Annotated in this window: 47 protein-coding genes and 2 pseudogenes (1 of these 49 running past the window's edge); 29 read left to right on the top strand and 20 right to left on the bottom strand. The window is 70.9% G+C overall.

What is annotated here, in order from left to right; all coding sequences use genetic code 11:
- Both JOC24_RS28785 and JOC24_RS28780 read right to left on the bottom strand, forming a co-directional pair.
- Positions 1-118, bottom strand: partial view of an Imm7 family immunity protein gene (locus JOC24_RS28785; RefSeq protein ID WP_205023395.1) — the beginning only. The gene continues 278 nt to the left of window position 1, outside the view; 118 of the gene's 396 nt are visible here — the first part of the coding sequence; it begins with the start codon at positions 116-118; its stop codon lies off the left edge, out of view.
- A gap of 238 nt (positions 119-356) precedes the next feature.
- Complete coding sequence (locus JOC24_RS28780; protein WP_205023339.1) at positions 357-1,556, bottom strand: NAD(P)/FAD-dependent oxidoreductase; 1,200 nt, start codon at positions 1,554-1,556, stop codon at positions 357-359.
- Positions 1,557-1,851: 295 nt separating this feature from the next.
- Between JOC24_RS28780 and JOC24_RS28775 the strand changes: the two genes are divergently transcribed.
- Positions 1,852-2,319: an RrF2 family transcriptional regulator gene (locus tag JOC24_RS28775; RefSeq protein WP_205023338.1), complete on the top strand. Its 468-nt coding sequence runs from the start codon at positions 1,852-1,854 to the stop codon at positions 2,317-2,319.
- A 228-nt stretch (positions 2,320-2,547) separates the two neighbouring features.
- Here JOC24_RS28775 and JOC24_RS34285 read toward each other — a convergent pair.
- Positions 2,548-2,736 (bottom strand): annotated as a pseudogene (locus tag JOC24_RS34285) (transposase); the annotation flags it as partial.
- 300 nt (positions 2,737-3,036) lie between these two features.
- Here JOC24_RS34285 and JOC24_RS28765 point away from each other — a divergent pair.
- On the top strand, positions 3,037-3,621 hold the full coding sequence (locus JOC24_RS28765; protein ID WP_205023337.1) for a hypothetical protein: 585 nt from the start codon (positions 3,037-3,039) through the stop codon (positions 3,619-3,621).
- 57 nt (positions 3,622-3,678) lie between these two features.
- Here the strand turns inward: JOC24_RS28765 and JOC24_RS28760 are convergent, their stop codons facing one another.
- Positions 3,679-4,083, bottom strand: coding sequence for an FKBP-type peptidyl-prolyl cis-trans isomerase (locus JOC24_RS28760; protein ID WP_275588617.1), 405 nt, complete (start codon positions 4,081-4,083; stop codon positions 3,679-3,681).
- Positions 4,084-4,608: 525 nt separating this feature from the next.
- On the opposite strand from JOC24_RS28760, the gene JOC24_RS28755 reads away from it, so the two are divergent.
- On the top strand, positions 4,609-5,289 hold the full coding sequence (locus JOC24_RS28755) for a response regulator transcription factor (RefSeq protein ID WP_205023336.1): 681 nt from the start codon (positions 4,609-4,611) through the stop codon (positions 5,287-5,289).
- 119 nt (positions 5,290-5,408) lie between these two features.
- A pseudogene (locus JOC24_RS33555) lies at positions 5,409-6,476 on the top strand (sensor histidine kinase); the annotation flags it as partial.
- 46 nt (positions 6,477-6,522) lie between these two features.
- Here the strand turns inward: JOC24_RS33555 and hutH are convergent.
- Positions 6,523-8,028, bottom strand: coding sequence for an HAL/PAL/TAL family ammonia-lyase (gene hutH / locus JOC24_RS33550; RefSeq protein ID WP_239581141.1), 1,506 nt, complete (start codon positions 8,026-8,028; stop codon positions 6,523-6,525).
- A gap of 74 nt (positions 8,029-8,102) precedes the next feature.
- Here hutH and JOC24_RS28745 point away from each other — a divergent pair, with 74 nt between their 5' ends.
- The 4 genes from JOC24_RS28745 to JOC24_RS28730 are packed head-to-tail and all read left to right on the top strand — an operon-like array spanning position 8,103 to position 13,724.
- Positions 8,103-9,677, top strand: coding sequence for an NAD(P)-binding domain-containing protein (locus tag JOC24_RS28745; RefSeq protein WP_205023335.1), 1,575 nt, complete (start codon positions 8,103-8,105; stop codon positions 9,675-9,677).
- Positions 9,674-10,744, top strand: coding sequence for an alpha-hydroxy acid oxidase (locus tag JOC24_RS28740; RefSeq protein WP_205023334.1), 1,071 nt, complete (start codon positions 9,674-9,676; stop codon positions 10,742-10,744). The genes JOC24_RS28745 and JOC24_RS28740 overlap by 4 nt, the downstream gene beginning before the upstream one ends.
- Positions 10,738-12,108: a cytochrome P450 gene (locus tag JOC24_RS28735; RefSeq protein WP_205023333.1), complete on the top strand. Its 1,371-nt coding sequence runs from the start codon at positions 10,738-10,740 to the stop codon at positions 12,106-12,108. The genes JOC24_RS28740 and JOC24_RS28735 overlap by 7 nt, the downstream gene beginning before the upstream one ends.
- Positions 12,109-12,146: 38 nt before the next feature.
- On the top strand, positions 12,147-13,724 hold the full coding sequence (locus JOC24_RS28730) for an MFS transporter (RefSeq protein ID WP_205023332.1): 1,578 nt from the start codon (positions 12,147-12,149) through the stop codon (positions 13,722-13,724).
- A gap of 144 nt (positions 13,725-13,868) precedes the next feature.
- Here JOC24_RS28730 and JOC24_RS28725 read toward each other — a convergent pair whose 3' ends face one another.
- Entirely contained in the window at positions 13,869-15,317 is a 1,449-nt protein-coding gene (locus JOC24_RS28725) for a class I adenylate-forming enzyme family protein (protein ID WP_205023331.1), read from the bottom strand.
- Positions 15,310-16,854: an NAD(P)-binding domain-containing protein gene (locus JOC24_RS28720; RefSeq protein WP_205023330.1), complete on the bottom strand. Its 1,545-nt coding sequence runs from the start codon at positions 16,852-16,854 to the stop codon at positions 15,310-15,312. Before JOC24_RS28720 ends, JOC24_RS28725 begins: the two co-directional genes overlap by 8 nt.
- A 334-nt stretch (positions 16,855-17,188) precedes the next feature.
- Here JOC24_RS28720 and JOC24_RS28715 point away from each other — a divergent pair, with 334 nt between their 5' ends.
- Entirely contained in the window at positions 17,189-17,722 is a 534-nt protein-coding gene (locus JOC24_RS28715; protein ID WP_205023329.1) for an EF-hand domain-containing protein, read from the top strand.
- Between the two features lie 154 nt (positions 17,723-17,876).
- Here JOC24_RS28715 and JOC24_RS28710 read toward each other — a convergent pair whose 3' ends face one another.
- From JOC24_RS28710 to JOC24_RS28695, 4 genes are all read right to left on the bottom strand, one after another.
- Positions 17,877-18,752 carry a class I SAM-dependent methyltransferase gene (locus tag JOC24_RS28710; RefSeq protein ID WP_307792774.1) on the bottom strand — a complete coding sequence of 292 codons (876 nt, stop codon included), beginning with the start codon at positions 18,750-18,752 and terminating at the stop codon, positions 17,877-17,879.
- A gap of 107 nt (positions 18,753-18,859) precedes the next feature.
- Positions 18,860-19,966, bottom strand: coding sequence for an NAD(P)-dependent alcohol dehydrogenase (locus JOC24_RS28705; RefSeq protein WP_205023327.1), 1,107 nt, complete (start codon positions 19,964-19,966; stop codon positions 18,860-18,862).
- Positions 19,963-21,372, bottom strand: coding sequence for an aldehyde dehydrogenase family protein (locus tag JOC24_RS28700; RefSeq protein WP_205023326.1), 1,410 nt, complete (start codon positions 21,370-21,372; stop codon positions 19,963-19,965). Before JOC24_RS28700 ends, JOC24_RS28705 begins: the two co-directional genes overlap by 4 nt.
- An 8-nt stretch (positions 21,373-21,380) precedes the next feature.
- On the bottom strand, positions 21,381-22,136 hold the full coding sequence (locus JOC24_RS28695) for a (5-formylfuran-3-yl)methyl phosphate synthase (RefSeq protein ID WP_205023325.1): 756 nt from the start codon (positions 22,134-22,136) through the stop codon (positions 21,381-21,383).
- 621 nt (positions 22,137-22,757) lie between these two features.
- Here JOC24_RS28695 and JOC24_RS28690 point away from each other — a divergent pair.
- Complete coding sequence (locus JOC24_RS28690; RefSeq protein WP_205023324.1) at positions 22,758-23,831, top strand: NAD-dependent epimerase/dehydratase family protein; 1,074 nt, start codon at positions 22,758-22,760, stop codon at positions 23,829-23,831.
- Positions 23,832-23,834: 3 nt separating this feature from the next.
- Here the strand turns inward: JOC24_RS28690 and JOC24_RS28685 are convergent, their stop codons facing one another.
- Together JOC24_RS28685 and JOC24_RS28680 are read right to left on the bottom strand one after the other, a co-directional pair.
- Positions 23,835-24,941, bottom strand: coding sequence for a sensor histidine kinase (locus tag JOC24_RS28685; RefSeq protein ID WP_205023323.1), 1,107 nt, complete (start codon positions 24,939-24,941; stop codon positions 23,835-23,837).
- The gene (locus JOC24_RS28680; protein WP_307792773.1) at positions 24,938-25,774 is read right to left on the bottom strand and encodes a response regulator transcription factor; all 837 of its coding nucleotides are present in this window, start codon (positions 25,772-25,774) and stop codon (positions 24,938-24,940) included. Before JOC24_RS28680 ends, JOC24_RS28685 begins: the two co-directional genes overlap by 4 nt.
- A 310-nt stretch (positions 25,775-26,084) precedes the next feature.
- Between JOC24_RS28680 and JOC24_RS28675 the strand changes: the two genes are divergently transcribed.
- Genes JOC24_RS28675 through JOC24_RS28665 form a run of 3 tightly spaced genes read left to right on the top strand, consistent with a single transcriptional unit; the run spans position 26,085 to position 28,281 of the window.
- The gene (locus JOC24_RS28675) at positions 26,085-26,789 is read left to right on the top strand and encodes a glycosyltransferase family 2 protein (protein ID WP_307792770.1); all 705 of its coding nucleotides are present in this window, start codon (positions 26,085-26,087) and stop codon (positions 26,787-26,789) included.
- Positions 26,786-27,463 carry a TIGR04282 family arsenosugar biosynthesis glycosyltransferase gene (locus JOC24_RS28670; protein WP_205023321.1) on the top strand — a complete coding sequence of 226 codons (678 nt, stop codon included), beginning with the start codon at positions 26,786-26,788 and terminating at the stop codon, positions 27,461-27,463. The genes JOC24_RS28675 and JOC24_RS28670 overlap by 4 nt, the downstream gene beginning before the upstream one ends.
- A 26-nt stretch (positions 27,464-27,489) precedes the next feature.
- Positions 27,490-28,281 (top strand): class I SAM-dependent methyltransferase, encoded by a 792-nt coding sequence (locus JOC24_RS28665; RefSeq protein WP_239581137.1) that lies wholly within the window; start codon positions 27,490-27,492, stop codon positions 28,279-28,281.
- Between the two features lie 325 nt (positions 28,282-28,606).
- Here the strand turns inward: JOC24_RS28665 and JOC24_RS28660 are convergent, their stop codons facing one another.
- Entirely contained in the window at positions 28,607-29,917 is a 1,311-nt protein-coding gene (locus tag JOC24_RS28660) for a molybdopterin-dependent oxidoreductase (RefSeq protein WP_205023319.1), read from the bottom strand.
- A gap of 182 nt (positions 29,918-30,099) precedes the next feature.
- Between JOC24_RS28660 and JOC24_RS28655 the strand changes: the two genes are divergently transcribed.
- Both JOC24_RS28655 and JOC24_RS28650 read left to right on the top strand, forming a co-directional pair.
- Complete coding sequence (locus tag JOC24_RS28655) at positions 30,100-31,494, top strand: hypothetical protein (protein WP_205023318.1); 1,395 nt, start codon at positions 30,100-30,102, stop codon at positions 31,492-31,494.
- 186 nt (positions 31,495-31,680) lie between these two features.
- Positions 31,681-32,241, top strand: a complete 561-nt coding sequence (locus JOC24_RS28650; protein ID WP_205023317.1) for a TerD family protein — start codon at positions 31,681-31,683, stop codon at positions 32,239-32,241.
- Between the two features lie 148 nt (positions 32,242-32,389).
- On the opposite strand, the gene JOC24_RS28645 is transcribed toward JOC24_RS28650, so the two are convergent.
- Positions 32,390-32,812 carry a secondary thiamine-phosphate synthase enzyme YjbQ gene (locus JOC24_RS28645; protein ID WP_205023316.1) on the bottom strand — a complete coding sequence of 141 codons (423 nt, stop codon included), beginning with the start codon at positions 32,810-32,812 and terminating at the stop codon, positions 32,390-32,392.
- A 75-nt stretch (positions 32,813-32,887) separates the two neighbouring features.
- Between JOC24_RS28645 and JOC24_RS28640 the strand changes: the two genes are divergently transcribed.
- Positions 32,888-33,970 carry an FAD-dependent oxidoreductase gene (locus tag JOC24_RS28640; protein ID WP_205023315.1) on the top strand — a complete coding sequence of 361 codons (1,083 nt, stop codon included), beginning with the start codon at positions 32,888-32,890 and terminating at the stop codon, positions 33,968-33,970.
- Between the two features lie 96 nt (positions 33,971-34,066).
- Here the strand turns inward: JOC24_RS28640 and JOC24_RS28635 are convergent, their stop codons facing one another.
- Positions 34,067-35,872 carry an ABC transporter ATP-binding protein gene (locus JOC24_RS28635; protein WP_205023314.1) on the bottom strand — a complete coding sequence of 602 codons (1,806 nt, stop codon included), beginning with the start codon at positions 35,870-35,872 and terminating at the stop codon, positions 34,067-34,069.
- A gap of 173 nt (positions 35,873-36,045) precedes the next feature.
- On the opposite strand from JOC24_RS28635, the gene JOC24_RS28630 reads away from it, so the two are divergent.
- The 5 genes from JOC24_RS28630 (at position 36,046) to JOC24_RS28610 (ending at position 44,849) form a co-directional block, all read left to right on the top strand.
- The gene (locus JOC24_RS28630; RefSeq protein WP_205023313.1) at positions 36,046-36,492 is read left to right on the top strand and encodes a MarR family winged helix-turn-helix transcriptional regulator; all 447 of its coding nucleotides are present in this window, start codon (positions 36,046-36,048) and stop codon (positions 36,490-36,492) included.
- A 46-nt stretch (positions 36,493-36,538) separates the two neighbouring features.
- Positions 36,539-39,487: an FAD-binding and (Fe-S)-binding domain-containing protein gene (locus tag JOC24_RS28625; protein ID WP_205023312.1), complete on the top strand. Its 2,949-nt coding sequence runs from the start codon at positions 36,539-36,541 to the stop codon at positions 39,485-39,487.
- Between the two features lie 122 nt (positions 39,488-39,609).
- A complete protein-coding gene (locus tag JOC24_RS28620; RefSeq protein ID WP_205023311.1) occupies positions 39,610-41,466 on the top strand; it encodes an ABC transporter transmembrane domain-containing protein in 1,857 nt (618 codons plus the stop codon).
- Positions 41,463-43,244: an ABC transporter ATP-binding protein gene (locus JOC24_RS28615; protein WP_205023310.1), complete on the top strand. Its 1,782-nt coding sequence runs from the start codon at positions 41,463-41,465 to the stop codon at positions 43,242-43,244. Before JOC24_RS28620 ends, JOC24_RS28615 begins: the two co-directional genes overlap by 4 nt.
- Before the next feature lie 246 nt (positions 43,245-43,490).
- Complete coding sequence (locus JOC24_RS28610; protein ID WP_205023309.1) at positions 43,491-44,849, top strand: NAD(P)/FAD-dependent oxidoreductase; 1,359 nt, start codon at positions 43,491-43,493, stop codon at positions 44,847-44,849.
- 82 nt (positions 44,850-44,931) lie between these two features.
- Here JOC24_RS28610 and JOC24_RS28605 read toward each other — a convergent pair whose 3' ends face one another.
- Together JOC24_RS28605 and JOC24_RS28600 are read right to left on the bottom strand one after the other, a co-directional pair.
- Positions 44,932-46,467, bottom strand: coding sequence for an ATP-dependent DNA ligase (locus JOC24_RS28605; protein ID WP_205023308.1), 1,536 nt, complete (start codon positions 46,465-46,467; stop codon positions 44,932-44,934).
- A gap of 55 nt (positions 46,468-46,522) precedes the next feature.
- Positions 46,523-47,314 carry a metal-dependent hydrolase gene (locus tag JOC24_RS28600; RefSeq protein ID WP_205023307.1) on the bottom strand — a complete coding sequence of 264 codons (792 nt, stop codon included), beginning with the start codon at positions 47,312-47,314 and terminating at the stop codon, positions 46,523-46,525.
- Between the two features lie 155 nt (positions 47,315-47,469).
- Between JOC24_RS28600 and JOC24_RS28595 the strand changes: the two genes are divergently transcribed.
- Both JOC24_RS28595 and JOC24_RS28590 read left to right on the top strand, forming a co-directional pair.
- Positions 47,470-49,983 (top strand): DEAD/DEAH box helicase, encoded by a 2,514-nt coding sequence (locus JOC24_RS28595; protein WP_205023306.1) that lies wholly within the window; start codon positions 47,470-47,472, stop codon positions 49,981-49,983.
- Between the two features lie 34 nt (positions 49,984-50,017).
- Complete coding sequence (locus tag JOC24_RS28590) at positions 50,018-50,896, top strand: acyl-CoA thioesterase (RefSeq protein ID WP_205023305.1); 879 nt, start codon at positions 50,018-50,020, stop codon at positions 50,894-50,896.
- Between the two features lie 11 nt (positions 50,897-50,907).
- On the opposite strand, the gene JOC24_RS28585 is transcribed toward JOC24_RS28590, so the two are convergent.
- The gene (locus JOC24_RS28585; RefSeq protein ID WP_205023304.1) at positions 50,908-51,138 is read right to left on the bottom strand and encodes a DUF6011 domain-containing protein; all 231 of its coding nucleotides are present in this window, start codon (positions 51,136-51,138) and stop codon (positions 50,908-50,910) included.
- A gap of 47 nt (positions 51,139-51,185) precedes the next feature.
- Between JOC24_RS28585 and JOC24_RS33885 the strand changes: the two genes are divergently transcribed.
- The 4 genes from JOC24_RS33885 to JOC24_RS28570 all read left to right on the top strand — a co-directional run bounded on the left by JOC24_RS33885 (position 51,186) and on the right by JOC24_RS28570 (position 55,736).
- Positions 51,186-51,317: a hypothetical protein gene (locus tag JOC24_RS33885; RefSeq protein ID WP_275588616.1), complete on the top strand. Its 132-nt coding sequence runs from the start codon at positions 51,186-51,188 to the stop codon at positions 51,315-51,317.
- 378 nt (positions 51,318-51,695) lie between these two features.
- A complete protein-coding gene (locus tag JOC24_RS28580) occupies positions 51,696-52,655 on the top strand; it encodes a DUF389 domain-containing protein (RefSeq protein ID WP_205023303.1) in 960 nt (319 codons plus the stop codon).
- Positions 52,656-52,843: 188 nt separating this feature from the next.
- Positions 52,844-54,274, top strand: coding sequence for a DUF2252 domain-containing protein (locus JOC24_RS28575; RefSeq protein ID WP_205023302.1), 1,431 nt, complete (start codon positions 52,844-52,846; stop codon positions 54,272-54,274).
- Positions 54,275-54,404: 130 nt separating this feature from the next.
- Complete coding sequence (locus JOC24_RS28570) at positions 54,405-55,736, top strand: chloride channel protein (RefSeq protein WP_205023301.1); 1,332 nt, start codon at positions 54,405-54,407, stop codon at positions 55,734-55,736.
- Here JOC24_RS28570 and JOC24_RS28565 read toward each other — a convergent pair.
- On the bottom strand, positions 55,693-56,124 hold the full coding sequence (locus JOC24_RS28565; RefSeq protein ID WP_205023300.1) for a DUF7144 family membrane protein: 432 nt from the start codon (positions 56,122-56,124) through the stop codon (positions 55,693-55,695). The two genes, JOC24_RS28570 and JOC24_RS28565, sit on opposite strands and share 44 nt — an antisense overlap.
- A gap of 361 nt (positions 56,125-56,485) precedes the next feature.
- Between JOC24_RS28565 and JOC24_RS28560 the strand changes: the two genes are divergently transcribed.
- The gene (locus JOC24_RS28560) at positions 56,486-57,037 is read left to right on the top strand and encodes a GNAT family N-acetyltransferase (RefSeq protein WP_205023299.1); all 552 of its coding nucleotides are present in this window, start codon (positions 56,486-56,488) and stop codon (positions 57,035-57,037) included.
- Positions 57,038-57,068: 31 nt separating this feature from the next.
- A complete protein-coding gene (locus JOC24_RS28555) occupies positions 57,069-57,560 on the top strand; it encodes a glutathione peroxidase (RefSeq protein WP_205023298.1) in 492 nt (163 codons plus the stop codon).
- The last annotated feature ends 111 nt before the right edge of the window (positions 57,561-57,671 follow it).

The raw sequence follows: 57,671 nt of genomic DNA, 5'->3' as shown, positions 1-57,671 counted from the left end.
GGCTGTCAATCCGGGCGATGTGACGGCGCAGCTCATCGACGATCCGCCGCAAGCGGGGCTCATCATCGTCATCGGCTGCGGTGTCCCTGACGGTGATCCACCCGTGGTACTCAAACATCGCGCGATCGTAGCGAGGGACCCGCTTCACCATGGACGACCGCATACGCGCCCTGCCCGCGCCGGGCCGGTGATGCGCGGCTTCACCGCGATCGAACAACGCAAGTCCTCGGGTGGTGGAAAGCCGCGGTCTCGCCGACGGACCCGGATGACGCTCGTGTACCGCTCGGTTCCCGGCTGCGGTCCGGGCCAACAGTCACACGCTCGGAAGTCCGACCGGCGCGGGCGGCACAGTGGCCCTACGAGAAGCGGCCGGCCTGGGCGAGCAGTTGCTCCGCGTCGTCCACCGGAGGGTAGATCCACAGCGTGTTGATGTCCTGCTTGAGAACTTTTGCCTTCAGGCCGGTCAGCTGCACCGTCCGGTCCCAGCCCGAGGTGGAGACCGCGCCGGCCGGCCCGAGGTCCAGCGTGGTGGTGTAGGGGTCCGGCGCGAAGGGCAGGGGGTCGGTTCCCAAGAGGTCGGCGGCCACGTTGTACCCGGCGAACTTCCCCATGGGCAGCGCGTGCTGACAGCTCTGAAGCGTCGAATGCCCCTCCTCCACGGGTCCGACCGCCGTGTCGCCGGCTGCGTACACGTCAGGAACTCCCGTCACGCGCAGGTACGCGTCCACGGTCAGCCGCCCCAGCCGGTCGCGCTCCCCCGGCACCTGCGCCGTCAGGGGGCTGGCAGCCATGCCGGCTGTCCACACGACGGTCGCTGCCGGGATCACTTCGCCGTCCGAGAGCGTGACCGCCTCAGAACTCGCCGAGGCGACAGTGCGCCCCAGACGCCGCTCGATCTTCAGCTCCTCGACCGCGTCCTCGATCTGGGTGCGGGGGCCGGGACCGAGTTCGGGCCCGAGAACGTCGGCCCGGTCGACCAGGACGACCCGCACGTCCTCACCCGCGCCCTGCACGTCGGCGATCGCGCGCAGCCGGCTGCCGAGGCCGGTGGCGATTTCCAGGCCCGTGAAGCCGGCACCCACCACGACAGCCGTGTACAGGCCGTCGGACGACGAACGCAGGGGCAGTCGCCGCAGGTGGTGATCGAGCGCTGCCGCGGTCGGCATCGTGTCGATGTCGAACACGTTCTGCGCGCCGGGAAAGTCGGGACGTACGAGTTGACTGCCCGTGGCCAGCACGAGCTTGTCGTACGACAGGGTCAGCTCTCCGCCCGCTCGCTCGACGGCCCGGACGGTACGGGCCCGGGTGTCGATGCCGGTCACGGTGGCCGTGAGCCGGTGCACGCCGATCGGGCCGAGGATGCGATCCAGCGGCACCCGCATGCTCTCGGGGTTGTCCTCGTAGAGACGGGGACGCACCACCAGGTCGTCACCACCGCTGACGAGGGTCACCCGCAGGTCTTCACCGGCGCCACCGGCTTCACGGGCCGCTCGCACGACTCCCGCCGCAGTCCATACGCCGGCGAAGCCCCCGCCGATCACCAGAACGTTCTTCATGGTTTCTCCTTCTTCGAGCGTCGAGGGCAGTCACCGCCGCCGGGTGACGAGGCGGGCGCCCCTTCCAGGTCGCCGCCCGCGGTGCCCGGCCGGGGAACACGGCCCTTCCGGCGGGTCGCGGCCTGCCCCAGTAATTCTGGACTTTAGACATCCTGGATATTGAATGTCAAGATTTAGTGACCGAGCCTCGCCGTCGCCGTCGTCGAGGTCGCTGAGGTCACTGAGGTCACTGAGCAAGGCGTGCCTCAGGCCACTTCTCGCCATCGGCGGGTTCAGGACATACAATGTCCGCATTATGCGAATGAGTAAGGGCGTCGAGTGGGCCATCCACACACTGCTCAACCTGGATGCGGTCGGCGGCGGGCCCGTAGGCAGCGGTCAGCTCGCCGACGCCCACGGCCTGCCGGCCCCCTACCTCAACAAGCAGCTGCAGCAGCTCGCGAAGGCCGGCCTCCTGGCCTCCACGCCCGGCCCCCGCGGAGGTTTCCGGCTCGCCAGACCGCTCGAGGACGTCACACTTCTCGACGTCGTGGACGCGATCGAAGGGGACACCGAGCTCTTCCACTGCGCCGAGATCAGGTGCAATGGCAAAATCGGCGAACTCGCCCCGCCGCCCACGGGGGCGTGCGCCGTCAAAGCCGCCATGCACCGTGCCGACCGGGCCTGGCGGCAAGCACTGGCAGCACAGAGCCTCGCGGAGATCCGGGCCGAGCTCAACCACACCCCCTTGTTCGGGAACATCGTCAGGGACGTATTGAACTGAGAGCGGGGCTGGAAGCCGGTGCTGCTCCGCGTAAGTTCGTGGAGGGGCGATGATCGAGCTGTCTTGAGTGGGATGCCCTCGCAGGTCCAGCGGTAGGGCTGGGCCGTGATGTCGTGTCTGATCACGGAGCTCTGAAATCCGTCGATGAGGTCGTCGCGGCTGGCGAAGTCGCCATGCCGTTGGACCCTGCGGGCCAGGGCGGAGAGGAACAGTTCGATCTGGGTTGAGCCCGGAGGCGTGCGGCGGGGTCCAGCGGACGTGCCGGCGCGGGAGTGCGGCCGGCCAGGCCCTGGTGTGCTTGGCGGTGTGGGATGAGCCGTTGTCGAGCACCACGTGGATCTCCCTGTCGAGAGCGGTGGCACGGTCCAGCTGCTCCAGAAACGCGGTGAAGGTCGCCGCGATGTTCCGGGTGATCACCTCGATCAGCACTTCGCCGCTCGTTCACCTCCAGGGCCGCTTACGAGTGAAACGGTGCCGTGGCGCCGGTACTCGCCGCGCCAACCCGCATGACAGATGATCATGGCGGACGGCCGCAGGCCGATGTCAGCGCCTGTGGTCGCAAGCTGCGGCAGGTGGACGGACGCAGGTTGGGGAGGTGGAGAACGTGACCGCCAATGAAAAGGTCACACCGGTCCGCCTCGGCGAGGTTCTCGTGGAGGACTTCACCGACGGGCCCGGCATCGAACAGAGCGATCCCGCAGTTGGGACAGGGGCCTCGTGACCGGGATCGAGGAGGGGAAGAATCGAATCTCGGACGGTCTGTCAGTCATGAACGCGCTTGGACACCTGCTGGGTCAAAGGTTTTCCGAGAGAACTCCGCAGTGGACAGATCTCGGCTTCCCCGTGATCGACCGGGGCAAGTATGCGATCTTCCCGCTCGCGGTGGCCCGGACGCTGGACGACGGCGATTACAGACGGGGCGATCGCCTGTCGGACATGAGGCGCAGTCTGCAGCGCAGCTGCGTCCACTTCTTCGGGGGCGACGATTTCCATGCGGAGATGGAACTCGATACCGAGGACGGGTACGGCCGGAAGCTCGCCGATGCCGGAGCCGTCGTCACCGGACCGCCTTGGGAATGCTTGTGGTGCATCCAGCGCTTTGCCGTGGTGCTCGTGCACTCGGTCGATCAACAACGCATCTGGGAAACCCTGGCCCTCCACGTCGTCCCGATGGACTGGGTTCGGTACAGCCCACTCAATGCGGGAACCAAACGCGAAGCATCACGCTACCGGCGGATCATCAGGGAACGGGACGCCGCCCATGTGGTTTGGTCGTGGCCGCTTTCGGTTCCGGACGAATGAAGTCGGGTAAGGGGATCCCGGCTCTTCCTCCGATGCCGCGCGGGTGAATTACGAGGCTCAGGCCGGCCTCGCTCCGGCGGGCCCGCCCACCACCGTGAGCAGGTCCACGACGAAGATCAGTGTCGAGCCTGCCGGGATCAACGGAGAGGGTGACTGCCTGCCGTAACCGAGACGCGGGGGAACGATGATCTCGCGCCGGCCGCCGACCTTCATCCCCCTCACTCCCCGGTCCCAGCCCTTGATGACCTTGCCACCACCCACGGCGAACTTGAAGGGTCGGCCCCGCTCCCAGGAGGAGTCGAACTCCCTTCCGGACGCGAACGTGACCCCTACATAATGAACCTGCACGACCCTGCCAGGCTGCGCCTCGGGTCCCTCCCCCACCACGAGGTCCCGGATCGTCAGCTCGGTGGGCACGTCACCCTCCGGGACCTCGATTCCGGGCTTCGCCAGTTCGCTCATCACAGTCCCGTCGCTCGCCACCGGAATCCCTCGCACGGGCCGACCGGGCACATGGACATTCCATGCGGCATGGCGATCACGCTACGGCAATGCCCGTGCCCGAGGTGCAGCCCATGCCACGGAGACGGGTCAAGTCCGCGATGCGAAATGGAGCCATGCTCAGTGGCCGGCTGGATCGGTGGACATCCGCCCACGGACCCATCGCACCAGGTCGCCGAGGCGGAGACGTCGGGCTTGACGGAGAGCTTCTTCCCCGGCGGAAGGAACGGAGTGAGCTCCTTGGTGTCGAACCGTACGCCGCAGAGGGTGCCTGGCACGGAATGGCCCCTGTTCTCCTCGTCGGCGTCGCCGCATCCTGTGACCTAGCAACTCACCGTCGGGTCGGGCTTCGTCGACCGAGCCGAAGAAGTCCGGCGCGGGACGCGGCCTGTTCGGCCACCCTCTTACTCGTCGCTCGTCACGGGAACCCCGTCCCAGGGAGGTGCGTTGACAGGGGTTGCGGGGAGGTGCGAGGGGAGTAGGACTGTGGTGCAGGGACACTCGCGGCATCCTTGGCGGCTGCTACTGGTCGAGGACGACAGGGAGCTGGTCGACATGCTCTCCGACATACTGCGGGCCGAGGGGTACGCGGTCGACGTCGCGACCGACGGCCAGCGAGGTCTGCACCTCGGCCTCTCCCGCGAGTACGACGTGCTCGTCGTCGACCGGCGCCTGCCGGCTCTCGACGGCCTCGACCTGGTGAGCCGATTACGGTCCCGCGCCGTCCGGACGCCCGTATTGCTGCTGACCGCGATGGGCACGGTGCACGACCGGGTCTACGGGCTCGACGCCGGCGCCGACGACTACCTCGCCAAGCCATTCTCTCTGGACGAACTGAGCGCCCGATTAAGGGCGTTGTGCCGACGGGCGCTGGAGTCCACGGATGTGCTCAAGATCGGATCGGGACAGCTGCACGTCGGACGGAGGGAAGTCGAGCTCGCCAGCGGCGAGCAGATCGCCCTAGCGGCACGGGAGTTCGCCCTGTTGTGGGCGCTCGCCTCGCGTCCGGAGGCGGTGCACTCGCGGGCGGAGTTGCGGCGGCTGGTGTTCCAGGAGGCTCCCGCGTCGTCCATCGTGGACACCTACGTCTACTATCTGCGCCGCAAGCTCGGCCGGCAGGTCGTGCGCACGGTCCGCGGTCTCGGTTACCGCCTGGGCGCCCTGTGAGGCCGCCGACTGCCACCGAGTGGGCGGCGGTGCGCCGGGCGCGGTTACGGATCGCCGTGATCACAGGGGCGATCGTCACCCTGCTGATCGCGGTCGTGGGCGGCGTCGCGCTCACGGTGATGGTGCACGCACAGAACGAGCAGGTGTGGCGTGACTTGCGCTACGGGGCCGGGCACGGCCATCTGGCCAGCCCCCCGGTGTGCACCTGGCTGTACGCGCCCGGCGTGGACCCCTTGCCCAACGCCCCCGGCGGATTCCCGCTGCGCGCGGACGTGAACCGGGCGCGTAGGACCCACGAGGCCGTGGAGCGCACCTTAGAACGTGATCGCACGGTCTACCTGGTGCGCACACAGGTCCGGGCGGACGGTGACGTCGTGCAGGCGGTGTTCGACATGCGCTTCCAGTTGGCCGACCGCGACCATCTGTGGTCCGCGCTGGGTGTGGCCGAACTGGTGGGACTGCTCGCCGCGGTCGTCACCGGGGCGCTCCTCGGACGAAAGGCCGTGGCACCTCTGGCGGAGGCTCTCACCCGGCAGCATCAGTTCGTCACGGACGCCAGTCACGAACTGCGCACGCCGATCACCCAGGTGCACACGCGGGCACAGGTGCTGGCACGGCAAGCGGCTGACCAGGAGCTGCCGGTCCCGCATAGAGACGGGCTGGCGCGACTGGTCACCTCGGCCGGCCGGCTCGGCGAGGTGCTCGACGACCTACTGCTGTCCGCGAGCCTCGCGGCAGGTCCGGCAGGACCGTCGGAACGCCGGCCGGTCGATCTGGTTGCGCTGGCGCGGGCGGTGGTGGCCGAGGAGTCGGACCGGGCGCGGGCCCGTCGTCTGACCGTCGTCGTGGACGCCCCGCCTCATCCCCTCCTCGTCGACGGCATTCAGTCCGCGCTGCGTCGCGCCGTCGGTGAACTGCTGTCCAACGCGATCGGCCACACCCCGGCCGAGGGGCGGATCAAGGTGACCCTGTCCCGTTTCGCCGACATGGTCGTGCTGGCCGTCACGGACACCGGGTCCGGCTTCGACCCAACTGCGGTCGACCAGCTGTTCCAGAGGTTCCACCGTGGTAGCGGCGACGGCGGACGGTACGGGCTGGGGCTCGCGCTGCTGCGCGAGGTCGTCACGCGCCACGGTGGCACGGTAGCCGCCACCGGTCGTCCGGGCCACGGCGCCCGGTTCACCATCCGGCTGCCGGAGTACGCGCCTGCCGATCCGGACCCTGCACGTCCGGTCACGGCAGCTCGCGCGATGCGAGCAGTCGGGCCGCAGCGCGGACGTCCGCGTCCAGCGGACGGTCCGGCTCGACCGGGGGAATCACCTCGATCAGAGCGTCGAGGAGTTCTGCGCATCGGGGCGCGGTGGGGCGGCGGGCGCCGACGTGAACCGCCTGGCGCAGACCGAGCGCGAGGGAGCCGGACAGCAGGCTGAGCAGCTCCGCCATGTCGTAGGAGCGCAGGGCGGCCTGGGTGCCGAAGGGGACGACGTCCTGGTTGTGCAGGTTCGTCGGCAGACTCTGCATGCCTGCCGGTGTCGCGTTTCGGCGGATCTCCGCGACGAACGCGGTGCTGGCCAGCTGTACCCCCTGGAGACCGTGCTGCAGGCCAGGGGCGGTGGCGAGCATCGGTGGCAGTCCCCCGTTACGTGCCGGATCCGTCAGCAGGTCGAGCTGGCGTTCGGCGAGGTTGCCCAGTTGGGCGGTGACGGAGGCGAGCAGGTCGGCCGCGAACGCGGCGGGTTGCCCGAAGAAGTTTCCGCCGTGCACCACCTTTCCCCTCTCCTCGTCGTCCTCGGGGAAGAACAGCGGATTGTCACTGACGCCGCCCAGGTCCGCGGCGACCACGCCGTCGACGTAGCGCAGCGCGTCCTCGGCTGCGCCGAGCAACTGCGGGGCGCAACGAATGCTGTAAGGCTCCTGCAGCGGCCGGTCACCGGAGGGGGTGACGCCGGTGAGTGTTTCCCGCATCCGGGCGCCGACATCGATCGCGCCGGTGTGGCCGTAGACGCGCAGCAGGTCCCCGTCGAGGAAGCCGGGGTCGCAGCCGAGAGTGTCGGCCAGCAGACAGGTGAGGGCCATGAGTGAGCGGTGCGCCGTGCGGACGGTGTCGCGGGCCAGAACCGTGGCGGCGGTGGTGACCGAGGTGCCGTTGACGAGGGCGAGCGCGTCGCGGCCGTCCAGGGCGAGCGGGCGCAGCCCGGCGGCGGTCAGTGCCTCCTCGGCCGGCATGCGGCGGCCGTCCACGTAGGCATGCCCCCGGCCGCGCAGCGCTTGGGTGGCGTAGGCGAGCGGGATGAGGTCACCGCTCGCGCCGACGGAGCCGTAGCGGGGGATGGCGGGCGAGAACGTCGTGGCGAACATCGCGGTGAGCCGGTCGACGACTTCGGCGGACGCGCCGGAGATGCCCTGGGCGAGGGACCATGTGCGCAGCAGGAGGGCGGCACGAGTGATCTCGTGCGGCAGGTCCGGTCCTTGGCCGGCACCGAGGTGGGCCAGGGTGTTGTCGCACTGGTCCACCTCGTCGGGGCGGCCGGCGTACCCCACGAGTGCGCCGAATCCGGTGGTGGCACCGTAGATCGACGGGGCCTCGCCGCCGCTGTCGCCGTGCCGCAGGCCGTGGAAGAACCGGCGGCCGCGTTCCAGACGGGCCCGGGCCTCGGGGTCCACGGTGACGGTGAGCGGCATCGCCGCGCGGCGCAGGGCCGCGGAGTCCGGGGGGCGGGTGAGTGAGACGGCGTTCATGGTGGTGGGCACGTTGCGAAACGTAGGCGGGAAATCTCAGAGCGCTCTGAATTCCGGTGACTAGCTTCCGGGGAATGACCCATGACTACCTGATCATCGGTGCGGGGCCCGCCGGACTGCAGCTTGCCGCCTTGTTCGAGCGGGACGGCGCGGACTACGTCGTCCTGGAACGCGGCAGTGGTCCGGGGACGTTCTTCACGCGGTTCCCCCGGCACCGCTATCTGATCTCGAACAACAAAGTACACACGGGGTATGACGATCCGGAGCTGCGGCTGCGGATGGACTGGAACTCCCTGCTGAGCGACGACCCGGAGCTCCTGTTCACCCGGTACAGTCCCCGTTACTTCCCGCCGGCCGACGACCTCGTGCGCTACCTCTCGGACTTCGCCTCACGGACCGGGGCGCGCGTGCGGTACGACACCGCCGTCGAGAAGGTCTCACGGGACGCGGCGGGATTCGCCGTCACCGACCACACCGGGAAGACGTGGCGTGCACGGCACCTGGTGGTCGCCACCGGAGTGCCGGTACCGAACCTGCCGGCGGTGCCGGGCGTCGAACTGGCCGAACGCTACGACACGATCGACACCGATCCGGAGTCGTTCACCGATCAGCGGGTGCTCATCATCGGCCGCGGGAACTCCGCCTTCGAGACAGCCGAGAACCTGATGGAGACCGCGGCGGTCATTCACGTCGTCGGCTCGGGCTCGCTGAAGATGGCCTGGCGAACGCACTATGTGGGACACCTGCGCGCGGTCTACAACAACTTTCTGGACAGCTACCAACTGAAGTCGCAGAACGCCCTCCTCGACGGCAGGGTGCTCGCCATCAGGCGCGAACGGGACGGCTTCCACGTACCGGTCGCCTTCGAGCGGGTCGACGAAGTGGTCAAGGAGATCCGCTACGACCGGGTGATCGTCGCTACCGGCTTCCGGTTCGACGGCTCGATCTTCGACCACACCTGCGCACCGGACCTGATCATCGACGGCCGTTTCCCGGCGTTGACGCCTCTCGGCGAATCGGTCAACGTACCCGGCCTGTACTTCGCGGGGACGCTGATGCAGGGCCGTGACTTCGGGAAGGCCACGACCGGCTTCATCCACGGCTTCCGCTACGCGGTGCGTGCGCTGCACCGGGGCCTGCGGCAGCGCCACGACGGCGTGCCATGGCCGACGACGGCGCTCGGGGACGCCACGGAGCGGGCCGCCGACGCGGTGATCAGCCGCGTCAACCGGTCCTCCGCCCTGTGGCAGCAGTTCGCCGTCCTCGGCGACCTGCTGCTGCTCGCCCCTGACGGCACGCTGCGCTACGCCGAGGAGATTCCCGTCTCTCACGTGCCGGGCGCCGTGCGCGCCGGGGACTTCGGTGAAGTGGACGCCTACGCGGTGGTCACCCTGGAGTACGGGGAGGACCACGACCGGGTGGACCCGTTCGACGTCTCCGCGGGCCGCAAATCCCAGCAGGACGTGTCCGGCCTGGACGGCCGCTATCTGCATCCGGTCGTCCGCTGGTACCGGGACGGCGGTCTCGTCGCCGAACACCACCTCACAGAGAACCTCGAGAACGAGTGGGACAGCGAGGAGTTCCACCGCGCCCCACTGGACGCCTTCCTCGAAGCGCACCGCAGCCCGGCCGCCCCGGTGGCGCCGTGACCCTCCGCGAACTGCACGACAGTGCACGGAAGATGCTGGATCCGGTCTTCTACGACTACGTGGCGGGCGGCGCGGGCGACGAGCGTGTCGTCGCCGACAACGAGCGGGCCTTCGACCGGTACGCGCTGCTGCCGAGGGTGCTGAGCGGCAGCGAGGCGCGGGACACCGCAGTCGATCTGCCGGGCGCCCGGCAGGCCGCCCCGGTGATCGTCGCACCGACCGCCTTCCACCGGCTGGTGCACCGGGACGGCGAGCGTGCCACGGCCCGTGCAGCCGCGGCCGAGGGCGCCGTACTGGTGACGGGGACGGCCGCGACCACCGCGGTCCTCGAGGTCGTCGCCGCGGCGCGAGAAGCGGCCCCGGACCCGGCCGTGTGGTTCCAGCTGTATCTGCACCCCCGCAGGGAGGTCACCGCGGCCCTCGTCCGGCGCGCCGAGGACGCGGGCTGCACGGCACTGGTGGTCACCGTCGACTCGCCGGTGTTCGGCCGGCACACCAGAGACCTGCGCAACGGGTTCACCGACCTGCCACCCGGATACGCCGCGGAGAACATGCGCGATCTGCCCGGGGCCGAGCCGGGCGCGCTGACCGCCGTCCCCATGTCCCCCGCGGTCCGCTGGCCGGACTTCGCCGAGGCCCTGCGCGGCACCTCACTTCCCGTACTGATCAAGGGGGTTCTGCATCCGGACGACGCGCGGCTGGCTGTCGACCACGGCGCGGCCGGGGTGATCGTCTCCAACCACGGGGGCCGCCAGTGCGACGCGGTCCCGGCGGCCGTGCACTGCCTGCCGGCGATCACGGACGCGGTCGCGGGCCGGGTGCCCGTCCTGCTCGACGGCGGGGTACGCCGGGGCAGCGACGTCGCGATGGCGCTCGCCCTGGGGGCGAGCGCCGTCGGCGTCGGACGCCCCGTGATGTGGGGTCTTGCCGTCGACGGGGAGGCGGGAGCACGGCGGGTCCTCGCGACACTGCGCGACGAGTACGACCACACGCTCGCCCTGTGCGGTGGTCGCCGGAACGCCGATCTGACGACCGACATGGTCGTACGGAAGGGTGGGACATGGTGAGGAGCCGGACGCGTTCGGACACGTGGTCGCTGCCGCGCGCCGTGGTGGAGCTGCGCGTGCGGATCTTCGAGAAGGTCAACGGCGACCGGGCGGTGACCCTGCCCAACGCCATCCACGGCCCGGAGGTGTTCGAGCGGGTCTACGCGCACCCGGCCGCGAACGGACGAAGCGAGGGGGCCGGTCTGTCCGACCTGTTCTGGTACTGGCTGGCGCCGGGACCCGAGGTGCACCAGGAGCACCTGGAGCCCGGCGAGCGCTACCAGGACGTGGCCGCTACGACGCGGCGCATCCTCGCCGGGAACTCGGCCGATCTCGCGGCGTCGGCCGCCCACGCCGTCGCCGCCGCACTGGACGAACTGCCGGACACGCGGGTCAGCCTCGTACGGCTGCGGGACCTGGTGATGCCCGCGTGGGCCGCGTTCTGCTACGAGCTGGTCTTCCAGGAGCCGTGCCCGCCGGTGGCCCGGAAACTGATCACCACTCACGCCGATGACGTGATCACTGCCCTGAAGTGCACCGGTCTGCGCCATCCGCGACGCCGGGCCCGGTTGACGGCCTATCTACGGGATCGTGTCGCGGCCGGCCACGTGCCGCACCGGCTGCCGGCCTCCCTTTCGCTGCCGGAGCAGGTGCACTACCTGCAAGGGACGTTCTTCAACACGGCCGTAGTGCAGCTGTCCGAGGCGACCGCGCACGTCCTGCTCGCCCTCGCCCGCCACCCGGACGTGCAGCAACGCCTCGGCGCGGATGCGGAAGGCGACCGGTACCTCGCGCAGGTGCTCGACGAGACGATGCGTCTGTACCCACTCTTCGGCATCGCCCATCGCATCACCACGGACGAAATACCGCTGGACGAGACGACGGTACTGCCGGCCGGTTCCGTGGTGTGCTTCAGCTATCCCGACTACCACGCCACCGGATACGAACGCCCCGACGAGTTCGACCCGGACCGCTGGGCGAACCTGGCCGCCAAGGATGTCCATCACATCCCGTACGGCGTAGCGGCGAACCGCCCGTGCCCGGCCTGGCGGCTGTCGCCGCTCGTGCTGCGCGCCGCGGTCCGGGAGGTGCTGGGCCGGTTCCGGCTGGACTCGACGGTCTCGCACACCCGCTCCATCCCGCACCGGGCGCCCTGCCTGCTGATTCCGCGCGGCCTGCTGCCCGGGCCTCGCCGCCTGAGCGCGCTGCGGAGCTTCGTCCGGCTGCGGGACGGGGTGGAGGACGTCACCCGGGGTGTACGTCAGCTGGTTCTCGGCACGCTCATGGTCCTGCATGCCCGCAGGCTGCGTCCGGCGGAACGGTACTTCGACGGACGACGGGCCGGAGGCTGTCCGGCCCCTCACCCTGAGAGAGGGGTCGGATGACTCCCGAGGAGCCGCGTCGGTCCGTCCGCGGTGAGGAGATGACCGCACCCACGCAGCCGGCGTCGCTGATATCCCGTCCTCTGATGTTCTGGACCGGTGTCGCCCTCACCTGTGCGGGCGTCGGCCAGCACGTGTGGATGTTCATCGATTCCGCGTCCATGGGATTCCACATGGCGATGATGGGGACGTCCGGCGTCATGTGGGCCGCCATGGTCGCCATCGTGGTGGGCGTGGCGGTCTCCGGGTACGCGGTCGTGCAGCCTCCCGGAGCGGATCCTGCGGCCGCCCCGGCTCCGGCCCCGACGCCCCCGACGAGCCGCCACCGTCTCATCGCCGTTCTGAGCTTCGCGTTGATGGTGGACCAGATGAAACCCGCCACTCTGGCGTTCATCCAGCCCGGTATGCGTGCCGAGTTCCACCTCAGCGCCGCTGACATCTCCTGGTTGCCCACAGTGGCGCTGAGCGGCACGGTGGTGGGATCACTCGTGGGGGGCCGCGCCGCGGACCGTATCGGGCGCAGGGCCACGATTCTCGTCGCGTCCCTTCTGTTCCTCGGCACGACCGTGTGCGGCGCCATGCCGACCTTCACCGGCATCCTCGTCATGTGCGCTCTGATGGGCATGGCGGCAGGAGGCATGCTGCCCGTCGTCTACGCCCTGATGACCGAGAGCCTGCCACCCGGACGACGCGCGGCCATCATGGTGCTCCAGGCCGGGCTCACCACCACGGGCGGCTACATGGCGGCCGCCGGACTGGCCGCAGTGCTCATCCCGCTGGCCGGGTGGCGAGTTCTGTGGTTCGCCCAGCTCCCGCTGGTCCTGATCCTGATCGCGCTGAACAGGTGGATTCCGGAATCGGCCGCCTTCACCGCACAGCAGTCGCGGCCCGTGCGTGTCCCCGCCTCCACCCTGTTCAAGGGCTCCCAGAGAGCCAAGACGCTGGTCGTCAGCGGTTACGCGCTCGCCTGGGGCCTCGTCTACTGGGGTTTCATCACCTTCCTGCCCACCCAGCTGGAGGCCGCGAACGAGGGGGGCACGTCCGCCGCCACGCTGCTGTTCATCTCCTCGCTGTTGTCCATCCCCACCTGTGTGGTGGCCGCGTGGCTCTACATGCGCTGGTCGGCGAAGGGCACCATGGTCGTCTACGCGGCCCTCACCGTCGCGGCGCTGCTCGCCCTGGCCTCCGTCGGGCTGGACGGCAGCCGGCCGATCCTCCTCACCGCGGTGATACTGCTCTTCGCCGGAACCGCCGGTGTCATCGCACTGATCGGTCCCTACACGGCCGAGATCTACCCCATGGCCATCCGGGGGACGGCGGGCGGCTGGGCCGCGGCAGTCGGCAAGTCCGGCGGAGCCTTCGGGCCCCCTCTGATCGCACTGGTCCTCTCCGCGCCGGGAGGCATGCGCACCGCAGCCGTGCTGGTCGCAGTACCCATGGCCGTCGCCGGGGGCGCCGTCGCCCTCCGCGGGAGCAATCCGCGGGCGGCTGCCCAGCATTCCGGGGACGCCGCCCGGCTGGACGCCGAGCTCGACGATCTGGTGCGCAGCAGAACCGTTCCCGCCGAGAGGACCACGGGGGTGACGCCTCTGCCGGGCAAGGACGGTGCTGCGCCGTGAGCAGCGGCGTCCACGACGTCGCTCGCGCCGTGCCCGCTTCCCTGCCACACGGTGCCGCCCCGGTCGGCACTTCCTGAACGGACCGTGCCCCGCCCGCGCGTTTCGCGCGACGGCGGGGCACGGCTCGGGGCGGGGGCCGACCCGCTAACCCCCACCCGCGAGACTCCGTTTGTCGGGTTTCCCGGCAGCCGTGAGAGGTACCTCCTCGATGAGGGTGAGCCGGGTGGGTGCGCAGGCCTCGCCCAGGCCCGTTGTCACCAGCGCGCGCAGTTCTGCGAGTTCCGGGGTGTGACCGGCCTCGGGTACGACGAAGGCATGGACGGCCTCACCCGTACTGTCGTCGGGCACAGCGACGACGTACGCCTCGGCCACCGAGGGGTGTGCGGCGAGCAGCCGTTCGACCGGCCCGGCGTAGTGCACGTTGGCGTTGACGATGATCACGTCACGGATCCGTCCCGTGAGCCACAGCCGGCCCGACGCGTCGAGCCGGCCGAGGTCGCGGGTACGTACCCACCCGTCGCGGAACACCTCGGCCGTGAGAGCGGGTTCCTGCCAGTAGCCGGAGCTCTGGGACGGGGTACGGACGAAGAGTTCGCCGTCGGTGCCGTGCGGCACCGGGCGGCCGGAGGGGTCGCGGACCTCCAGTTCGACGGGCGGTACTCCGAGGGAGCCGGCCGGCTCCTCCGGCGTGGCCATGGAGATCATGCCGGTCTCGGTCTGCCCGTAGCCGTGGAAGACGACCGGGCCGAGAACTGCGGCGGCCTCCCGCAGCCTGCCCGGCTCCAGCGGGGAGCCCGACACCATCAGCGCGCGGAGACCGCCGAGGTCCACCGGCGACTCGCGCTGGGCGGCGAGGAGTTTCGTCAGCCGGGCGGCCGTGACGACGCTCGCGGTCGCCCGGTGCCGCACCAGGGCATCGGGAAAGTTCGACGGGTCGGCGGTGACGAGGGTGCCGCCGGCGGCAAGTGTGAGCAGCCCGTACTCCATCATCACCTGGCTGGCCAGGGTGCCGAACACCAGGAATCGGTCCAGGCGCCCGGCGAGTTCGCGGACGGCGGGTGGCCAGGTGTCCGGCCGGTGCACCCAGGACGCGGTCATCGCCGCGTAGGTCTGTGCGCACGCCTTGGGGAGACCGGTGCTGCCGCTGGTGTGCAGGAGCCGGGCGACGTCGCCGGGCCGGGCCAGGACCCGTGGCCGGACACCGTCGTCCGCCGACGCCAGCAGATCGTCGAGCGCGAGGACGGGCCCGTTCCTCGTGTTGCCGGAGCCGTCGGACCGGTCGGCGACCGTCACCTCGGCGCCCCGCAGGAGATGATCGCGCTGACTTGCGGTCAGGCCGGGCCGTACACCGACGACACGAGCCCCGACGACGTGAGCGGCGATGATCGCGGCGAACGCCCCGGGGTCGGCCCCCAGCAGCATGGCGACGCCGTCGCCGGGCCCGGCTCCCCGCTGCCGCAGGCCGTTCACCGCGCGCCGCACCATACCGAGGAGCCGGTCTCCGGAGACCTCCCGGCCGGCGTGCTCGAACACCGGCCGATCGCCTGCCGCGTCGAGGGTGTCCAGTACGGCGCCGGGGAACTGCTCAGTCAAGGCACTCCTTCAAGAAAGTCGTGAGCGGCTGCCGGTGGACCTCCGCCAAGTTCCATTCGTTCTCCAGGTTCTCCGCCAGGTGATGGGTCCCGGCGAGCACTCCGTCCCGGTAGTGCCGGACGACGGGATGGAGGTACGTGGAGTCCATGGCGTGGTCCACGTCGTTCTCGACGACCCGGGGGACGCCGACGTCGAACGGGTCGACCTGGTCGTGCTCGGGTCCGTACTCCAGGTCGACGACGAACCGGTGCGGGGCGGGCCCGAGGCCGCCGTCGGTGACGTAGTCCAGTGGGACCTCCTCCTGGTACACGGCCACGTCGCCGTGCACGCCGACCACGTCACCGAGGAACCCGAACTGCTGCCACAGGGCCGACGAGCGGTTGACGCGGCCGATGACGGCGTCGGCGATCGCCTCCGGCGTCGCGGTGAGCGTCCGGGCCGGCCAGGGGGTGTCGAGGTGACGAGCGCTCAGGATGCGGTGCAGGGCGCGAGTCGCGTAGCGGAAACCGTGGATGAAACCGTTGGTGGACTTCTTGAAGTCCCGCTGCTGCATCAGGGTGCCGGCGAAGTAGAGGTCCGGTACGTTGACCGACTCGAAGGACGAGGTCTGCTCGGGAAACCGGTCCTTGATGACGAGCGCGGGGCGGCAGGTCTCGTCGAAGACGGACGCGTCGAAGCGGAAGCCGGTGCAGACGATGATCCGGTCGTAGTGCAGTTCGCGCAGCGGTTCCGTGGTCCGCGCGTAGCGGAGCATCACCCGGAAGCCGCCGCTCCCGGCCTTCTCGATGCTCTCCAGGGTGCCGTCGAGCACCGCGTTCTGCGACTTGAGCTGATAGGTGTCCAGGAAGTTGTTGTTCACCGCGCGCAGATGCCCGAGATAGTGGGTCTTCCAGGCGAGTTTCACCGAGTGCGGTCCGACGACGTGGATCACCGCGGCCTTCTCGATGAGACTGTCGGCGGTTTCGAAGGCGGAGTTCCCCTTGCCGACGACCAGCACCCGCTGGTCGGTGAAGGACACCGGGTCGGGATCGAAGGTGTCGTACCGCTCGGCGAGTTCGACGCCCGGGACGGGTGGTTCGTAGAGCCGGGAGATACCGGTCGCCATGACGAGCCGCCTGGCCTGCCAGGAGCGCCCGCCGCCGTCCAGGACGGTGAACACACCGTCCGCACGGGAGACCCGCACGACCTCCGTCCCGTACTCGACGCGCACGCCGGTACGGGCCGCGAAGTCGGCCAGGTAGCCCACCAGGTCGTCCGCCGGTGGGAAGTAGCGCTCGCTGTACCGGGTGAAGAGCAGCTCCGGGTCGTCGCTGAGCAGCGAGTTCCAGTCCATGCGCAGGTTGAGTTCCGGGTCCGTGAAACCCGTGTGCACCTTGTTCGTCGATATCAGCTGCCGATGGCGGGGGTACCGGGTGAAGAACGTCCCCGGTCCACTCCCCCGCTCCAGGACGACATAGTCGCGCCCGTCGCGCTCCAGCAGAGAGGCAAGTTGAAGTCCGGCCGGTCCGGCCCCGATGATGAGATAGTCGCGCACCATGGGCCGGACGGTAGTGAGGCCAAATCAGAGGGCTCTGAGATTCCGTGGCCCCACCGACTGCTGAACTCCTGATCGCTCCGGCCGGGCCGTCCGCGGTGGTCGCCTCGCGCAGTCGCTCGTCGCCGGGGGCTCCGTCCGACACGTCACGTGCGGAGTCATGGGCGGACCGCCGCGAACGCGAACGCCCGACGGTACGAACTGTTTGTTCGGCGAACTCACTCCTTCTGGTAGCGGCGGTCTCCTCACCGTCACATCTCTCCCCCTACGCGGTTACCTAGGAGGACTCATTGAGCCGAGTCCGGGATCAACGGACCGCAGGAGACAGGTGACGGACATGCGAACTGAGGCCACCGAGCGGGTCGATCTGGTCTTTTCCCTCTTCGACGCCAACGGCAACGGGGTCCTCGACTCCGACGACTTCGACCTCATGACGGAACGTGTTCTGGAGGTCGCGGTCGCATCGGACGACGGAGCCAAGGAGGCCATCCGGGCCGCGTTCCGCCGTTACTGGACCACGCTGGCCGCGGAGTTGGACGCCGACGGCGACGGTGTGATCACCGTCGACGAGTTCCGTCCGTTCGTCCTCGACCCCGAGCGCTTCGGTCCCACGATCACCGAGTTCGCCGAGGCGCTCGCCGTACTCGGCGACCCGGACGGGGACGGGCTGATCGAGCGCCCGCTCTTCGTATCGCTGATGACGGCGATCGGCTTCGCGGAGGCGAACATCCACGCGCTTTTCGACGCCTTCGGCCCGGACGCCGAGGACCGCGTCACCGTGACCACGTGGGCCAGGGGCATCGAGGACTACTACGCCCCGGACATGGGCGGGATTCCGGCTGACCAGTTGGTGGCTGTCCGGGCCGTCTGACGCTGCCCGCACATGAGCGTTCCGTGACGGCGCGGGCCGTCACGGAACGCCGCCCGGGCGGCACGGACCCAGGCTCGACCGCACGCACGCGGGCGTCGGCCCCCGTGAGGTCACGGCGATGGCGTGACCGTGCCGGTCTCGTGGTGAGCGGAGCTCAGGGTCGGGGCTTGTGCGCGAAAATCCAGCGGTTCCCCTCCAGTGCGTCGTTCGGCTCGGGGAGGGGGCCACGTCCCCGCAGACGGGTGAAGTCGAAGGGCGTGTGCATCGAGGTGGACCAGCCCTTGGCCACCAGGTCACCTGCGGAGTCGGGGCGCGGCCCCCTGTCGAAGAGGTCGAGCAGATCGATGCCGATCTGCTCCCGCGTCGCCGTGTAGATCAGACTGTCGCGGTACGCCATGAGGTCCTTCTCCAGCTTGGCCTCGAAGGCCAGGGCGCTGCCCCCGGTGGTGAGCCGGTCGACCGTGTCGATGAGGTACGTCTCGGCCGGGCCCGGCAGGTAGAAGAGCAGTCCTTCGGCCAGCCAGACGCTCGGGGCGGCCGGGTCGAAGCCGACAGAGGTCAGCGCGGTGACCCAGTCGTCGCGCAGGTCGACCGGTACCGGAACCCGCTTCGCCTTCGGGGCGGCCGACAGGTTGTTGAGCACCTGTTGCTTGAAGGCCAGCACGCCCGCCCTGTCGATCTCGAAGACGACGCAGTCGGACGGCAGGTCCAGCCGGAAGGCGCGGGTGTCCAGTCCCGCACCCAGCAGGACCACTTGCCGCACGCCCGTACGGACCGAACGGTGGAGGAAGTCGTCGAGGACTCCGGTCCTCAGGCCGAAGTAGCGGGCGAACCTCCCCCACAACGGGTTGTCGTCCCCGTCCGGGACCTGTTGGATGCTCACCGGCCAGTCCGCGCAGGCGGGGGCCGCGCGTACGAAGTGTTCCGCGTAGACGTCCTGGGCCAGGCTGTCGTGGCGGTGGGTCTCGATCGCCCGTGCGGCGGCGACCAGGAGGGCGGTCAGTCCCACGCCCGCGTCCACGCCTTCCACGCCGGTCCGCCGCGTCGCCGTGGCGGGCGTGTCCGCTTCGGTGGGAGCGGAGAACACGCAGGGTTCGCTGGTGAGATGGCGGGGGTCTTTGGTGGTGGACGTTTCACTCATCGGTTTCTTCCTTCCGGCAGCAGGACGGGCTTGATCACGCGTCCGGCGTCACAGTCGCGTTCGGCCTCGTTGATGTCGGCCAACGGATAGGTGCGGATCAGTTGGTCGAAGGGGAAGCGGCCGGCCTGCCACATACCGATCAGCCGGGGTATCAGCAGTTCGGGTACGGCGTCCCCCTCGCAGATGTGCCGGATGCTGCGGCCCCCGTCGAGCGTGCCCGGTTCGAGCGGCAGTGCGGTATGGAGGCGTGCCACGAGACCGAGGGTGCCGGTGGGGCGCAGCGCGCGGAGCGCGTCGTTGATGAGCGGGGCGGAGGCCGTGGTGTCCAGGGCGTACTGCGCGCCGCCGTCGGTGTGCCGGCGGATGCGCTCGGCGAGTCCGGCCGTCACGGCGGGCAGAGGGACCGCGCCGAACCGCTCGGCCAGGTCCAGGCGCCCGGGATGCCGGTCGACGGCCACGGTCCGTACGCCGGCGGCGGTGGCCGCCATCACCGCGGCCAGGCCCACGGCTCCCGCACCGAGGACGACGAGGGTGTCGCCTGGGCCGGCACGGAAGGTGTTCAGCACGGCTCCGGCACCGGTGAGGGCACCGCAGCCGAGCGGACCGAGCAGTTCGAGCGGCAGGGCGGGGTCGACCCGGACGGCGTTGCGCGCCGGGACGAGGGCGTATTCGGCGAAGGAGGACTGGCCGAACCACCGAAAGGCCAGCGCTCCCCCGACGGCGTCGGTGAGCCGTGAAGCACCCTCCTCGCGTCCCCCGAAGAGGTTGAGTGAGGCGAAGGAGTCGCAGTAGGCGGGGGACGCGCCGCGGCAGTTCCGGCAGTGTCCGCAGGAATCGAAGCTCAGCACGACGTGGTCACCGACGCCGATCGCGCTGTCCGGGCCGTCGCCCGACGCCACCACGACTCCGGTCCCCTCGTGGCCGAGGACCGCCGGCAGCGGGGTGCGTCCGGCTGATCGCCGGACCGCGAGATCGGTCCGGCACATGCCGGATCCCGCGATCTCGACGAGGATCTCACCGGCGGCCGGTCCGGTGCTCAGGACGACCTCCTCGACCGCGAACGGCGTCTCGTACGAGCGCAGCACGGCGGCTCGGAACCTCATCGCTCTTCCTCCTGCGGCCGGTGCACGACGAACGGACGGAGGTTGCCGTAGAGACCCCACGGTCCACCCGCGACACCGACCCCGCTGTCCTTGATGCCTGCGAAGGGCTGGGCGAGGGAGAGTTCGGCGTGGTGGTTGATCCAGGCCGTGCCGCATTCGAGCCGGTCTGCTGTCGCAGCCGCCCGGTCGAGATCGGTGCCCCACACGGAGCCGCCCAGTCCGAAGCCGGTGCCGTTGGCCGCTTCGACGGCTTCGTCGAGGTTCCGGTACGGCAGCACCGGCAGGACCGGTCCGAACTGTTCCCTGGTCACCACCGGGTCGTCGGGAGGGACGTCCGTGAGGATCGTGGGAGCGAAGAAGTAGCCCGGCCCGTCGAGCCGGTGACCGCCGGTCGCCGCCCGGGCGCCGGCCGCCAGTGCCCGTTGCGTGACCCGCTCGACCCGGGCCAGCTGGGGGGCGTTGTTGACCGGCCCGAGCCGGGTGTCCGAGTCCAGGCCCGGTCCGACGACGACGGTCTTCGCGCGGTGTGCGAGGGCCTCGACGACCTCGGCGTGGAGCCGGGCCGGTGCGTAGACGCGTTTGACCGCCATGCAGACCTGCCCGCAGTTACGGAAGGCGGCCCAGAACAGCCGGTCCGCGATCCGGTCCACGTCGACGTCGTCCAGGAGGACGGCGGCGTCGTTCCCGCCCAGTTCCAGGGTGACACGGGCGAGGGAGGCCGCCGCAGCCCCGGCGACGGCCCGCCCGGTCGGCACCGAGCCGGTGAAGGTGACGTGGCGGATACCCGGGTGGGAGGCGAGGTGGGCACCGAGGGGTTCCCGGCCGGTGACGACGGTCAGGACGTCCTCGGGCAGGGCTGTGGCGAGGACGGCACCGAGCAGTCGGGTGGCAAGAGGGGTGTACGGGGACGGTTTGAGGATCACGGTGTTGCCGGCCGCGAGTGCGGGCGCGAACTTCGCCGACGCGAGTTGGAGGGGAAAGTTCCACGGCACGATCGCCGCAACGGTTCCGAGAGGACGCCAGCGGATCTCGCTGTGCACGGGGCGGCCGTCGTCGATCCGGCGGGTACGGGGAGCCAGACCGGCGAAGTACCGCAGCCGGGCCGCCGTACGGGCGACCTCGGCGTACGACTCGGCCAGGGGCTTGCCCTGTTCCCTGGTGAGCAACGGAGCGAGGTCGTCTGCGGCAGCCTCCACGGCGTCGGCGGCGGCGTTCAGTCCGGTGGTACGGGCGGCCGGGTCGGCGCGCCATCCGGTCCAGGCGCGCCGGGCCCGGTCGATCACGTGGTCCAGCTCGTCCGGCTGCTGGTCGGGGGTCTCGTCGAAGGTCTCCCCCGTGGCCGGGTCGATGACGGCAAGGCATGGGGCACGGTGTGCGGGGGCGCGGCCGGCTTCCGGTGTCGGCATCCCGGTGGTCAGTTCAGGGCCGGGACGTCGGCGCCGTACTCCCGGGCCTGCCGGTCCATCTCCGCCCGGAAGGCGGCGACCAGGAGCGGCTGGATCCTTCCGGCATTGCGGTCACCGCCCGAGCAGACCGCTCCCCGCACGCCCACGATGTCCGTGCCGATACGGGTCAGCGGACCGAGGTCGGCCTGCTTGACACTGCCCGCGAGGGCGGCGAGCAGTCCGGACGCGTGGGTGCGGCGGACGAACTCGGCGCAGACGTCCGGTGGAACGTGGTCGAACAGCCTCGTCCCGTCCTTGATCGCGGTGTCCAGCATGGCCGCGTCGGCACCGGCGCGGGCCGCGATGTCGGGCAGGGCGAGCGGATTGACGCATCCGACGCGGTGGGCGTCGGCGTAGCCCGAGGCGACGACGAGCGCGTCCGGGCGGTGGTCCTTCACCGCCCGGACAACCGCCCGCATGACCTCGACGCCCTGCTCGGGAGTCGTGCATCCGTACAGCCCCACCTTGATGTACGTGGCGCCGGAGACGGCCGCGCCGAGCGCGGCCTGCGCCACGGTGCCGGGCTTGTAGGGCACGTCGCCCACGGTGGCGGACACCGGTTTGTCCGCCGGTACCGCGTCGCGGATCTCCCGGATGACCCAAGGGAAGTTGGCGCCCAGCGAGCCCTCGTCGGGCTTCTTGACGTCGACGATGTCGAGGTGTTCCGCCGCCTTCGCGCAGGCGAGCGCTTCCTCGACGCCGTCCGGGGAGATGAGAAGCAACACCGTGAACTCCTTCCGCCGCGAGTCCGCCCGGCCGAGGACGGGGAACCGCGGATCACCTGGTTCATGTGCGGTGTGCTCATCATTTCCATCGACAGCGCGTACCGGTAGGGCGTGCGGAGTTCCCCGGGCGGCGCGTGCACGCACGCGTACGGCTCCGCGTGCACCGGCGCGAACCAGAGCGTGGATCCTGCCGGATGGCCGGGAGGTCCACGTGGGCGGAGGTCCACGGGACGGCTGGGTCACAGAGGCGAAGTGGACCGGTGGTGGCAACCTCGGTGAATGGGAGAAGTCCCCGTACAACCCGGATCTCACGTGCAACGAGGTTCGGCTCACCTCACAGACCGGCAAGCTGCTCGCTCTCGGACGGCCGGGGGCCACCGTTCGCGCACGCACTCCCGTCCCGCTCCGCCTCCGGGCAGATGCCGGCCGTCGAGCAGGCGCGCTTCGCCCGGCCACCGGGCTCCTGAGGCTCGGACAGCGCCACGGCACCGGTCGCCGACCCGCCGCGTCGCCGACCCGCCGCGTCGCTGACGCGACAGTCGCGAACACGTCGCTTACAGTCCCGTGACATGCCGGACCGCCAGCGCCACACACGGCGTCGCGCGGCCTACCGTGGTGGTCATGCGTGTACTGGTCACCGGCGGCGCCGGGTTCATCGGTTCGGAGATCGTGCGGTCCCTGGTTTCGGCCGGGCACGAGGCGGTGGTCCTCGATGCCCTGCTTCCCTCGGCCCACCGGCGGGCCCCCTCACCGCCCGGAGGTGCGGACGGAATCATCGTGGCGGACGTGCGGGACCGCGAGGCGGTCGACCGTGCGCTGCGGGGCATCGACGCGGTGTGCCACCAGGCGGCGATGGTCGGTCTCGGCAAGGACTTCGCGGACGCACCGGACTACGTGGGGTGCAACGACCTCGGGACAGCCGTGCTGCTCGCCGCGATGGCCGGGGCGGGGGTGCGGAGTCTGGTGGTCGCGGGCTCGATGGTGGTGTATGGGGAGGGCAGGTACGACTGCCGGAGGCATGGGCCGGTGCGGCCCGGACCGCGCACGGAGGCCGACCTCGACGCAGGCCGGTTCGAGCCTCGCTGCCCTTCCTGCGAGATGCAGCTTGTTCCCGGACTCGTCGGTGAGGACGCGCCGGTGGACCCGCGCAACGTGTATGCGACGACAAAGCTCGCCCAGGAGCACCTGGCGTCCGCGTGGGCGCGGGCGACGGGCGGGCGCGCGGTGTCACTGCGCTACCACAACGTGTACGGACCTGGCATGCCGCGTGACACCCCGTACGCCGGTGTCGCCTCCTTCTTCCGTTCGGCGCTGGCCCGGGGCGAGTCGCCCCGCGTCTTCGAGGACGGCGGCCAGCGGCGGGACTTCGTCCATGTACGGGATGTGGCCTCCGCGAACGTGGTGGCTCTGCAGGCGGTCGCGGAACGCGAGCCGGGCGCCTTCGCCGCGTACAACACCGGGAGCGGGCAGCCCCACACCATCGGCGAGATGGCCGCGGCCCTGGCCTCGGCCTACGGGGGCCCGGCCCCGGTGGTCACCGGTGAGTACCGGCTCGGGGACGTACGCCATGTCACGGCGGACTCGCGGCGGCTGCGCGAGGAACTGGGCTGGAGGCCGGAAGTGGGCTTCGTCCCGGGGATGGTGCAGTTCGCGGAGGAACCGCTGCGGGAGGCGGCCGCCGGACTCCCGGCGTGAGGATCACGCGGCCGGCAGGGTCACCTCGAAGCAGCAGCCACCGCTGACGTTGCGGACCTCAGCCCGGCCGGCGTGCGCTTCGACGATGCCGCGCACGATCGCGAGTCCGAGTCCCGCCCCGGCCGGAGGAGTGCGGGCATGGGTCCCGCGCCAGCCGGTGTCGAAGACGCGGGACAGGTCCTCCTCCGGGATGCCGCCGCAGCCGTCGGTCACCGAGAGCACCACCCCCTCGTCCGCGCGGTGTGCGGCGACGGCGACCGTCCCGTCGGCGGGGGTCCGACGGATCGCGTTCATCAAAAGATTATCCAGCACTCGGCTCATCTCCTTGCCGTCGACCTCGACGGGCACCGCCTCGATCCGATCGCTGATCAGCCGGACTCCGAGCGCACGGGCCAGCGGATCCGCACCGGCGAGCGCGTCGCCCACCAGGTCGTAGACGGAGATTCGTGTGGGGGTGAGGAGGAGTGAGCCGGCATGGATGCGGGACAGCTCGAACAGGTCGCCGACCATGTCGCTCATCCGCTCCACCTCGGTCCGTATCTGCCGCAGATAGCGCTGCGTGTCGACAACCATGCCGTCCTCCAACGCCTCGGACATGGCCCGCAGACCGGCGAGCGGGGTACGCAGGTCGTGCGAGATCCAGGCGACGAGTTCACGCCGCGAGGTCTCCAGTGCGCGCTCCCGTTCACGTGACGCGTCGAGCTTGGCGCTGGTGGCGGCGAGTTCGCGGGTGAGTGCGGCAAGTTCGGCGGTGGCCGGGGCCTCCGGGGCCGCGAAGGTGCCTCCCTCTCCGAACGAACGAGCGGCGAGGGTCAGATCGCGACTCCTCGCCGCCACCCAGCGGCCGAGCAGCATCGCGGTGGCGAGGGAGACGACGGCCGCCATGGCGACGACGGTGGTGACCACGGTGAGGTCGTGCCGCGACAGGAACATCGCCCAGGCTACGGCCAGGGTGCCGGCGAGCATCGCGGTGACCGCCACCGCGGCGACGACGGTCAACGAGACGACGAGCGAACGATGGCGGAGGAGGCGCAGCGCGAGTGCGCCGAGCAGCCCGGCAACGGCGGCACCGAGAAAGGCGAAGAGGGCGATGAGCAGGGTGTCGGTCATGACGACGCTCCGCCCCCGCAGCCCCCCGGAAGTGCGGGGCCGGAAGCTGACGGGCCGGGATCTGCTCGGCCCGAGCCGGCCTCGCCCGTGGACGTCGGGCCCATTGCGCCGGCGCCGGGTCCGGGTCCGGGTCCGGGTTCCGGTGGAGTGGCGGCGCCTCCGTCAGGAGGCAGGTCGAGCCGGTAGCCGACGCCCCAGACCGTACGGATCAGCTCCGGGCTTGCCGGATCTGCCTCCACCTTCCCGCGCAGCCGGCGGACGTGCACCGTCACGGTGGACAGGTCACCGAAATCCCAGCCCCAGACCTCGCGCATCAGTTCCTCCCGGGTGAAGACACGGCCCGGGTGGCGCAGGAGGAAGGCGAGGAGGTCGAACTCCCGCAGGGTGAGTGACAGCACGCGGCCCCCGGACGTCGCGCGTCTGGCCGCGGGGTCGAGGACGAGACCCGCGCCCTCCAGCGGCGCCGTAGGGCCGGACGGGGCCGCAGCCGCCCTGGCGCGGCGCAGCACGGAGTCGACCCTCAGGACGAGTTCACGGGGGCTGAACGGTTTGGTGACGTAGTCGTCCGCACCTGTTTCCAGGCCGAGGACGCGATCCTCCTCGTCCCCGCGCGCGGTGAGCATGATGACGGGCACCGGTCCGTACGCCCGCATGCGGCGGCAGACCTCGAATCCGTCCATGCCCGGCAGCATCAGGTCCAGAACGGTCAGGTCCGGGCGCCGGGCGGCGAACAGGTCCAGCGCGGCCGGTCCGTCGGCCGCCCTGAGCACGTCATATCCGGCACCGGTCAGGTATCCGGTGACCACCTCCGCGACCGTGGGATCGTCGTCCACGACGAGTACGCGTCCGCGGGCGGGGTCTCCGGTCGCGGCTCTGCCTGCCGACCGTGTGCTCCGTACGGTGACGGCCGCACAGGACGGCACGACTCCGCTTCCCGGGCGGGCGCCCTCACCCGCAGGGTGGGGGGAGGGCGTCCCGTCGGCGGAACTCTGCGGTGCGGGATCCGGGGTGGGCTGCATGCCACCACCTTGGCACCTGCCGGGGCGGAGGCCGAACGTCTCAGGAGACGCCGGTCGGCGACGTTCATTTTTCGTAAGAATCCAGTACCCGATTTGCAGGTTTCCGCTCCGTAGGGTGATCCGCGTGATTCCTCCTTCCGGTACATCCGCTCCCCGCGCCGATATCGTCCTGCCCTGTCTGGACGAAGCTGCTGCCCTGCCCGCGGTGATGGCCTCGGTCCCCCGTGGCTGGAGGGCGATCGTCGTGGACAACGGCTCGCGCGACGGCTCGGCCGAGCTGGCCGAGTCCCTCGGCGCGACGGTGGTGCGCGAACCACGCCGCGGCTTCGGCGCGGCCTGCCACGCCGGACTGCTCGCCTCCGAGGCGGAGTTCGTCTGCTTCTGCGACTGCGACGGCTCACTCGATCCCGGGCTCCTGCCGGATTTCGTCCGCCGGATCGCCGACGGCGAGAGCGATCTGCTGCTCGGCAGACGTCGTCCCGTGGAGCGGGGAGCCTGGCCCCTGCACGCACGCACGGGCAATGCTGTGCTCGCCCGCATGCTGCGCCGCCGCACCGGGCTGCGGCTGCACGACCTCGGGCCGATGCGGGCCGCGCGCAGGGCAGATCTGTTGGGGCTAGGTCTCACCGACCGGCGCAGCGGCTATCCGCTGCAGATGGTCGTCCGCGCGGCCGACACGGGACTCCGTGTCACCGAAACGGATGTCCCGTACCTCGCTCGGACGGGAAAATCCAAGGTCACCGGCACCTGGCGGGGCACCTGGCACGCGGTGCGCGACATGCGGGCCGTGCTGGGAGAGACGCCGGTCCCGGTGGGGGCCTCTCGATGAGTTCGCCCGTGCCCGGCTTCGCAGGCGCGCCCCCGACCGGAGTGACGACCTTGCTGGTCATCGCGAAGGAACCACTCCCCGGCCGGGTCAAGACCCGGCTCACTCCGCCCTTCTCCCCAGCCGAGGCCGCAGCCCTGGCCGAGGCGTCGCTCGCCGACACCCTGGACACCGTCCGCACTCTGCCGGCCGCGCGGCACGTGCTCGTCCTGGACGGAAGGCCCGGCCGCTGGCTGCCGCCGGGCATCGAGGTGACGGAGCAGTGCGCGGGGGGTCTCGACGAACGGCTCGCCGCCGCATTCGGCTCCTGCACCGGCCCGGCCCTCCTGATCGGGATGGACACGCCGCAGGCCACGGCAGCCGATCTGGCCGCCGCTCTCGCCCCTGGTGCCTGGGACGGCTGCGACGCCTGGTTCGGCCCGGCCGAGGACGGCGGATTCTGGGCCCTGGGCCTGGCCGAACCCGACCCCGGGCTCCTGCGCGGTGTCCCGATGTCCGTCCCCACGACCGGTGCCGTGCAGCGCCGTCGGCTGGTCGAGGCGGGGCTGACCGTCCGGGACCTTCCCCGGCTACGGGACGTGGACACAGCGGCCGACGCCACGCACGTCGCCGCGCTCGCACCTGACGGGCGGTTCGCCGCCGAACTCGCCCGGCTGACCCGTGCGGCGGTCCGATGAGCCGCACGGGCCGGGACCACGACACGATGAACCCGCCGTACCCGGACGCCACCTCATGGACCACCGATTCGTGGAGCGCCGATCCGTACGCCGACGCCCTACGTCAGGGGCACGGTCCGCTCTTCCTCCGCCGCACGGACGGCTGGCTGCTGCCGCTCGACGTCGAACGCTGGTGCTCCGACGCGGACAACGCAGACCTGTCGGCGCTGCGCCGCTGTGAGGGCCCGGTTCTGGACATCGGGTGTGGGCCCGGGAGGCTGGTCGCCGCACTGGCGGCCCGCGGCGACCGGGCGCTCGGGATCGATGTCAGCGAAGCCGCAGTCGACCACACCCTGCTGCTCGGTGGTTCCGCACTGCACCGCTCGGTCTTCGAGCAACTGCCGGACGAGGGTCGTTGGGGCACCGTCCTGCTCATCGACGGCAACATCGGCATCGGCGGGGACCCGTCCCGTCTGCTGCGCCGCTCGGCGGACCTGCTCGCCCCCGGCGGGCTGCTCATTGTGGAAACCACGCCGCAGGACGTCGACGAGCGAGTACGCGTGCAGCTGGACGACGGACGCGCCTCGGCCTGCGGGCCGACCACAGCGGTTTTCCCGTGGGCCCGGCTCGGCACCGCCGCCCTGCTGAGGTACGCCCGCCCCGAGGGACTGCACGCGGTCGATCAATGGGGTACGGACGGCCGTGCCTTCGTCGCCCTGCGGCGCATCCGTGCGGTCCGGACGACCAGCCAGGCCCCGGAGACGAAGAACAGGGCAGCCGTGATCAGCAGCCAGTTCCCGAGGAAGACATCGGGGGACAGTCCGCTGGCCGGCTCGTAACGCTCGGCCTGCCGGGTGATCAGCGGGAACCACACGAGCAACAGCAGTCCGGAGAGGAACACCGGCACCCTCACGTGGCTCACCAGGCCGGAGCGCCGGCCGACGGACCGGCACAGCAGCCGGTCCGCGGCCGCGCAGACCGGAACCAGCACCAGGTCGTGCACGAAAGCAGCGCCGACGAACCACACGATCACGCCGAAGGTGTCGCCCGCCAGGAGGCGTACACCCGCATAGCCCGCCAGGGCGAAAGAGGCGGCCATCAGCAGGAAGTGCAATGGTCCCTCCCCGTACCAGCGCCGCGGGACGGCCCACGGGTCACGCCTGTTCACAGTGCTCCAAAGGTCAGCCGGGACACCCATTTGGTGTTGAGTACGCCGGGGGCCGCCGGGACGATGACGCGTGCCGGGTATCCGTGATCGAGTGTCAGTTCCTCCCCGTTGACGCTCAGGGCCAGCAGGGAACGCGCATCGCGCACCTGGTTGTCGCGCAGTGCGACCCGGCGGAACGGTCCCTTGCGCTGAACCGACTCCACCAGCAGTCCGGGCGCGCCCGCCGGGTATCCGGCGAGTGCAGCGAGATCCCTCAGCCGTACTCCCCTCCACCACTGGTCCGAGGTGGACCAGCCCTCCACGCACGCGATCGGCAGCGCCGCGCTGTACTGGTCCATGGCCAGCAACTGCGGCCGGGTGAAACGGAACTCGCCGGCCGGCCCCTTGACGGTGAGCCACCAGCCCTCCCCGGTCTCGGCCTGGGTGATGCCCGCCGCGGCGGCCGTCTTGTTGATCTGAAAGCCGTTCGGCCCCGGGCCCGGCTCGGCGGCGCCGTGCGGAGTGAGGACGGCGAGACGCCGCAGCGGTCCGTCGAAACTGCGTCCTGCCGAGGTGATCAGCAGGAGCAGCGAACCGGCGCCCACCGTGGTCAGTGCCCCTCGGCGGGACAGCGTCGGCGGGGAAGGGGCGGGGGACTCCAGCGGGTCGCCCGCCACGCTCTCGCTCAGTCCTCCCGACCGGAGCACCCGCACGGACTGCGGGACCCGGAGCGCAGCGTGGGCGAGGAACGCGGCGAAGAACACCCACGCCCCATAGAAGTGCAGCGGGTAGAAGGAGCCCGGGAACAGGTACTCCAGCTGGATGTTGAGCAGCCCGGTGACGAACTCGAACAACGCACCGCCCACCAGGAGCAGCAGCGAGATCCGCTCCAGGGCGTGCCCGACGGAGCGGACCGGCGGCAGCGTGAAGAGTTTCGGCACGACCGACCAGAGCTTGGCCAGCAGGACCGGGACGAGCGTGATGCCGAGCGTGACGTGGAGCCCCTGCGTGAGCCGGTACAGCCAGTGCGGCCCGGTCGGCCAGGCGAAGAGGTAGAAGCCCAGCAGCCCCTTGTCAGGCGTCTTGTCGTTGACCGGATGCAGGTCCGGGTTGTACGCGGCGTACGAGAGCAGGCCGGTCACGAACAGCACGGTGATCCCGGCGAGCAGGACGACACCGAGCACCGCGGTGAACCGCACACCGCGCACCGGGCTGCGCCAGAACCCCGGCGCGGAGGGGAGGCGGTCGAGGACCGTGGTCGCGCGACCGGCGAGGAGGCGGGAGAGGAACGCGGGTGGGGTCGGACTGTTCCGACGGCTGTCGCCCATGCCCCGACGCTATGCCGGGAGTGGAGGGGGCGGGCCGTTGCGACTCCTGACGAAATGATGACATCACCCCGGTGAGCACGCAGGCGGCACCGGCCGTCCTCGTACGCACCGGAATCTGACAGTTCGGTGACGCGCCCCGCCACACGGGCACCCCCGCGCCCTGCCTTGCGTACGGTGCCGGTGTGAAGACCGTGGACCGCACCGACCGACCCGCTCAACGGCTCCCCGCGCAGCGCGCCGGGCACCTCCGCGACATTGGCGCCGCCGTGGCGGGCCTCCTGCTGGTCGCCGCTGCTGTGCTCGTCGGGCGGGCCTTCGACGACTCCGTGCGCGTCCTCGTGGTCCACTGGCCGCCGCTGCTCGCGACCTGGTACCCGCATGTGGGGCCCGGGACCTGGGCCGCACCCGTCGTCGCGACAGCTGTCATCGCCTACGGTCCCGTCCTCGCCGGCCGGCTGCGCTGGCGTCAGCTGCTCCTCAGCTGCTACGTCGCCTCGCTCGCCTGGGTCTTCTCGCTCGCGCTGGTCGACGGCTGGGGCCGTGGGATTGCCGCACGGCTCACCACCAAGCACGAGTACCTGCGCGTCATCGGCCGTTTCGACGACATCGGTGCCGCCCTGCGCGGATTCAACGACCACATTCTGGTCGGCCCGCCGGGCAACTGGCCGGCTCACGTCGCCGGGCACCCGCCGGGGTCCACCTTGACCTTCGTCCTGCTGGACCGCATCGGGCTGGGCGGCGGCGCCTGGGCCGGGGTCTGGTGCATCGTGACCGGTGCCTCTGCGGCAGTGGCCGTCCTGATCACCGTCCGTACGCTCGCGGACGAATACACCGCCCGCCGAGCCGCGCCGTTCCTCGTCCTCACACCCGTCGCCATCTGGGCAGGCACCTCGGCGGACGGGTACTTCACCGCGGTGGCCGCCTGGTCAGTCGCCCTGCTGGCCCTGGGTGCCACCCGCAAGGACCGCAGCCCCGCGGCGGCCACGCTGGCCGGCGGCCTCCTCTTCGGGCTGACCTGCTATCTGAGCTACGGCCTGACACTCGTCGCGCTCCCGCTCCTCGCCGTTCTCGTACTCGCCCGTACCGCCCGGCCGCTCCCCCTCTTCCTGCTGGGCTCTCTGGTGGTGCCGGTGGCCTTCACGCTCGCGGGCTTCAACTGGTGGGAGGCGTACCACCTGCTCGTCGAGCGCTACTACCAAGGTGCAGGCGGTGTCCGTCCCTACTCCTACTGGGTCTGGGCCAACCTCGCCTGCACGGCGATCGCCGTCGGACCGGCAACACTCGCGGGCCTGCGCCGGGCCGCGACGGGCGCCCCGGGAACGGTACGCACCCTGCGCACGGGGACCACAGTTCCCTCGCAGTCTCTGGTACTGCTCGTGTCGGCGGCGCTGCTGGCCCTGCTGGCAGCCGATCTCTCAGGCATGAGCAAGGCAGAGACGGAACGGATCTGGCAGCCGTTCATGCTCTGGCTTCTCCCGGTCGCCGCGCTGCTGCCCACGCAGGGCCGACGCGGCTGGCTGGCGGCCCAGGCCTGCGTCGCCCTCACGGTCAACCACCTGCTCTGGACCGGCTGGTAGTCCCGGGCCTGACCGGTTTCGGCCGGTGACGACGGGACTGATCGTCTCACCACGTCTCGTCACGCCGACACGTTCCACCCACAGACGAATCGACGGCTTCAGAGCTTCAACGGGGCCGTGAAGAGCCATACTTGACGTGCGGGGAACGCCCCGCGGTGGCTCGGCAGCGGGAGAGGCAGCAATCCGGTGAGCAGCGGAAATAACAAGGGGCTGGGCAAGGCCGAGGTACGACTGAAGTGGGACCCGAGCCCCTGGGACCGGCCCCCTCACCATCTCGACATCATCACCGCGACGTACACCGCCGAAGCCCCCTACGGGAATCCCGTGTACCTCGTCCACTACGACAGTCGTTCACCGGACGGCACCATCAACATGAGCCGCCACAGTCAGACCGGCCAAGGCTTCGGCTACGTCGAAGCGGTGACCATCGAACTCGATCGCCTCGCATCCACTTTTGCTCGGGTCGTGGTCGGCGTTGCGATTCACCAGAACAACGGTCACAAGACCTTCGGTGACATATCGAACGCCGGAGTTCTGGTCCTCGACGGATACACAGAGCTCCTGACCGATGACTTCAGCCGGCTCTCCGAATCCACCGCCGGAACCGTGGCAGAGTTCACCAGGACCCCCGCCGGAACGTGGGAGTTCCACAAGATGCTCCGGGGCTTCGACGACGATCCGGTGGCGTTCAGCGCGACAATGGGGTCGCCTGTCGCCCCTGCCGACGGCGACAACGAGGAAAGGTAGCCACTTCTGACGGGATCTCCTGTCGGAAGACTCGAAATCCCCCTCGGCAAGCTCCTGCGCCGGACTGGGTACTGCCTCTACAAGATTCTCGATGCGGTTTCCCAGCTGCTCGCCTCTAGCGGGGGGTACGGATAATGCAGACGCGGACCTACCCGACGAACGACAGCCGCACCTGCCGATTTGCGTTGTCGCGATTTGTATCCACCAGACAGACGGACTGCCACGTCCCCAGCTCCAGCTTCCCGCCGATGACCGGCAAGGTGGCGTGCGGCGGTACGAGTGCCGGGAGCACATGGTCGCGGCCGTGGCCGGGACTCCCGTGCCGGTGGCGCCAGCGGTCGTCGGCCGGGAGGAGGGTCTGCAGGGCGGTGAGGAGGTCCTCGTCGCTGCCCGCGCCGGTCTCAAGGATCGCGATCCCGGCGGTGGCGTGGGGTACGAAGACGTTGAGCAGGCCGTCTCTGCCGTGAGCTGCGCGGGCGAGGAACCGGGCACAGTCCTCGGTCAGGTCCAGGACCGTCTCGGTCCGTCCCGTGGTGAGGCTCAGCAGGTGCGTGGCGAAGGTGTCGGACATGGCCCCATTCTCTCCTTGCCCGGGCGGATCGTGCGCAAGGGGAAGATCCGGGGCGCAGCCAAGGTTGGTAGAAACGTGAACAACTTCGGGACGCGTGAACTGGACGTGGTCGTCATCGGCGCCGGGCAGGCGGGGCTGTCCGCCGCCTACCACCTGCGGCGGGCCGGCCTGGAGCCCGACCAGGACTTCGTCGTGCTGGATCACGCGCCCCGGCCCGGCGGCGCCTGGCAGTTCCGCTGGCCCTCCCTCACGTACGGCAAGGTGCACGGTATGCACGCCCTGCCCGGCATGGAGCTGACCGATGCCGATGGCAGCAGCCCTTCGTCCGAGGTGATCGGCGCGTACTTCGACGCGTACGAGCGCCGGTTCGACCTGCGGGTGCACCGTCCGGTCGACGTGGGCGCCGTGCGCGAGGGTGAGGAGAACCGGCTGCTGGTCGAGACCTCCGAAGGCACCTACGCCACGCGCGCGCTGATCAACGCCACCGGCACCTGGGACCGGCCGTTCTGGCCCCGCTATCCCGGCCAGGAGACCTTTCGGGGACGGCAGTTGCACACCGCGGACTATCCGGGGCCCGCGGAGTTCGCGGGCCTGAGGGTGCTCGTGGTCGGCGGCGGCGCGTCGGGCACACAGCATCTGATGGAGCTCGCCGAGGTGGCGGCGGAGACGTACTGGGTGACACGCCGGCCCCCGGTGTTCCGGGAGGGCCAGTTCGGCGAGGAGCAGGGGCGGGCCGCGGTCGCCATGGTGGAGGAACGGGTGCGCCTCGGGCTCCCGCCGCAGAGCGTGGTGAGCGTGACCGGGCTGCCGCTCAACGACGCCGTCCGGAACGCGCGCGAGCAGGGGATCCTCGACAGGCTCCCGATGTTCGAGCGGATCACACCCGAGGGTGTGGTCTGGCCGGGCGGCCGGACGGTCGAGGTCGACGCGATCCTCTGGGCGACCGGCTTCCGGGCCGCCGTCGACCATCTCGCGCCGCTGAAACTCCGCGAGGCGGGCGGCGGCATCCGTGTCGAGGACACCCGGGCCGTGCGGGACGCCCGCGTCCACCTCGTCGGGTACGGCCCCTCCGCCAGCACGATCGGTGCCAACCGGGCCGGGCGGGCGGCGGTGCGTTCGGTCAGTCGGCTGTTGAACAGCTCCAGCACGCCGGTCTGACTCGCCGCCCCCGCATCCGGCCCTGCCTCCGCCTCCTGACCGCACGGATGGCGCTGACGCCGCGTCCCCGGCCGGACCCGCAGCCGGGGCGGCACCTCAGGTGGCCGCCGGGGCGAGATGGCCGTCGCGGCGGACGAGGGCGGCGTAGCGTCCGTCCTGTGCGAGCAGTTCCTCGTGCGTGCCACGCTCGGCCGCACGTCCGTCGTCCAGGACGACGATCTGGTCCGCGTCCCGGACCGTCGAGAGCCGGTGCGCGATGGTGAGGGTGGTGCGGCCCTTCGACAGGGCGTCGATGGCTTGCTGCACGGCGTGCTCCGTGCGGGTGTCGAGGGCGCTGGTCGCCTCGTCGAGGATCAGCACGGGCGGGTCCCTGAGGATCGTGCGGGCGATGGCCAGTCGCTGCTTCTCGCCGCCCGAGAACCTGTATCCACGCTCGCCCACGAGGGTGTCGTAGCCGTCGGGCAGGCCGGCGATGTGGTCGTGGATCTGCGCGGTGCGGGCCGCGGCCTCGATCTCCTCGTCGGTGGCGTCCGGCTTGGCGAAGCGGAGGTTCTCGGCGACCGAGGCGTGGAAGAGGTAGGTCTCCTGGGAGACCACGCCGACCGCCCGCGCGAGCGTGTCGAAGTCCAGTTCGCGCACGTCGATCCCGTCGAGCGTGACCCTGCCCCCCGTGACGTCGTACAGCCGCGGCACCAGGTAGCTCAGCGTGGACTTGCCCGATCCGGTGGGTCCCACGACGGCCAGGCTGTTCCCTGCGGGCACGGTCACGTCGATGCCGCTGAGAGTGGGCCCGCTCTTCTCGTCGTAGCTGAAGGTGACGGCCTCGAAGGCGATCTCACCCCGGATCTCGTCCAGTCGGACGGGCGTCTCGGGCTCGGTGATGTCCACCACCAGATCGAGGTACTCGAAGATGCGGGCGAACAGGGCGAGGGACGTCTGCATCTGCACACCGGTGGAGAGCAGGCTCACCGCCGGGCGGAACAGCCCCTGCTGGAGCGAGACGAAGGCGACCAGCGTGCCGATGGAGACGGCTGTGCCGCCGGACTGGAGGGTGAGGCCCGCCGCCCAGTAGATGACGGCCGGCATGGCGGCCATCACGATCCCGATGGTCGACATCCTCCAGCGCCCCGCCATGCTGGAGCGCACTTCGAGGTCGACCAGTCGCTCCGACTCCTCGGCGAAGCCCTTGGTGAGGGAATCCGAGCGGCCCATGGTCCGGCCGAGCAGGATGCCGCTGACCGAGAGCGACTCGGTGACGGTGGCCGCCATCGCGGCCATCTGCTTCTGGCGCTGGGTGGTGATCCTCTTGCGCTCACGGCCGACACGACGGCTGATCCAGACGAAGACGGGCAGCAGGAGCAGCGAGACGACGGTGAGCCGCCAGTCCAGCGCGAGCATCGCGACCACCGTGGCGATGACGGCGGTGAGGTTGGAGACCAGGGAGGTCGCCGTGGAGGTGACCGTGGCCTGCATTCCCCCGATGTCGTTGGCGATGCGGGACTGGACCTCGCCCGTGCGGGTCCGGGTGAAGAAGGCCAGCGGCATCCGCTGCAGCTGGGTGTAGACGGCGGTGCGCAGGTCGTGCATGACGCGCTGGCCGACCGTCGTGGAGATCAGGGTCTGCAGGACACCGAAGACGCTGGTCATCACCGCGGTGAGGATCATGCCGAGAGCGAGAAGCGTGAGCAGCCCCGTACGCCCCTGGGGAATCGCGGTGTCGAGGATCTCGCGGAGCAGGAAGGGGGAGGCGACCGACACCAGCGAGGAGGCGCCGACCAGCAGCCCTACGACGGTGAGCCGGCCGCGGTAGGGACGGAACAGCCGGAAGATCCGGCGCAGCTCGGCGGGCGGCTGCCCGGCATCTGCGGCTGGAGGCGTCCAGGTGGGTTCGTCGGGTTTCATGGGCTCCTTCGAGAGCGTGCGACGGGAAGGGTGCTCGGGCTCGCCACAGCGGGCACGGTCGGCCAGGCGGGCCGGATCGGCGCAGCAGGGAACTGACGGGTGGGCCGATCTTTGGGAGCCTAGCTCATTGTTACCTCTATTCACAATGAACAAGCTCCTGATAATGTTCCCCCATGGACTCCCCCGACTCCGACGGCATGCTCGCCGAGCAGCTGCTGCGGCTCACACGCCGGCTCCAGCGCATCCAGAGCCGGCAGCTGGAGCCGATCGGCATCACCCCGGCCCAGTTCCGCCTGCTGCGCACCACCGCGCACTACGACGGTCCGCCCCGGATGGCCGATCTCGCCGAGCGCCTGGACGTCGTGCCACGGGCGGTGACCACCCTGGTCGACGGCCTGGAGGCCGGCGGCCGGGTGCGGCGCGCTCCCGATCCGGCCAACCGGCGGGTGATCCGTATCGAGATCACCGAGGAGGGCCGGGCGGTGCTCCGTTCGATGCGCGACGCGCGGAAGGCGGCCGCGGAGGAGATCCTGGCTCCATTGACCGCCGACCAGCGTGAGGTGCTCGGCGGTCTGCTCACCGCTCTGGTCGACGGTTTGCCGGAGCGCCGCCGCTGCTGAGGCAGGCGGTGCGGCCTCCGCACCGCGCCGTCGAGGGGATCGTGACATGCCGCTGCTGGAGCCGGATCCGGAAGCCCTGCGCCCGCGTACGCCCCGTACGGCGTCCCCCGACCGGGTGCCCGGCTGGAAGGCATCGGGGACCCCGGCGGAACTGCGGGCCGGCCTGACCGCTCTGCTCGGTCCGCAGAAGGTGCTGTGGAAGATCTCCGACCTCGTGCGGTACGCCTCCGACGCCAGTCCCTACCGCTTCCTGCCGCAGGTCGTACTGGTCCCCGAGGACCTCGACGACATCTCCGCGATCCTCTCCTACGCACACGGCAACGACCGCGGGGTCGTCTTCCGGGCGGCCGGCACCAGTCTGAACGGCCAGGCGCAGGGCGAGGACATCCTCGTCGACGTACGCCGGCACTGGACGGGCATCGAGGTACTGGACGACGGCGCCCGGGCCAGGATCCGGCCCGGGACCACCGTCATGCGGGCCAACGCCGCGCTCGCCCGGCACGGCCGGATCCTGGGGCCCGATCCCGCCAGTGCCATCGCCTGCACCGTGGGCGGTGTCGTGGCGAACAACGCCTCGGGCATGACCGCGGGGACCACGCGGAATTCGTACCGTACGGTCTCCTCGCTGACGTTCGTCCTGCCGAGCGGCACGGTCGTGGACACGGGCGAGGCCGATGCCGACGAGCTCCTGCGCCGCGCGGAACCGCGTCTGTGCGACGAACTGCTGGCGCTCAAGGCGGAGATCGAGGCAGACACGCGGCTCACCACCCGGATCCGTGCCAAGTACGAGATCAAGAACACCAACGGCTACCGTCTCGACGCGTTCCTCGACGGATCGACACCCGTGGAGATCCTGCGGGGCCTGATGGTCGGCTCCGAGGGAACCTTCGGATTCATCTCCGAGGTCGTCTTCGACACCCTGCCCCTGGACCGCCACGTCTCCTCCGCGCTGCTGTTCTTCCCTTCGCTCACGGCGGCGGCGGCGGCCGTGCCGCGATTCAACGAGGCGGGGGCGATCGCCGTCGAGCTGATGGACGGCAACACCCTGCGGGCCTCGGTCAGGGTCGAGGGCGTCCCCTCGGACTGGGCGGCTCTCCCCCGGGGGACGACGGCTCTCCTGGTGGAATTCCGCGCCCCGGACGAGAGCGCGCTGGCCGCCTGCGAGCGGGAGGCGGCCGCTGTCCTGGCGGGTCTCGATCTGGTGGCCCCCGCCGCATCCGTGACGAACGCGTTCACCAGGGACGCCGCCACCGTCTCCGGGTACTGGAAGGCGCGCAAGGCGTTCGTCACCGCCGTCGGCGGCTCGCGCCCCTCGGGCACGACGCTGATCACCGAGGACTTCGCCGTCCCGCCGTCCCGGCTCTCGGATGCCTGCGAGGCGTTGCTCGCGCTCCAGGCCGTCCATGGGTTCGACGCCGCGGTCGCGGGGCACGCGGCACACGGAAACCTGCACTTCCTCCTCGCCTTCGACGCCGCGAAACCGGCCGACGTCGACCGGTACGCCGCGTTCATGGACGAGTTCTGCACGCTCGTCGTCGACCGCTTCGACGGATCGCTGAAGGCGGAACACGCCACAGGCCGCAACATCGCCCCCTTCCTGGAGCGGGAATGGGGCGCCGCCGCGACCGAGCTCATGTGGCGTACGAAGCGGGCCATCGACCCCGGCGGGGTCCTGGCACCCCGGATCGTCCTCGACCGGGATCCGACGGCGCATCTGCGTGGCCTCAAGACCATCCCCAGGGTCGAGCCGGTCGCCGACCCGTGCATCGAGTGCGGGTTCTGCGAGCCGACCTGCCCCAGTGAGGACGTCACCACCACTCCGCGTCAACGGATCGTGCTGCGCCGGGAGATGATGCGGCAGCCGGGCGGCTCACCGGTGGAGTCAGGACTGCTGGACGCCTACGGTTACGACGCGGTGGACACCTGCGCGGGCGACTCCACGTGCAAACTCGCCTGTCCTGTCGGCATCGACACCGGCGCGATGATGAAGGACTTCCGCCATCACCGGCACTCCCCGCGTGAGGAGCGGGTCGCGGCTGTGACCGCGCGGCACTTCAAGGTCGTCGAGGCCTCGGCGCGGGTCGCCCTCGGCATGGCCGGTGTCATCTCCCGCCACGGCGGCGACCGGCTGCTCGGGGCCGCGACCCGGCTCGCCCGCAAGGCCGTTGACCCGGACCTGGTTCCGGAATGGCTGCCCGAGACCCCCGGCGCCGCCTCCGGAGCGCTGCCGCCCACCTCGCGGGCAGGTGCGAAAGCCGTCTACTACCCGGCCTGTGTGAACCGCATCTTCGCCGGCCCCGGGGATGCGGGGGCGCTGTCGCAGGTCGAGGCCGTCGTCTCCTTGTCCGCGCGGGCCGCCAGGCCGGTATGGATTCCCGAGGACGTCAGCGGGACCTGCTGCGCGACGATCTGGCACTCCAAGGGGTACGACGTCGCGAACGCGGTCATGGCCAACCGCATCGTGGAGGCCGCCTGGGGCTGGACCGGAGGTGGCGCGCTGCCGGTGGTCGTCGACGCGTCGTCGTGCACGCTGGGCCTGGCTCACGAGGTGGTGCCGTATCTCACCGAGGACAACAGGGCTCTGCACGAGGAACTGACCTTCGTCGACTCGCTCGTCTGGGCCGCCGACGAGCTGCTCCCCCACCTGACGGTGTTCCGCCGGGCGGGAGCGGCCGTCCTGCATCCCACGTGCTCGATGGAGCATCTGGGTGATGTGGCACATCTGCGCACGCTGGCCGAGGCATGCGCCGAAGAGGTGGTCGTGCCCGACGACGTCGGCTGCTGCGGGTTCGCGGGCGACCGCGGCATGCTGCACAAGGAACTTACCGACTCGGCGACCGCCAAGGAGGCGGCGGAGGTCAACACCCGGCGCTACGACGCCTATCTGTCGGCGAACCGGATGTGCGAGATCGGCATGGACCGGGCGACCGGCCACCGCTACCACTCGGCACTCATCGAGCTCGAACGGGCGACCCGGCCCGTCATCCGGCCCTGAGAGGTCGGGCGGGAATAATCGGTTGCCCCGGGCGGGGTCAGGAAGCGAACCTTGCACGGTTTGGTCCCCCACTGTTCCGCGGGATCGACCATTGATCTTCGCTTCCGATTCTTTGGGACGTCATGCAGATTCGCGATCTTCCGTACTCGGATCCCGGCGATCCCGATGTTCGGTCAGGCCCCCGTTTCCTGTTCTGGCTCGGGCGAAGTCAGCTCGGCGGCCAGCTCAAGTCCCTTTGCTGGGGGCTGCTTCATCACTGCGCGATCGCGGGCCTCCCGCTCGCCGTGGGCCTGGCGGTGCAGGCCGTCATCGACCGCTCCGGCCGGGATCTCGCGTTCGCCGGGGTCCTCCTCGCCGTCCTCGGCGTCTTCATCGCCGTGGGCGACACCATGCTCCACCGGACGGCGGTCACCAACTGGATCACCGCTGCGGCCAGGGTGCAGCAACTGCTGGCGCGCAGGACGGCCGAGCTGGGTTCGGCGCTCACCCGGAGGGTGGCGGCCGGAGAGGTCGTAGCCGTCTCGACGGGCGATGTCGAGAAGATCGGCTGGTTCGTCGAGGCGCTGTCGCGTTTCCTGGCCGCCGCGACCGCGCTCGTGCTGATCTGCGTCGGACTGGTGTTCTACCTGCCGTCGCTCGGAGTGCTGGTCGCCGTCGCCACCCCGGCCCTGGCGCTGGCCGTGCTGCCGCTGCTCCCCCGGGCCACCCGCCGGGCGGACCTGCAGCGCGAAAAGGCGGGCCGGGCGACGGAGCTGGCGTCCGACACGGTCGCCGGACTGCGGGTGCTGCGCGGTATCGGCGGCGAGGAGCTCTTCCTCGGGCGCTACCGGCGCGCCTCCCAGGAGGTCCGCGAGGCCGCGGTGCGCAGCGCCCGGATGTGGGCGGTCATCTCGGCGATCCAGGTGTTCCTGCCGGGAGTTCTGCTGATCTCGCTGGTCTGGTACGGCGCGACGCTGGCCCGGGACGGCCGGATCGACGTCGGCCAGCTGGTCACGGTGTACAGCGCGGCGACCCTGATGCTGTTCCCGCTGCGCAACGTGGAGGAGATCGCCATGGCGTACTCCTTCTCACGCCCGTCCGCGCAGCGCGCGGTCCGGGTGCTGTCCCTGCGTCGCACCACCCGCCCTCCGACGGCGGACGGCGCGGTGCCGCGGGGGGACCTGTACGACCCGGTGACCGGGCTGATGGCGCCGGAGGGCCTGTTCACCGCCGTGGTCTGCGGCGACCCGGACGAAGCGGGGAGGCTGGCGGAACGGCTCGGCGGTCACGCCGAGCCGGATGAGGCATCCGGGGCGGACGACGCGTCCGCGCAGGTGCCCTCGGTACTGCTCGGCGGTGTACCGCTGGACGAGCTGCCGCTCGACTCGGCACGGTCCGCGGTACTGGTGCAGGACAAGGACCCGGTGCTGCTCTCGGGGACGCTGCGGGAGCTGCTGGACGTCCCGTCCTCGGGGGGTGTCACCGCCGAGGACGCACTCGCCGCCGCGCGGTGCGGTGACGTGCTGGACGCGCTGGCCCAGGCGTCGGCCGAGACCGACGGCGACCCGATGAACACACGGATCACCGAGCGCGGCAGGTCCCTGTCCGGCGGTCAGCGGCAGCGGCTCGCCCTGGCACGCTCGCTGGTCACCGACCCGGAGGCACTCGTCCTCGACGAGCCGACGTCCGCGGTGGACTCGCACACGGAGGCGAGGGTCGCCGCGGGCATCGAACAGCTGCGCCGGGGTCGTACGACGGTGGCGTTCGCCTCGTCCCCGCTGCTGCTGGACCTCGCCGACCGCGTCGTGCTCCTGCACGGAGGCACGGTCGTGGCGGTGGGCACGCACCGCGAACTGCTGCGGGACGAACCGCGCTACCGGGCGGTCGTGACCCGTGACACCGAGACCGAGGCCGCCGCACAGGCCGCACAGGACGGGCTCACCGCGGTCGACGGCCTCCGGCCGGGCCGAGCGGTCGAGGAAATCGAGGAGACGGCATGATCGGCCTGGCACCACCTGAGTACGACCCGGCCGCACCGGAGTCGGCGACGACGCTGCCGGTCGGGACGCCGACGACCGTACGGGCGTATGTGAGCGCTCTGCTGCGTCGTCACCGCAAGCCCTTCGCCGTGCTCATCGCGGTCAACGCGGTCGCGGTGATCGCGTCGATCACCGGGCCCTACCTGCTGGGCGGGCTCGTCGAGGACCTCTCCAACGGTGTGACGGACCTCCATCTGGAGCGCACGGCCGCCGTGTTCGCCGTGGCGCTGGTCGTGCAGACCGTCTTCACGCGGACGATGCGGCTGCGCGGGGCCATGCTCGGCGAGGAGATGCTCGCCGACCTGCGCGAGGACTTCCTCGTACGGTCGGTCGGGCTGCCGCCCGGTGTCCTGGAGCGGGCCGGCACCGGGGACCTGCTGTCCAGGATCACGACGGACATCGACCGGCTGGCCAACGCGATGCGTGAGGCCGTCCCGCAGCTGGCGATCGGTGTGGTCTGGGCCGGGCTGCTGCTCGGCGCGCTGACCGTCACCGCCCCGCCGCTGGCCCTCGCCGTGCTGATCGCGCTTCCGGTGCTGGTCACCGGCTGTCGCTGGTACTTCAGGCGGGCGCCCTCCGCGTACCGTTCGGAGGCCGCGGGGTACGCGGCGGTCGCGGCGGTGCTCGCCGAGACCGTGGACGCCGGACGTACGGTCGAGTCCCACCGGCTGGGGGCCCGCCGGGTCGCGCTGTCGGACCGGCGGGTGGAGGAGTGGACGGCCTGGGAGCGCTACACCCTGTTCCTGCGCTCGGTGCTGTTCCCGGTGATCAACACCACCTACGTGACGATCCTCGGCGCGGTGCTGATGCTCGGCGGCTGGTTCGTGATCGAGGGCTGGATCACCGTCGGACAGCTGACCACGGGGGCGCTGCTGGCGCAGATGATGGTGGATCCGATCGGCCTGATCCTGCGCTGGTACGACGAGCTGCAGGTCGCGCAGGTGTCGTTGGCCAGGCTCGTCGGCGTGCGGGAGATCGAGCCCGACGCGGGTGACGACCTCGTCGGTCCCGACGGCCGGGAGGTCAGGGCGCAGGAGGTGCGCTTCGGCTACCGCGCGGGCGTCGACGTGCTGCACGAGGTGTCGCTGGACGTCGCCCCGGGTACACGGCTGGCGCTGGTCGGGCCGTCCGGTGCGGGCAAGTCGACACTGGGAAGGCTGCTGGCGGGTATCTACGCCCCCCGGGAGGGCTCCGTGTCGCTGGGAGGCGCCGAGCTGTCCCGGATGACGGCGGAGCGGGTCCGGAGCCATGTGGCTCTCGTCAACCAGGAGCACCACGTGTTCGTGGGCTCCTTGCGTGACAACCTCCTGCTCGCCCGTACGGACGCCGAGGACGCGGAACTGTGGGCCTCGCTGGCCGCGGTGGACGCGGACGGCTGGGCGAAGGCCCTGGAGAAGGGGCTGGACGCGGAGGTCGGCTCGGGCGGCCTGGCCCTCACCCCGGCGCAGGCGCAGCAGATCGCCCTGGCGCGTCTCGTCCTGGCGGACCCGCACACGCTGGTGCTGGACGAGGCGACCTCCCTGCTGGACCCTCGGGCCGCCCGTCATCTGGAGCGTTCGCTGGCACGGGTGCTGGACGGCCGCACGGTCGTGGCGATCGCGCACCGGCTGCACACCGCGCACGACGCGGATGTGATCGCGGTGGTCGAGGACGGCCGGATCAGCGAACTCGGCAGCCACGACGAGCTGGTGGCGGCGGACGGCGCGTACGCGGCGCTGTGGCGCTCCTGGCACGGCTGAGCCGCCGCACCGGTCCGCGTGCGGCGCGCGCGGACCGGTCGCGCGCCGCACGCGGACACGGGGTGCCGGCGGTCCGTCGGACGCGATGCCGTGCGTCATGCCACCGCCCCGCCGCCAGGGGACATGTCACCGCCTCGCCGCACAAGAGGCGAACCGGGCCCCCTCCGGTGAGGATGAGGGAGTGACTGGCTCCGGATACGGGGCAGGCGAGCGATGACCGCGTAAACCCGAGAAGGGACGCACACCGTGGCACGACCCAGGATTCTTGTTGTCGGCGCCGGCTTCGCGGGGGTCGAGTGCGTGCGCCGGCTGGAGCGCAGTCTCGCGCCCGGCGAGGCGGACATCGCGCTCGTCACCCCGTTCTCGTACCAGCTCTACCTGCCGCTGCTCCCTCAGGTCGCCTCCGGGGTGCTCACCCCCCAGTCGGTCGCCGTATCCCTGCGGCGCAGTCGGCGCCACCGCACCCGGATCGTGCCGGGCGGGGCGATCGGAGTGGACACGAAGGCGAAGGTCTGTGTGGTCCGCAAGATCACGGACGAGATCGTGAACGAGCCGTACGACTACATCGTGCTGGCCGCCGGCAGTGTCACCAGGACCTTCGACATCCCCGGGCTCGTCGAGAACGCCCGGGGCATGAAGACCCTGGCCGAGGCCGCCTACATCCGGGACCACGTCATCTCCCAGCTCGATCTGGCCGACGCCAGTCACGACGAACAGGAGCGGGCGTCGCGACTGCAGTTCGTGGTGGTGGGCGGCGGGTACGCCGGTACGGAGACGGCCGCGTGTCTGCAACTGCTCACCAGCAACGCCGTCAAGCACTACCCGAGGCTGGACCCCGAGCTCATCAAGTGGCACCTGATCGACATCGCACCCAAGCTCATGCCCGAACTCGGTGACAAGCTCGGTCTCAGCGCCCTCGAGATCCTGCGCAAGCGCGGCATCGAGGTCTCACTCGGTGTCTCCGTGGCGGAGGCGGGCCCGGACAAGGTGACCTTCACGGACGGCCGGGTACTGCCCTGCCGCACGCTGATCTGGACCGCGGGTGTCGCAGCGAGTCCGCTCGTCGCCACCCTCGACGCCGAGACGGTGCGCGGCCGGCTCGCCGTGACACCGGAGATGAGCCTTCCGGGCATCGACGGGGTGTTCGCGCTCGGCGACGCGGCGGCGGTTCCGGACCTGTCCAAGGGGGACGGGGCGATCTGCCCGCCCACCGCCCAGCACGCCATGCGCCAGGGCCGCAAGCTGGCGGACAACATCATCGCGTCGCTGCGCGGCCGTCCGCTGCAGCCGTACGTCCACAAGGACCTCGGCCTGGTCGTGGACCTCGGCGGCCGGGACGCCGTCTCCAAGCCGCTCGGGATCGAGCTGAGGGGCATGCCCGCACAGGCCGCGGCGCGCGGCTACCACTGGGCGGCGTTGCGGACGAACGTCGCCAAGACCCGGGTCATGACCAACTGGCTGCTCAACGCGATCGCGGGTGACGATTTCGTGCGCACGGGCTTCCAGGCCCGCAAGCAGGCGACCCTGCGTGACTTCGAGTACACCGACGCCTACCTCACGCCGGAGGAGATCCGCGCGCACACCGCTGGTGCCTCGGGCGGCTGAGCCGCCGTCCCGGCCCCCTCCCCCGGCCTTCGCCGTGCGGGCGGGGGCCGGCGCCGTGTCCGGCGTAGGGCCGTGCCGGCTGTCAGGTCCGGCGCGAGAGGACCGTGTCGACCGTGTCCGCGTCCTGGGCCCGCTTGTCCTCCCGGTAGCGCAGGACGCGGGCGAACCGCAGCGTGACACCCGCCGGGTAACGGGTGGAGCTCTGGAGCCCGTCGTAGGCGATCTCCACGACGAGTTCGGGGCGCACCGTCACCACGTGTCCGTCGTCGGCGGTGGCCAGCTCCCGTAGGCGTTCCGTCTGCCAGCTGAGCAGGGTGTCCGTGAGCCCCTTGAAGGTCTTGCCCAGCATCGCGAACGTGCCGTCGTCCCTGCGCGCGCCCAGATGCAGGTTGGAGAGCTTCCCGGTGCGTCTGCCATGACCCCATTCGGCGGCGAGCACGACCAGGTCGAGGGTGTGCACGGGCTTCACCTTCAGCCAGGAGGCACCGCGCCGGCCCGCGCTGTAGGGCGCCGCCGTGCCCTTGACCACCACTCCCTCGTGCCCGCGGGCCAGGGTGTCCTCGGAGAACGCAACGGCAGCCGCCCGCCGGCGCTCGTCCGCGGGATACTCCACGGCGACGCGCCGTACGCGCATCTCCTCGGGAACCAGTGCGGCCAGATCCCGGTGGCGTTCGGAGAAGGGGAGGTCGAGGAGGTCGCGTCCGTCCACGGACAGCACGTCGAAGAACACCGGGACCACCGGGACGGCGTCCGCCGCGGTGGCGACGTCGCGCCGGGAGCCCACCCGGCCGGCGGTCTCCTGGAACGGCCTCGGTCTCCCGTCGGACCCCAGGGCGATCGCCTCGCCGTCGAGGATGAACCGGTCGGCGTGAAAGCGGCCCACGGCCAGGGCGACCTCGGGGAGCCGGTCGGTGATGTCGTCGAGCGCGCGGGTGTAGACGCGTACCCGCGGCCCGTCGCGGTGCACCTGCACGCGGATGCCGTCCAGCTTCTCCTCGACGACGCAGGGCCCGAGCCGGTCGATCGCCTCGACGACCGAGCGGGCGGTGTGGGCGAGCATGGGCTGGACCGGCCGGCCGACGGTGAGCCGGAACGAAGCGAGTGCTCCGGGGCCCTCCGCGAGCAGCGTACGGGCGACGGGCCCCAGCGATCCGGCGAGCATGACCGCGCGCCGCACGTCCGCGGGAGGTGCCCCGGCGGCGTCCGCCAGGGCGTCGACGGCGACGGCGTCCAGCGCTCCCTGGCGCACCTCCCCGGTGAGCAGTCCGCGCAGGAAGTACTGCTCGTCCGCGGTTGCCGCGCCCAGCAGCCGGGTCAGGCGTTCCTTGCGTGCGGCCTGCGAGCCCGGGCCGCTCAGGGCGCCGATCGCGGTGAGTTCGGCGTTCGTCCCCGCCACGGTCAGCGTGGGTTCGCCGGCGGGCGTCACAGGGACGCGCAGGGTGCTCCACCCGATCCCGAGGCGCCCCTGCGGGAGGCGGCCTGCGAGGTATGGGATCACGACCGGGACGTCGTCCGGCCCGGCGTCCCGGAAGAGCCCGGCCAGCAGGGCGGTCTTCCGGCTCCGGGCCGAGGTCGCGGCGACCTCCAGGGACACGTGGGCGATCCTGGCGAGCAGCATGCGGCCATCGTGCTACGCCGAGGGCTTCACCGCCCCCCGGAAGGGCTCGGGACGGTCAGATGATGTTGAGGGCGGCGGCGCCGCCCACTCCCCCGAGGACCATGAAGGCGGGCATCAGCACCTTCATCTCGACCCAGCTGCCCGCCCGGAAGCGCATGAACTTCGGCGGCCCGAGCGGGTACCAGCGCTTGCGGCCCAACGGTATGGGCCACAGGATCGGGCAGCCGGAGACCGTGAGGGCGTCGCCGATGTCGTGGACGAGGGCTCCGAGGACGATGGGCAGCCCGAGCCACATGTACTCCTGGCCGGGCGCGGTGAACAGCCAGTCGGACCCGTTCCCCGGCTGGTCCAGGACGCCTGCCAGGATCCACGCGCTGGTCGCGCCGAGCAGCCAGACCAGGACGTCGCTGGAGACGCGGGCCGCGCGCCACAGCAGTCCCTCGACGGCGAGGACGAGATGGACGAAGAGGATGGCCAGCACCGCCCACCGGCCGCCGGTGATCGCCGCCACGGAGCAGCCCGCACCGATCAGTACGGCCCACAGCCATGTGTGGGTGAGAGTGCGGTGGCCTCCGGTCCTGCGCGGGTCCCCCGCTCCCTTGGTCGCCTTGTAGACGGCGTAGGAGAGCTTGTCGACTATTTCGCAGAGCCCTTTGGAGACGGGGCCGAAGGCACGCGAGATCGTGGCCGACTTGTGGTCGAGGTCAGGGGCGAGCGCGGCGCCCGCCGTGATCAGGGCCCCCACGACCAGGACGGGCCAGGGCATCGCGTGGCCCGCGGCTGCGGCCGCGGCACCCACCCCCAGCCAGGCCGCTGCCCCTGACAGTGAGTGTGCCGGTCCCATCATGGCTGTTCCCGCCCCCATCGTGATTCGGCCGTGTGTCAGGCCGGGCCGCCATGACCTGTGCGCGGCGGCCGAGTTGAGTGGGCAGCGTATCGTCCGTGATCTTCGCCGGGTCCTCCGGTTCCCTCATACGGGCAGGAGAGAGGCAAGATGGGGGCGTGACCCTTATCGATCAGCTCCCCCCGACCGCCGACCCGGACGCCCTCTTCGAGTCCTTCTCGTCATGGACCGAATCCCAGGGCATCACCCTCTATCCGGCTCAGGAGGAGGCGCTGATCGAGGTGGTCTCCGGGGCGAACGTGATCCTTTCCACCCCCACGGGCTCCGGCAAGAGCCTGGTCGCGGCGGGTGCGCACTTCACCGCGCTGGCCCAGGACAAGGTCACGTTCTACACCGCGCCGATCAAGGCGCTGGTCTCGGAGAAGTTCTTCGACCTGTGCAAGCTCTTCGGCACGGAGAACGTCGGCATGCTGACCGGGGACGCCTCGGTCAACGCCGACGCCCCGGTGATCTGCTGCACCGCCGAGGTGCTCGCCTCGATCGCGTTGCGTGACGGCAGGTACGCCGACATCGGCCAGGTCGTGATGGACGAGTTCCACTTCTACGCGGAGCAGGACCGCGGCTGGGCCTGGCAGATCCCGATCCTGGAGCTGCCGCAGGCGCAGTTCGTGCTGATGTCGGCGACGCTCGGCGACGTCAAGATGTTCGAGGAGGACCTGACCCGCCGCACGGGCCGCCCCACGTCCGTGGTGCGCTCCGCGACCCGGCCGGTCCCGCTGAGCTACAAGTACCGGCTGACGCCGATCACGGAGACGCTCACCGAGCTCCTGGACACCCGGCAGTCGCCCGTCTACATCGTGCACTTCACGCAGGCGGCGGCCGTGGAGCGGGCGCAGTCGCTGATGAGCATCAACATGTGCACGAAGGAGGAGAAGGAGAAGATCGCCGACCTGATCGGCAGCTTCCGCTTCACCACCAAGTTCGGCCAGAACCTCTCCCGCTACGTACGGCACGGGATCGGGGTGCACCACGCGGGCATGCTCCCCAAGTACCGCCGGCTCGTGGAGAAGCTCGCGCAGGCGGGTCTGCTGAAGGTCATCTGCGGCACGGACACACTGGGCGTCGGGGTCAACGTCCCCATCCGAACGGTGCTGTTCACCGCCCTCACCAAGTACGACGGCACCCGGGTACGCACCCTGCGCGCCCGTGAGTTCCACCAGATCGCGGGCCGCGCGGGACGGGCCGGCTTCGACACGGCGGGCTTCGTCGTCGCGCAGGCCCCCGAGCACGTCATCGAGAACGAGAAGGCCGTCAAGAAGGCGGGCGACGACCCCAAGAAGAAGCGCAAGGTGGTCCGCAAGAAGGCCCCCGAGGGTTTCGTCGCCTGGTCGGAGACCACCTTCGACAAGCTGATCCAGTCCGATCCCGAGCCGCTGACCTCGCGCTTCCGGGTCACGCACACGATGCTGCTCTCGGTGATCGCTCGCCCGGGCAACGCCTTCGAGGCGATGCGGCATCTGCTGGAGGACAACCACGAGCCGCGCCGGGCCCAGCTGCGGCACATCCGGCGAGCCATCGCGATCTACCGCTCGCTGCTCGACGGCGGCGTCGTGGAGCAGCTCGACACGCCTGACGCCGAGGGCCGGATCGTACGGCTCACGGTCGACCTCCAGCAGGACTTCGCGCTCAACCAGCCGCTGTCCACGTTCGCCCTCGCGGCGTTCGACCTGCTGGACGCCGAATCGCCTTCGTACGCCCTGGACATGGTCTCGGTCGTCGAGTCGACGCTCGACGACCCCCGGCAGATCCTGGCCGCCCAGCAGAACAAGGCGCGGGGTGAGGCCGTCGGCCAGATGAAGGCGGACGGCGTCGAGTACGAGGAGCGGATGGAGCGGCTCCAGGAGGTCACGTACCCGAAGCCGCTGAGCGAACTGCTCTGGCACGCCTACGACGTGTACCGCACCAGCCATCCGTGGGTCGGTGACCACCCGGTGTCGCCGAAGTCGGTGATCCGGGACATGTACGAACGGGCCATGACCTTCACGGAGTTCACCTCGAACTACGAGTTGGCCCGCACCGAGGGCATCGTCCTGCGGTATCTGGCGAGCGCCTACAAGGCCCTCGAGCACACCATTCCCGACGACCTGAAGTCCGAGGACCTGGAGGACCTGATCGCCTGGCTGGGCGAGATGGTGCGTCAGGTGGACTCCAGTCTGCTGGACGAGTGGGAGCAGCTGGCCAACCCGGACGTGGAGACGGCCGAGCAGGCCCAGGAGCGGGCCGACGAGGTCAAGCCGGTCACGGCGAATGCCCGCGCCTTCCGGGTGCTGGTGCGCAACGCGATGTTCCGCCGGGTGGAGCTGGCCGCTCTGGACCGGGTCCGCGACCTGGGCGAACTGGACGCCGACGCGGGCTGGGACGAGGACGCGTGGGGCGAGGCGATGGACGACTACTGGGACGCGCACGAGGAGCTGGGCACGGGCCCGGACGCGCGCGGCCCGAAGCTGCTGAAGATCGACGAGGACCCCGAGCACGGTCTCTGGCGGGTGTGGCAGGCCTTCGCCGACCCGGCCGGCGACCACGACTGGGGAATTCGTGCGGAGGTCGATCTCGCGGCCTCCGACGAGGAGGGCCGGGCAGTCGTCCGGGTCACGGCCGTGGGCCAGCTGTGACGGCGTACCGGCTCGAGGAGTGGAGAAGAACCGCATGACGACGAACCCCGCCGAGCGCCTGGTCGACCTGCTCGACCTGGAGCGGATCGAGGTCAACATCTTCCGCGGCCGCAGCCCCGAGGAGTCCCTGCAACGGGTATTCGGCGGTCAGGTGGCGGGCCAGGCTCTGGTGGCGGCCGGCCGCACCACGGACGGGGACCGTCCGGTGCACTCGCTGCACGCCTACTTCCTGCGGCCGGGACGCCCGGGCGTCCCGATCGTGTACGACGTGGAGCGGGTGCGGGACGGCCGGTCCTTCACCACGCGCCGGGTCACGGCCGTGCAGCAGGGACGGACGATCTTCAATCTGACGGCGTCCTTCCACCGCCCGGAGGAGGCCGGATTCGAGCACCAGCTGCCGCCGGCCCGTGTCGTGCCCGATCCGGACGAACTGCCGACGGTCGCCGACGAGGTGCGCGAGCACCTGGGCGGTCTCCCGGAGGCGCTGGAGCGGATGGCGCGGCGTCAGCCCTTCGACATCCGCTACGTCGACCGGCTGCGCTGGACGCAGGAGGAGATCGAGGACGCGGACCCGCGCAGCGCGGTGTGGATGCGCGCGGTCGGCCCCCTGGGCGACGACCCGCTCGTGCACACCTGCGCGCTGACGTACGCGAGCGACATGACGCTGCTGGACGCGGTGCGGATCCCCGTCGAGCCGCTGTGGGGGCCGCGCGGCTTCGACATGGCCTCGCTGGATCACGCCATGTGGTTCCACCGGCCGTTCCGGGCGGACGAGTGGTTCCTGTACGACCAGGAGTCGCCGATCGCCACGGGCGGCCGCGGGCTGGCCCGGGGGCGGATCTACGACCGTCAGGGGCAGCTGCTGGTGTCCGTGGTCCAGGAGGGGCTGTTCCGGCGCCTCGACGGGGCGTAGCGCGCCGCTGATCAGGTGCCGGGCAGCGGGTCCTGGTCCACCTCGTGACGGCGGGTCCGGATGTCCGGGCCCGCCGGGTGCAGCTTGGCGTCACAGGCGGGACCGAGCCCGGTGCGGCGCGACTCCGCGCCGGTCAGGGGCCGTCCGCACAGGGCGCACCGCACCGGGCGGCGTGCCTCGCGGGGGCCGGCTTCCGGCTGCGGTCCGGGGAAGAGTTCGGGAGGGGGCTCGGGAGATTCCACGTACGGATCCTCTCAAGCGGGTACGACACACCACGGAGGGGCGAGCGGTGAGCAGCGTACCGAGGACGGTGCCCGCGCCACGGGACGCGGGGCCGGCGGCCGGCGGCGGCGTTCCCGCACCGGCGGGGCACCGGGTGCTGTCCGCGGACGGCTCGGCGCCCGAGCGGGTGGTGGCGTAGGTGGAGCGCGAACTGCCGCCGGGCGGGACACCCGCCTACCGGGCGGCACGTGCCGAGGTGCGCGTTGCTTCGTGCTGTGGGCGCACGAGCACAGACGGGGGCGGCCGGCCACCCTGGTGACCGTGTCGGCCGGGGGCGGTGTGGAACGGTGCCGAGTTGCTCGCCGGGCCCCAGCTCCTCGGCGAAGAACCCGACGCCATTGGCGCGGGTGAGCCCCTCTCCCGAAACGGGCACGCCCGCCTGCAGGTCGCCGGCCGGACCGTGCGCCGCTGTGGGAGGGTATCGGTCCATGACCGCCCAATATCCGCCGTACCCCCGCGAAAGCCACTGTCCCGGGAACGTCTCCCGGCCGCTCCCCCGGCATCGCGGGGGTGGCGCGTGGACTTGATCCATGTCCGCGCCGTCAGCCCCCCGGACCTCACCGAGCGGGTCGAGGAGTTTCTCGCCGGCGACCCGTACGTCCTGAACCTGACCGTGCGGCGGGGCGACGCCCGCAATCCCGACGGCGACTCCGTCGCGTGCGACATGCCTGCGGGTGCCGCGAACGAGGTGCTGCGCGGCCTGCGGGATCTCCGGCTCGACCTCCGCGGGTCCCTCGTCGTCGAGCAGGTCGACATGGCGTTCCCGGGGCCGGTCTCGGAGGCCGCGACCCGACGGCTCGGGGCGCTCGCCGGCGCACCGGTCTGGGAGCAGGTGGAGGCTCGCATCCGGTCAGGGGGGAGGTACCCCCCGAGCTTCTACCTGTACCTGGTCATCGCGGGCCTGATCGGCTCGGTCGGCATCGTCACCAACTCCCAGATCCTGATCGTCGGGGCGATGGTCGTCGGCCCTGAGTACGGAGCGATCGTGGCCGTGGCCCTCGGTCTCGACAGAGGGGACCGGGGCATGATCCACTCCGGGCTGTCGGCCCTCTGGAGGGGTTTTCTGCTGACGGTCGCGGTCACCTTCCTCTTCAGTCTGCTCATCCGCGGCTTCGGTCTGCAGTCGGATGCGTTCGACCGGGGGCTGAGGCCCGTCTCCAACCTGATCAACACCCCCAACTTCTTCTCCTTCGCCGTCGCGGCCCTGGCCGGTGTCGTCGGCATCGTGTCCCTCACGGAGGCCCGCACGAGCGCCCTGCTCGGGGTCTTCATCTCGGTGACGACCATCCCGGCGGCCGCGGCCATCAGCGTCTCGACGGCCTTCGGCAGCTGGTCCGAGGCATGGGGTTCTCTCATCCAGCTCCTGGTCAACATCGCCGTGCTGATCGTGGTGGGTGCCCTCGCGCTGAGGTCACAGCGGGCGATCTGGCGGCGCGTGGGCCGTAAACAGGCCGCTCGGAGCGGCCGACAGACCTGAAGCGAGGGCCCGCCCCCTCGCCCTCGCCCTCGCCCTCGCCCTCGCCCTCGCCCTCGCCCTCGCCCTCGCCCTCGCCCTCGCCGAGAAGAGGTACGCGACCGGGCCGAGCGGCCGGAACGGGGCCGGGCCGGGATGATGGGAGGCAGGGGGCCGCCCCACACGGTCCGGCACGCAGTCAGGAGGCCGCCATGCCCCAGGAACGCACCTCACCGCTGCGCGCCGTACCGGGCGCGACGCCCCAGGAACGGGCCGCTCTCGGCAAGGCGGCCCGCCGGCGGGTCCCCAGGTCCAGCCACGACGCGTACGAGCCGCGGGCCGACCGCCCCGATCCGCTGGCCCTCCTGGAGGCCCAGTCCGCGACCAGGGTGCAGGAGCTCGTCCCGATCCGGTACGGGCGGATGACGGAGTCACCGTTCCGCTTCTACCGGGGTGCCGCGGCGATCATGGCCTCCGACCTGTCCGGGACGCCTGCCTCCGGGATACGGGCCCAGCTGTGCGGTGACGCCCACCTGTTGAACTTCAGACTGCTCGCCTCGCCCGAGCGCCACCTGCTCTTCGACATCAACGACTTCGACGAGACGCTGCCGGGACCCTGGGAATGGGACGTCAAGCGGCTGGTGGCGAGCCTCGTGATCGCCGGCCGCGCGAACGGCTTCTCGGACAAGGAGCGGGCCCGCATCGTCCGGGCCACCGTGCGGTCGTACCGCGAGTCGATGATCGGGTTCGCGGACATGCGCAATCTCGATGTCTGGTACACGAAGGTTGACGAGGAGCGCCTCAGTGCGATGGCATCCGGCAAGCTGGCGGCTGTGGGCCGTAAGCGTGTCGCCGGCGCGACGGCGAAGGCCCGTACCCGGGACAGCCTGCAGGTGTTCGCCAAACTGACCGAGGTGACCGACGGCCGACTCCGCATCGCCCCGGACCCGCCTCTGCTCGTTCCGCTCTCGGACCTGCTGCCCGACGAGGAACGGCGCGCGACGGAGAAACAGTTCCGCAAGCTCATCCGGGGTTACGCCCGCAGCCTCCCGTCCGACCGGCGTTCCCTGCTCGCGGACTTCCGGCCCGTGGACATGGCCCGCAAGGTCGTGGGCGTGGGGAGCGTCGGGACCCGTTGCTGGATCTTCCTGCTGCTGGGCCGGGACGGTGAGGATCCGCTCTTCCTCCAGGCCAAGGAGGCGGACACCTCGGTTCTGGCGCCCTACGCGGGGGCCAGTGCGTACCGGAACCAGGGTGAGCGCGTGGTGGCGGGCCAGCGGCTGATGCAGGCCGCGGGCGACATCTTCCTGGGCTGGGAACGGGTGGACGGGTTCGACGGGAAGCGCCGGGACTTCTACGTACGGCAGCTGCGCGACTGGAAGGGCATCGCCGAACCCGAGCTGATGGTGCCGCGCGGCATGACCGCGTTCGGGGAGCTGTGCGGGACGACGCTGGCCCGGGCGCACGCACGTTCCGGCGACCGCATCGCCATCGCGGCCTACCTCGGCCACGGCGACGTGTTCGACCGGGCTCTGGAGACGTTCGCCGAGCTGTACGCCGACCAGAACGAGAGGGACCACCGGGCGCTCGTGGACGCGGTGGCCGCGGGCCGGCTTCCGGCAGCCGGGGAGGGCGAGAGGTAGAAGGGGATCGGATTCGCCACTCGTACCCAGCGGGTACTCGGCGGACATAACCGCACATCGTGGTATCACCGTGTGGACCCGGGCAGCCGGCAGGCGCCCCGGCGGGACCCGACACGAGGAGACCATGACCATGGCGGCCGAACCGGCCGGAGCCCCCGGCGCCAAGACCCCGGATCCGCTCTCGGTCATCCGCACCCGCGGTTACGCGGTGCTTCTGATCATGGTGGCGGCCCTCGGCGTCCCCATCTCCGCCGCGGCGTTCGGATTCCTGGCGCTCGTCCACGAACTGCAGGACCTGACCTACACGGATCTCCCGCACGCACTGGGATTCGGGAGGACGCCGTCGTGGTGGCCGTTGCCGCTGCTCGCCGTGGCGGGCCTGCTGACCGCCCTGGTGATCCGCCACCTCCCGGGAACCGGCGGACACGAGCCCGCCGAAGGCTTCGTGAACACGGGCGCGCCGACAGCCGCACAGTTGCCCGGCGTCGCGCTCGCCGCCCTGGCATCCCTCGGACTCGGTGTGGTCCTCGGCCCCGAAGCCCCCCTCATCGCCCTCGGCGGCGGCCTGGCTGTGTACGCGGTGCGTCTGCTCAAGCCGGGCATCGCGCCGAACGCGAGTGCCATGGTGGCGGCGGCGGGGAGCTTCGCCGCCGTCAGCACACTGCTGGGCTCTCCGCTCATCGGCGCCTTCCTGCTGATGGAGGCGTCCGGTCTCGCCGGGATGATGCTCGGTGTCGCACTGGTGCCCGGGCTGCTGGCCTCGGGCATCGGATCGCTCATCTTCGTCGGCCTGGGGTCGTGGACGGGCCTGGGAACCTACTCCCTGGCCCTCCCTCACGTGCCGCACACGCCCCAGCCCACCGTCGCCGAGTTCGGCTGGGCCATCGCCCTGGGAGCCGCCGCGGCCCTCGCGGGCACAGGCGTCAAACGGCTCGCCCTGGCTTTGCGGGAGCGGGTCGAGCAGCGGCGGGTGATCGCGACCGTGGCGGTGGGCCTCACCGTCGGCGTCCTCGCGCTGCTCTACGCCGAGAGCACGGGCAGGAACGCGTCCGAGGTGCTGTACTCCGGCCAGGACGCCCTCGGCGGTCTGCTCTCCGAGGACGCCACGTACACGGTCGCGACGCTCGTCGTACTGATCGTCTGCAAGGCACTCGCCTACGCGGCGTCGTTGAGCGCCTTCCGGGGCGGCCCCATCTTCCCCTCGATGTTCCTGGGAGCGGCGGGCGGACTGGCGCTCTCGCACCTGCCCGGCCTGAACGCCACCTCCGGTTTCGCGATGGGCATCGGAGCCATGTGCGTCGCCATGCTCAGACTGCCGATGACCTCGGTGCTGCTGGCCACGCTGCTCCTGGGATCGGAGGGCATCACCGTCATGCCGCTCGTGATCGTCTCAGTGGTGGTCTCCTACGTCCTGGTGCTCAGGCTCGAGCGCCCTTCTGCGGCGAGCACAGCGCCCAGATGACGAAGATGTTGATCGCGATCAGGACGATGGACCAGAACGGGTAGTACGGGAGCCACAGGAAGTTGGCGACGACCAGGAGCCCCGCCAGCAGGACACCGACAGCCCGCGCCCACATAGCCCCGGTGAACAGCGCGCAGCCCGCCAGGACGACGACGATCCCGAGGATGAGGTGCACCCAGCCCCAGCCCGTCAGGCTGAACTTGAAGACGTAGTCGCTCGTCGTGACGAACAGGTCGTCCTTGGCGATGGCGGCGATGCCCTCCAGAACGGCCATGGCACCACCGAAGATCATCATGACCGCCGCGAAGACGATCCAGCCGGACGGAGCGGTCCTGCGCCCTGCGGCGGCGTCGTGACCCGTTCGCGTCCCACTCACACTTCCAGCCATCTCCGGCCTCCTTGATTCTGCAGCCGATGCCGGCACACACATGCCGACATTGCGGCTTATGCACTCTTTATCAGACTGGCACGCCCTCCCCCGGTCGGCATTCGGACCACCCCGGACCGTCCGGCTGGGGGATATCGTCCGCACATGCCGAGCCGGGAGCGCCCGACCCTCACCGCAGGCCGGCCGGGCTCTGCACCCGACCGACGATGTCCCGGCAGCCGACGGGGGCGGAGACCCGGACCGAGCCGCCGGTCCCGGTACGGCCGCCCGGCAGCGGGTGTGACGGCAAGCCGTCCGGATTCGCGGCCGGTCCCCGACGCACCGATGATCGCCCTGCCCCGACTGTGAAAGGACCTGCTTCATGACCGAGATCGTCCCGGTGTCCGGCCCCGAACTGATCACGTACGCCGATGAGCTCGCCGCTCTTCTGGTCGAGAGCGTGGAGGGCGGGGCCTCGGTGGGATTCCTGGTCCCGCTGGACCGGACCTCGGCCGCCACCTGGTGGCGGGAGCGGGCGGCCGCCGTGGAGGCGGGCAGCCAACAGGTCTGGATCGCCCGGGACGACGAGCGGGTGGCCGGCACGATCGGCCTGGTGAAGGCTGCCCTGCCCAACGCCCGCCACCGCGCGGAGGTGGCCAAGCTGGTCGTCAGGCCCTCGGCGCGCGGACGGGGAGTCGGCCGGGCTCTGCTGACCGCGCTGGAGCGGTCGGCGGCAGCCGAGGGGCTGACCCTCCTGGTGCTGGACACCGAGACGGGGAGCGACGCCGAGCACCTCTACCTCGCGGCGGGCTGGAACCCGTGCGGCTCCGTCCCGGGCTACGCGGCGGACCCGTCCGGCACGCTCAGGGCGACCACGTTCTACTACAAGGCGCTCGGCCGCCGGGAGGCCTCGGCGGAGGGGGCGTCACAATGAAGGCGACGCCACGCCACCGAGGAGATACCCCATGACGCTGCACGACATCCCGCTCCGCACCCTGACCGGCGAACCGACCACGCTGGGAGCCTACGAGGGCTCGGCGGTCCTGCTGGTGAACGTCGCTTCCAAGTGCGGGCTCACCCCGCAGTACGCCGGCCTGGAGAGGTTGCAGAAGGAGTACGGGGAGCGCGGTTTCACCGTTCTCGGGGTGCCCTGCAACCAGTTCGCGGGTCAGGAGCCGGGGACGGCGGAGGAGATCCGGACGTTCTGCTCGACGACGTACGGGGTCAGTTTCCCGCTGCTCGAGAAGATCGACGTCAACGGCGAGGACCGGCACCCGCTGTACACGGAGCTGACGAAGCTCGGCGACGCGGAGGGCGCGGCCGGTGACGTCCAGTGGAACTTCGAGAAGTTCCTGATCTCCCCGGCCGGTGAGCCCGTCGCACGGATCCGCCCCCGCACCGAGCCGGAGGCGCCCGAGGTCCTGGCGGCCATCGAGGCCAACCTGCCGCGGAAGTAGGGCGGACAGGCGTCGCGGGGGGGGGGGGCCCCCCCCGGGGGGCCCCCCCCCCCCCCCCCCCGCCCCCCCCCCGCCCCCCCCCCGGGGGCCCCCCCCCGCGGCCCCCCCCCC

Origin of the sequence: Streptomyces sp. HB132 (assembly GCF_016909575.1) — a bacterium.
GTDB lineage: Bacteria > Actinomycetota > Actinomycetes > Streptomycetales > Streptomycetaceae > Streptomyces.
Note: the sequence above shows the minus strand (reverse complement) of the source record. Positions and strands in the feature narration are given on the sequence as shown.

Coding starts and splice junctions, on each gene's coding strand:
- JOC24_RS28630 (WP_205023313.1), top strand. CDS start 36,046: ATGGACTCCCCCGACTCCGACGGCATGCTCGCCGAGCAGCTGCTGCGG.
- JOC24_RS28570 (WP_205023301.1), top strand. CDS start 54,405: ATGGCGGCCGAACCGGCCGGAGCCCCCGGCGCCAAGACCCCGGATCCG.
- JOC24_RS28600 (WP_205023307.1), bottom strand. CDS start 47,314: ATGATGGGACCGGCACACTCACTGTCAGGGGCAGCGGCCTGGCTGGGG.
- JOC24_RS28720 (WP_205023330.1), bottom strand. CDS start 16,854: ATGGTGCGCGACTATCTCATCATCGGGGCCGGACCGGCCGGACTTCAA.
- JOC24_RS28590 (WP_205023305.1), top strand. CDS start 50,018: ATGACGACGAACCCCGCCGAGCGCCTGGTCGACCTGCTCGACCTGGAG.
- JOC24_RS28575 (WP_205023302.1), top strand. CDS start 52,844: ATGCCCCAGGAACGCACCTCACCGCTGCGCGCCGTACCGGGCGCGACG.
- JOC24_RS28615 (WP_205023310.1), top strand. CDS start 41,463: ATGATCGGCCTGGCACCACCTGAGTACGACCCGGCCGCACCGGAGTCG.
- JOC24_RS28645 (WP_205023316.1), bottom strand. CDS start 32,812: ATGTCCGACACCTTCGCCACGCACCTGCTGAGCCTCACCACGGGACGG.
- JOC24_RS28700 (WP_205023326.1), bottom strand. CDS start 21,372: ATGCCGACACCGGAAGCCGGCCGCGCCCCCGCACACCGTGCCCCATGC.
- JOC24_RS28775 (WP_205023338.1), top strand. CDS start 1,852: ATGCGAATGAGTAAGGGCGTCGAGTGGGCCATCCACACACTGCTCAAC.
- JOC24_RS28620 (WP_205023311.1), top strand. CDS start 39,610: ATGCAGATTCGCGATCTTCCGTACTCGGATCCCGGCGATCCCGATGTT.
- JOC24_RS28715 (WP_205023329.1), top strand. CDS start 17,189: ATGCGAACTGAGGCCACCGAGCGGGTCGATCTGGTCTTTTCCCTCTTC.
- JOC24_RS28690 (WP_205023324.1), top strand. CDS start 22,758: ATGCGTGTACTGGTCACCGGCGGCGCCGGGTTCATCGGTTCGGAGATC.
- JOC24_RS28685 (WP_205023323.1), bottom strand. CDS start 24,941: ATGACCGACACCCTGCTCATCGCCCTCTTCGCCTTTCTCGGTGCCGCC.
- JOC24_RS28745 (WP_205023335.1), top strand. CDS start 8,103: ATGACCCATGACTACCTGATCATCGGTGCGGGGCCCGCCGGACTGCAG.
- JOC24_RS28625 (WP_205023312.1), top strand. CDS start 36,539: ATGCCGCTGCTGGAGCCGGATCCGGAAGCCCTGCGCCCGCGTACGCCC.
- JOC24_RS28665 (WP_239581137.1), top strand. CDS start 27,490: ATGAACCCGCCGTACCCGGACGCCACCTCATGGACCACCGATTCGTGG.
- hutH (WP_239581141.1), bottom strand. CDS start 8,028: ATGAACGCCGTCTCACTCACCCGCCCCCCGGACTCCGCGGCCCTGCGC.
- JOC24_RS28565 (WP_205023300.1), bottom strand. CDS start 56,124: ATGGCTGGAAGTGTGAGTGGGACGCGAACGGGTCACGACGCCGCCGCA.
- JOC24_RS28635 (WP_205023314.1), bottom strand. CDS start 35,872: ATGAAACCCGACGAACCCACCTGGACGCCTCCAGCCGCAGATGCCGGG.
- JOC24_RS28670 (WP_205023321.1), top strand. CDS start 26,786: ATGAGTTCGCCCGTGCCCGGCTTCGCAGGCGCGCCCCCGACCGGAGTG.
- JOC24_RS28735 (WP_205023333.1), top strand. CDS start 10,738: ATGGTGAGGAGCCGGACGCGTTCGGACACGTGGTCGCTGCCGCGCGCC.
- JOC24_RS28760 (WP_275588617.1), bottom strand. CDS start 4,083: ATGAGCGAACTGGCGAAGCCCGGAATCGAGGTCCCGGAGGGTGACGTG.
- JOC24_RS28660 (WP_205023319.1), bottom strand. CDS start 29,917: ATGGGCGACAGCCGTCGGAACAGTCCGACCCCACCCGCGTTCCTCTCC.
- JOC24_RS28560 (WP_205023299.1), top strand. CDS start 56,486: ATGACCGAGATCGTCCCGGTGTCCGGCCCCGAACTGATCACGTACGCC.
- JOC24_RS28780 (WP_205023339.1), bottom strand. CDS start 1,556: ATGAAGAACGTTCTGGTGATCGGCGGGGGCTTCGCCGGCGTATGGACT.
- JOC24_RS28555 (WP_205023298.1), top strand. CDS start 57,069: ATGACGCTGCACGACATCCCGCTCCGCACCCTGACCGGCGAACCGACC.
- JOC24_RS28605 (WP_205023308.1), bottom strand. CDS start 46,467: ATGCTGCTCGCCAGGATCGCCCACGTGTCCCTGGAGGTCGCCGCGACC.
- JOC24_RS28705 (WP_205023327.1), bottom strand. CDS start 19,966: ATGAGGTTCCGAGCCGCCGTGCTGCGCTCGTACGAGACGCCGTTCGCG.
- JOC24_RS28730 (WP_205023332.1), top strand. CDS start 12,147: ATGACCGCACCCACGCAGCCGGCGTCGCTGATATCCCGTCCTCTGATG.